Raw genomic sequence first — 57671 nt, forward strand, 5'->3', positions numbered from 1 at the left:
GGCCCAGATAGATGTCGCGCTTCTCATTGATGGCGCGCTGGAAGAAGCGATGGGCCCATGCCTTGACGTCTTCCACGTTGTTGGTGGCCAGCAGCCAGGGGTCGCCCTTGTTGACCTCGCGGCGATGCAGTTCCACCGGGTCGCCGCTCTCGCCCACGAACATCAGCTTGACCACACCGGTAGCGCGGGAGAGCTCGTTGAAGCTGTCCTTGATGCCGCCGGTGTCCATGGTGTCCACCTCGATATCGCGGCCGGTCCACTCCGGGCGTGAGACCTTGAGGTTGCGAAACTCGATGTCCTCGCGGGTGATGTTGCCGCCGATGCCCTTGCGGATGGCGCCGTTGGGCGACTTGGTGGCCAGCGGGTGCAGGCGGGTGCCGTCGATTTCGGAGTGCTTGTCGAGCATCTCGCCGAGCTGAGTGCGGTTGACCGTCATGCCGGCATTCTTGATGCCGACACCGTGCTCCCTGAGCGCCTCGATGGCATCGATCACCACCTGACCGTTAGTGATCAGGCGGTTCTCGGCCGAGAGGTCGATCTCCACCAGCGGAATATCCAGCCGTGAAGTCACGAAGGTATCGAGGATCTTCTCGAAGGCCACCTGGGCCATCTCGTCGCCGTGGAGGATGACGAGAGGGGCGTCGACGCGGATCTTGTTGCTCATCAAGGTTCCCTGTTGTTAGTGATCGATCGGTGATGATCGTAACGATGTTGAGTAGGTATTAGGGTACGCCTGCCGCCGGCACGACGCTACGCGCAGAAAGCAGTAGGGCGCGGGCGGCGGAAAAAGTCGAAGGGTGGCGCGCGACGTGGTCATGCAGGTGCGGTAGGCTGGCGAATTGTCCGCTTTCTACTGATGGAGTCCCTGCCATGACCGTAATGATACTCGGCCTGTTGATCTTTCTGGGGGTGCACTCGGTGCGCATTGTCGCCGACGACTGGCGCAATGCCCAGATCAAGCGCTTTGGCAAGCTGCCTTGGAAGGCCGTCTACTCTTTGGTCTCGATCATCGGCCTGGCGCTGGCGATCTGGGGCTACGGCCAGATGCGCCTCGACCCCACCTGGGTGTGGTTTCCGCCGGTGGGGCTGTACCACGTCGTATCGCTGCTGATGATTCCTGCCTTCATCCTGCTGGTGGCGGCCTATGTGCCTGGCAACCATCTTAAGGCAAAGCTTGGGCATCCGATGATCATCGCCGTGAAGTTGTGGGCCTTCGCCCACCTGCTGGCCAACGGTCGGCTGGGCGATATCGTCTTCTTTGGCGCCTTCCTGCTGTGGGCGGTGTTTGACTTCCGCGCTGCGCGTCGTCGTCCGGCTCCTTCGACGCAGACCCCGAGCATGGCGCGCACTGCCATCACGGTGGTAGCTGGCCTGGTCGCCTACTATCTCTTCGCCTTTCACCTGCATGTCTGGGTCACCGGCGTTCCGGTGATGTGATTCCGACAGCGGTGTCGTGTCGTTAAACCCTGGTTTCTAGGCCTGTCAGCCTTCGACCTGGCTCTTTACCTTTTCCACGATATGCGCGCCGATCGGAATTGCCGAGGTGGCGGCAGGCGATGGCGCATTACCCACATTGACGGTACGAGGCGTATTGACGAACAGGAAGTCATCTACCAGCTTGCCATCATGAGACACGGCTTGGGCGCGAACCCCGGCAGGGTAGGGTTGCAGGTCATTCAAGGTCAGGCTCGGGCAGTACTTGCGTACCTGTTCGAGATAGCCCTTCTTGAACAGCGAGTTTTTCATCTCGGCAAGTCCCGGGCGCAAGTTCTTGCCCAGTACCTTGAGGATGCCGGGGTTGGTAAGCATCTGCGCCATGTCGATCAACGAGATATCCCGTTTACGATAGCCTTCGCGCTTCATTGCGAGTACCGCATTGGGGCCCACCGTCACGCTGCCGTCTATCATGCGGGTGAGGTGCACTCCGAGAAAGGGCATGGAGGGGTCTGGAATTGGATAGATCAGGTGATTGACGATTTGATTGTGCTGTTCAGACAACCGGTAGTACTCGCCCCGGAACGGACAGATGGTGAAGCCGGGGTCCTGGCCGAGCATTCGAATCACCCGGTCGGCCATCAGGCCAGAGCAGGAAACAAGGTAGCGGCAGGGGAAGGTGTCTTGGGAGGTAGTGACAATGACTTCCTGGCGGCGCTCTTCAAGCGCTGTCACGTCCTGTCCGTATCGAATCTCGCCGCCCATTCGCTTGAACTCGGCGGCCATGGCAAGCGTCACCTCGGCGTAATTGACGATGCCGCTGGAGGGTACGAAGATCCCGCCGATGCCGGTAATGTTGGGCTCGCGTTCACGCAGGGCATCGGCATCCAGCCATTCACGCTCCAGGCCGTTGGCCGCTGTGCGTTCCCACAATGCCTGCATGCGCTGCATTTCCACCTCATCGGTGGCCACCAGTAGTTTCCCGCAAATATCGTAGGCAATCCCATGGGTATCGCAAAACTGCCGGGTCGCCTGGTTACCGGCCAGGCAAAAGCGTGCCTTCAAGCTGCCCGGCGTGTAATAGACCCCTGCATGAATGACGCCACTGTTGTGGCCGGTCTGGTGCTGGGCGGGACCTTGCTCCTTCTCCACGACCAACATGCGCCTATCTGGATAAGCCTGTTTGAGCTGCATGGCGGTGGACATACCCAGAATGCCGCCACCCACAATAATAAAATCGTACATGCCGTTCCTTATGCCTTATCCGTGGGAGGAAACTATGCCATGCACAGACAGCATGGCATATCCCGGCCATTGTTTAACCACTCGTTAGCCGAAAGGGCTGAGGCCGGTTCAAGGTTGAGCTCGCACAGCATGAGGGCATTTGGGTACACTAACGCCTGTTTGGGCCTGGTACCGGCGAGCGATTGGTTCGTCCGTCAGGCGCTTTTCTCGTCTCTATTAAGGGAATGATTGGTTGATGTCGCACTCTTATCGTCTGGTAGTGTCCTGCCCGGATCAGGTGGGTATCGTGGCGCGTGTTTCCGGCTTCATTGCCCAGCAGGGAGGGTCGATTACCGAAGCCAGTCAGCATTCGGATCTGGAAGCCGGGCGCTTTTTCATGCGTTACGAAATCCTGGCGGATTCGGTGGGGATGACCGCTGAAGCACTACGAACGGCATTCGAACCGGTTGCCCGTGAATTCGATATGCAGTGGGCCTTGACCGATACGGCCAGGCGCGCGCGGGTGGTGCTGATGGTGTCGCGGGAATCGCATTGTCTGGTGGACCTGCTTTACCGCTGGCAAGCGGAAGAGTTGCCTTGTGATATCGTTGCGGTGATTTCCAATCATGAAAATTTGCGTTCACTGACCGAGTGGCATGGTATTCCCTATTACCATGTGCCTGTAGATCCTGCTGATAAACAAGCAGCGTTCGCTACCGTGCAAAACACAATCGAAACACTGAATGCCGACTGTGTGGTACTGGCGCGCTATATGCAGATCCTGCCGCCCGCTCTTTGCGAGCGCTATGTGGGGAAAGTGATCAATATTCACCATAGTTTCCTGCCCTCGTTTGCCGGAGCCAAACCCTATCATCAGGCGTTTGAACGCGGAGTAAAACTGATCGGCGCCACTTGCCATTATGTTACCCAAGAGCTGGATGCAGGCCCGATCATCGAGCAAGACATCCATCGGGTGAGTCACTGCCATACCCCGACCGACCTGGTGCGCTTTGGACGCGATGTGGAAAAAGCCGTGCTGGCTCGTGGGTTGCGTTGGCACTTGGAAGATCGTGTGCTGATTCACGGCAACAAGACAGTCGTGTTCAGCTGAACCTGACGGAAGTAATCACCATGTCGTTTTCCGAAGCCGTACTGGATTTTTGGGTAGTGCTGCTATGTGCCCTGGGCTCAGCAGTGACACTCGGGCTGGCACTGTGGCAACGCCCTTGGCGAGCTCTACTGGCTGACACGGCATTGCAGCATCGCTGGCTTGCGGCAACGGTGGCGATTTTATTGATGTGGCAGCTGCGTGCCCAGGCGGTGGATTGGTTGGTACTGCATCTTACTTTCACCGCCCTGATGACCTTGGTATTCAAGGCGCCCTTGGCACTGCTGAGCAACACTTTGGTCAATGTTGCCATGGTACTAGTGGGGCGCAATGAGTGGTCGCTGCTAGGAGTCAATATCCTGGTCACAGGTATCGTTCCAGCGCTGGTGATCGTGCTGATATGGCGACTCGTGGACCGACGTTTGCCTGATAATCTGATGGTGTTTCTTTTTATCTGCGGCTTTTTCGGCTCGGCAATGGCTACCTTGGCGGGAGGTTTTGCGGCGGTGGGGTTGGTTTTGCTGGGAGGCGTGGACCGGGAAGCAGTGTATCTGGCTCAGGAATATGCTCGATTCCTGCCTTTACTTATGCCATCGGAAGCGTTTATCACCGGCATGCTGATGAGCATTCTGCTGGTCTATCATCCGGAGTGGGTGGCCACCTTGAATGGCCACCGCTATATAGATACTAAATAGATAGGCACGAATAATATAGATAGGCACGAATAATGCCGACTGGTTAACCCAGCGCTTGCCCGTTGCCGCCCCGAATGACGCCGACACCCACGCCCTCGATTTCGAGGGGTTGATGGCGCAAGTCGATATCGATAGGCAAAAAATCAGGGTTTTCAGCGGTTAATGTGACTTTATGGCCTTGTCGATGAAAGCGCTTTACCGTCACTTCCTCTTCCAGTCTTGCGACGACGATCTGGCCATTGCGCACACGTTCGGTGCGATGTACCGCCAGAAGGTCGCCTTCCAGGATGCCCGCATCCTTCATTGATAGCCCACGAACACGGAGCAGGTAGTCCGCCTTGGGTGTGAAGTATTCCGCCGGTAGGGGGCAGTAACGGTCGATGTGCTCGGTGGCCAGTATGGGGTTGCCAGCGGCGACTTCTCCGATTACCGGCAGCCCTTGGAAGGCAGCAGGTTCCGGGAAAGCCGGTTCGGAAGAAGGCGACTCGACATTTTCCATGGGTACCTGAGCGGGTAGGCGAATGCCACGCGAGGTATTACGGATGATGCGGATAGCTCCCTTGCGCTCAAGTGCGCGCAAGTGTTCTTCGGCAGCATTGGGCGAGCGAAAGCCAAGCGCTTTGGCGATTTCCGCCCGGGTCGGCGGATAACCCAGCTCATTCATGGTCTTTACGATGAAGTCGTAGACATGTTGTTGGCGAGCCGTTAAAGGGCGGGACATGGCAAGCTCCAGAAATCGTCAAAAGTCACGGCTGATAGTGGTGAATCATTAGGTGGTTAAGCATACAGCATGTTACTTCATCCAGTATATGGCGGCTCGCCTGGGCTGCCAACCAACATTCAGGCGTTGAGCCCCCACGGTCTATGACGTAATATTTGTTTTCGTTTTAAACACACGTTTTCCGGAGAGCGCCGTATGGCCCAGTCTGATACTGTCACGCGTATTCTGGATACAGCGGAAGTGTTGTTTGCCGAGCGTGGCTTTGCTGAAACATCGCTGCGCACCATCACCAGCAAGGCGCGGGTCAACCTGGCGGCGGTCAACTATCACTTCGGCTCCAAGAAGGCTCTGATTCAGGCGGTTTTTGCGCGCTACCTGGATCCTTTTACGCAACGCTTTCATACCGCTCTGGACGAGCTTGAAGCGCATCACGCCGGCAAGGTCATTCCACTCGACGAACTTCTGGAAACCATGGCGACGACGGTGCTGGCGGTGCCTGCCGAACGCAACAGTCTCCAAGTATTCATGCGTTTGTTGGGGTTGGCCTATAGCCAGGCGCAAGGCCATTTACGACGCTATATACAGCGGGACTACGGCGACGTCTTTACCCGCTTCACCGAGCTTGTGCGCCAGGCGACGCCGGAATTGCCCGATGCCGAGCGTTTCTGGCGCTTGCACTTCATGCTGGGTACCGTGATCTTCACGCTGTCGGGACTTGAGGCGTTACGTGACATTGCCGAGCAGGATTATCATGAGCAGGTGAGCGTGAAGGATCTGGTGCGCCGCTTGCGGCCAGTCGTCGTGGCGGCGATGAACGCCCCTCTTCCCGATCAAATGCAAAACGAGGGTTTTCACAAGGATTTTCATGCGCACCCCGATCCTCAGTGAGCTGCCTCCCGTCGACGGCGCTTGGATAGAGATTGATGTGAGTCGCCAGTGCTTGTCGTTGTGGCAGGGAGAACAGCTGATTCATATCTGCGATATATCAACTGCCCGGGCGGGAACAGGGCAGCAAGAAGGCAGCGGTCGCACACCGCTGGGTTGGCATTACATTCGCGCCGCCATCGGCCGGGACGCTCCTCTTGACGGTGTGTTTCGTGGCAGGCGTTTCACCGGGGAAGTCTATAGTGACGCCTTGGCGAAAGCGCATCCGGCTCGTGACTGGATATTGACGCGCATTCTATGGTTATGCGGGTTGGAAACGGGTGTTAATCGCGGTGCGTGCGTGGATTCTCAGCGGCGCTATATTTATCTACATGGCACGCCCCCCAACCAACCCATGGGAGTGGCACGCTCACATGGCTGTATTCGCATGCGCAATGCCGATCTTGTGTTGATGGTCGAAAAAGCTCCGCCGGGAACCCCTGTCTGGCTGCATGAATAGCGCCGCTGTCTTTGAAAAAGCGGTGATGAGCTTGTCGAGGAAGGGTATGGGGTCGCGCCAACGGTTAATAGTGGTCTAGAATCAGCGCCCCTTGCGCAGGAGGTTTGCCATGACACAACTCCCCGGTCCGGTGATGCTGGATCTTGAAGGGCTTCATCTGACAGCTGACGAGCGTGATCTGTTGACACATGAGGCTGTCGGCGGTGTCATCCTGTTTGGGCGTAATACTGAAAGTGCACGTCAGGTACAGGCGTTGTGTGCGGAGATTCGCAGGATACGCCCGGAGTTGCTGCTGGCCGTGGACCAAGAGGGTGGTCGTGTGCAACGCATCAAGGAAGGTGTGACGCGCTTGCCTGCCATGGGTATGTTGAGCCGGGAATATGGTCAGGCACCGGAGGCCACCTTAGCGCTGGTGAAAGATGCCGGTTGGTTGCTGGGCATGGAGATGGCGGCCTGTGGTCTGGATATCAGCTTCGCCCCGGTGCTGGACGTGGATATCGGTATTTCCAGCGTGATAGGTGATCGCAGTTTCGGGGCTGACCCGGAACAGGTCGCTGCACTGGGGTATGCCTTTGTTCACGGCTTGCATGAAGCCGGTATGGCGGCGGTGGGTAAGCATTTTCCCGGCCATGGGGGGGTCGCAGCGGATTCACACATTGCGCTGCCGGTGGATGAGCGTCCATTAGCGACGCTCAAGCAGCAGGATCTGATTCCCTTCACTCGCTTGGCGGGGGTGCTGAACGGCATCATGCCGGCCCATGTGATATACCCCGCTTTTGATCCACGCCCCGCCGGATTTTCTCCCAGTTGGTTAGGGATGTTGCGTGAATCGCTGGGCTTCAAGGGGTGCATCTTTTCCGATGATTTGAGCATGCAAGGTGCGCAGCAGGCCGGCTCTCCGGCTCAACGCGCCCATGCAGCTCTGGAGGCCGGTTGTGACATGCTGCTGGTATGCAATGACCGGCAGGCAGCCCTTGAGGTATTGCAAGCCTGCCAGGGGCGACGGGCCAAGCGTGCGGGCAAGTTGCTGTATGGCCGGGCACGCCCGGACCTCGATGCCCTGGAGGCATTGACCCGTTGGCGACGCACCCATGCACGCCTGGAAGCCATGGCTGCAAGCAAATAACACCCTTTAATGCAGATACAATGAATGCAATTACAACGTGGAGTGCGGTAAATGGTAAAGCTGGGTATGGAAGCGGGTGAGTCTCTGGCGACCATGCGTGAAATAATGAATAACGCGGATTGCCTGATTTCACAAGACGAGGTTGAACTCGCTCTGGATCGCATGGCGGAAGCTATTACGCGAGATCTCGGCGATAAGCTGCCGGTCTTTTATTGTGTGATGAATGGCGGCCTGATCACGACCGGGCACTTGTTGACTCGCCTGGGCTTTCCGTTGGAAGTCGATTATCTGCATGCCACGCGTTATCGCAACGAGTTACGTGGCGGTGAGCTGTTCTGGCGGGTATCGCCGGAGATTCCTATGGCCGGGCGGCACGTCGTGATTGTCGACGACATTCTGGATGAAGGGGCCACCCTGGCGGCTATTCTGGCGTACTGCAAGGAAGCAAAAGCGGCCAGCATCACCACGGCGGTATTGGTCGACAAGCAGCACGACCGCAAGGCCGTGCCTGGGCTCAAGGCCAATTACTGCGGTCTTGAAGTGGTCGATCGTTACGTTTTTGGTTTTGGTATGGATTACAAGGGCTACTGGCGGAATGCTCCAGGTATCTTTGCTCCGGAAGGGCTATAAATAAAGTCCCCCTTGAATGAAAGGAACCTGTCAGTGAGGTGAGAAACGCCGCTTCAATCCGGTTTCTGCGATCATGCGGGTAGAGATTTCCTCGACGGAAGAGCGGGTCGTATCAAGGTAGGGAATATGCATGCTGCGATACAGCGACTCCGCCTGCTCAACCTCTTGCAGGCATTGATCCATGGAACTGTAGCGACTATTGGGGCGGCGTTCATGGCGAATAGCGGCGAGTCGACGAGCATCGATGGTCAAGCCGAATAATTTACTCCGATGCGGGGCCAAGGCTTTGGGCATCTTCAGGAAGCCGTCTTCGTCCTGATCATCCTCCGTCAAAGGATAATTGGCTGCTCGGATACCGAACTGCAGCGCCAGATAAAGCGACGTGGGCGTTTTGCCGCAACGCGATACCCCGACCAGAATGATATCCGCTTCGGCATATTGATGCGTGCGAGCGCCATCATCGTTGTCCAGAGCGAAGTGCACCGAATGAATCCGGTCCATATACACATCGTCGCTTCCGATGGAATGGGTGCGGCCTACGCTATACGAGGAGTGAGTGTCGAGTTCCTGCTCCAACGGTTTCAGAAACGTCGAGAAGATGTCCACTTTGAAACCGGACGCCTTTCGGATCACGTCGCGTATGCGCTGATCGACGATGGTGTCGATAATGATCGGACGCTCGCCGTCACGAACCGCAGCAGCATCGATGATATCCACCAACGCCTGGGCCTTTTCCAGATCATCGATATACGGCTTGGTCAGCATGCGAATCTCGACGTTTTCAAATTGCGCCAATAAGCTGCGCCCCAGGCTTTCCGCAGTAATCCCGGTGCCATCGGAAATAAAAAAAGCAGTACGTGTCATCTCGCCGACTCTTTGAAAAATGAAGGGTTATTGTCAGCCTGCTTGGCGGTCGACACAATCCTTCGTGCCGCTAACGACTACATAATCATTCACAAAACCCTGCTTGTTGTAAAAAACCTCCACCTACTTCGATGTTAGACCAATGGCGAATATCTGATTGCGGTGATAGGGTAGCAACCTCCATTTTTGGCGGCCCATCTGGGCTTACCGGTGTCGTTATGCAAGGGGGTTGCGTGGAAGAGTACATTCTGTGGTTCGATCAGCTAGGTATGACAGATGTCGAACGCGTGGGTGGCAAAAACGCCTCTCTCGGCGAAATGATCTCGAACCTGTCGGAAGTCGGTGTCACGGTACCCGGCGGCTTTGCCACCACTGCTCATGCTTATCGCGAGTTTCTCTCCCACGAAGGCCTGAATGAGCGCATCAACACTGCCTTGTCACGCCTGGATGTGGATGATGTCAAGGCGCTGGCGCAAGTGGGTGCCAAGATTCGTCAATGGGTAATCGACACGCCCCTGCCCCCGACATTCGAAGCTGCCTTGCGCGAGGCCTATGGGAAGCTTCAGACGCAGCATCCCAATCTGAAGGTTGCCGTGCGCAGTTCCGCCACGGCAGAAGATTTGCCGGATGCCTCCTTTGCCGGTCAGCAGGAAACCTTTCTCAACATCGAAGGCTTCGACAACATCAAGCGTGCCGTTCACGAAGTCTTTGCTTCCTTGTTCAATGACCGGGCGATTTCCTACCGCGTGCACCGTGGCTATGCCCATGAAAACGTGGCGTTGTCCGCCGGTGTACAAAAGATGGTGCGCTCGGAAACCGGTGCCAGTGGGGTGGTGTTCACGCTGGACACCGAATCCGGCTACCGTGATGCGGTATTCGTCACCGCCTCCTGGGGCTTGGGTGAAACCGTGGTTCAGGGTGCAGTAAATCCCGATGAATTCTATGTTCACAAACCCACGCTGGCTGCCGGTCGCCCTGCGGTATTGCGCCGTAACTTGGGTTCCAAGTTGATCAAGATGATCTACACCGACGATGCCAGTGCCGGCAAGTCGGTGGCCACGGTGGATGTGCCCTTGGCGGATCGTGGTCGCTTCTGCCTGAACGACGAGCAAATCATGTCGCTTTCGCGTCAGGCGGTGATTATCGAACAGCACTACCAACGCCCGATGGATATCGAATGGGCACTGGACGGCGACGATGGCGAACTTTACATCGTTCAGGCCCGCCCGGAGACCGTGGTATCGCAACAGGAAGGCGGCAAGCTGGAGCGCTTTCATCTGAAAGAGAAGGGCAGAACCCTGGTAACCGGACGTGCCATTGGCCAGCGTATAGGCAGTGGTGCGGTCAAGGTAGTGCTTTCCCCGGATGATATGGACAAGATTCTGCCGGGTGATGTACTGGTTACCGACATGACCGACCCTGACTGGGAGCCGATCATGAAGCGTGCCTCGGCGATTGTCACCAATCGGGGAGGGCGCACCTGCCATGCGGCGATTATCGCACGGGAACTGGGCATTCCCGCCGTGGTTGGCTGCGGCGATGCCACTGTACTGCTGAGCGATGGTCGGGATGTCACGGTATCCTGCGCCGAAGGTGACGCCGGCCATGTCTATGAAGGGCTGCTCGACTTCGATTGCAAGGTTTCCAGTGTCAACGCCATGCCGGAAATTCCCTTCAAGATCATGATGAACGTGGGTAACCCGGACCGTGCCTTTGGTTTTGCCGGTTTACCGAATGCCGGTGTCGGCCTGGCGCGGCTGGAATTCATCATCAACCGCATGATCGGCGTTCATCCCAAGGCGCTGCTCGAGTACGACACCTTGCCTGCCGATTTGCAGCAGATCATCGATATGCGTACCGCAGGTTACGCCGACCCGGTCAGTTTTTACGTGGATAAACTGGTCGAAGGCATTTCCACCCTGGCGGCGGCCTTCCATCCTCAGCGGGTGATCGTGCGCCTGTCCGACTTCAAGTCCAATGAGTACGAAAACCTGATCGGCGGCAAACTCTACGAACCCGGTGAAGAAAACCCCATGCTGGGTTTCCGTGGTGCCTCGCGTTACATCTCCGATGCTTTCCGGCCGTGTTTTGAGCTGGAATGCCGTGCGCTCAAGCGTGTGCGTGAAGAGATGGGCCTGGATAACATCGAGATCATGGTGCCCTTCGTACGCACCACCGATGAAGCCCGGGAAGTGGTGGAGCTGCTGTCAGCCAATGGCCTTACCCGTGGCGAGAACGGCCTCAAGGTCATCATGATGTGCGAACTGCCCGCCAATGCGTTGCTGGCGGATGAGTTCCTCGAATATTTCGACGGCTTCTCCATCGGCTCCAACGACCTGACCCAGCTCACCCTGGGGCTGGATCGAGATTCAGGCATCGTGGCGCATCTGTTCGACGAGCGTAATCCTGCCGTCAAGAAGCTGTTGGCGATGGCGATACAAGCGTGCAAGGCGCAGGGCAAGTACGTAGGCATCTGCGGTCAGGGGCCTTCGGATCATCCGGATCTGGCCAAATGGTTGATGGAGCAGGGCATCGATTCGGTCTCTCTGAATCCAGATGCAGTACTCGAAACCTGGTTCATGCTGGCGGGTGAAACCATCGATTGACGCTTCGCTTGAACCAGGACCGTTCCAGGTAAATGTGTTAAAGAAAATAAAAGCCCGACGTTTTCGTCGGGCTTTTCGTTGGGGGCTTCCGAGACACCCAGAAAATTGACTATGCTGCATTGAAGTCGTCATTCATCCAGGAGCCTGACCATGACACTGCGCCTATCCTCCGTGGCGGTTTCCTTGTCGCTGATTATTCCAGTGACCGCCTTGGGCTTTACTTATTCCATGCCCTCGATTAGCCCGGAAGTCGATTCCGGGTATACGGAAAAACCCGGCTGGGAAATGCAGACATTTGCCGTGGCCGCGGCGAATCCCTTGGCTACCGATGCGGGCTATCAAGTGATAAAGGCGGGTGGAAGCGCAGTGGACGCCGCCATTGCCGTGCAAATGGTACTTATGCTGGTCGAGCCGCAATCCAGCGGTATCGGAGGTGGCGCCTTTCTGATGCACCACGATGGTGACGAGGTGAAGGCTTACGATGGGCGTGAAACCGCTCCCGACGCCGTGGACGAAACGCTTTTTCTGGAAGATGGCGAACACTTGGAATTCATGGAGGCAGTGGCCAGCGGCCTCTCGGTAGGCGTGCCGGGAACGCTCAAGATGTTGGAAATGGCCCATGCCGAACATGGCGCGCTAGCCTGGGAAGCGTTGTTCACACCGGCCATTACCCTGGCGAAGCAAGGCTTTGTGGTAAGCCAGCGATTACATGCCAGCCTGGCCAATGATAGGTACTTGCGCGAAGACCCCTTGGCGAGTCAGTTTTATTACACCGAGGAAGGCGAGGCACTGGAGGTAGGCGAAACGCTGCGCAATCCCGCCTTGGCGGAAATATTGGAGGCGATCGCCGAGAAAGGCAGCGATGCCCTGCACCAGGGGAGTATCGCCGAGGACCTGGTGGCACGCGTCCAGTCGCATCCAAGTCGCCCGGGTACCATGACCCTGGCGGATCTCGAGGATTATGAGGCCAAGGTACGCGAACCGCTCTGCACCGCATGGCAGCAATGGGAGGTGTGCGGTTTTCCACCGCCTTCTTCCGGGCATCTGACCATCATGCAGATTCTCGGTATGCTGGATCATCTGCCGCTCGTCGAGGCTCCCCTGGAAGCCGGCGTTCCCAGCGCCGCCTGGTTGCATCAATTTCTGGAAGCCTCGCGCTTGGCATTTGCTGATCGTGGGCGTTATATCGCCGATCCAGACTATGTGAGTGCCCCTGGCGAAGATTGGGCGCTGATGCTGCACCCGGATTACCTGGCCTTGCGAGCGGAGCTAATCGAGAGCCAGACCATGGGCAGCGAGGCCGAACCGGGCAGACCCGGGGAAGTGATCATGACCTGGGCCTCCCAGCCGCAACAGCCGGAATACGGTACCAGCCATATCAGTATCATCGATGCCGAGGGGCGGGCCGTGGCCATGACCACGACGATCGAACAGGCCTTCGGCTCGCGGATACTTGCCGATGGCGGCACCGGCTTGCCGGGGGGCTATTTGCTCAATAACGAGCTGACGGATTTTTCGTTTACCCCGCAAGTGGATGGTCTGTTAGTGGCTAATCGTGTCGAGCCCGGGAAACGGCCACGCTCGAGCATGAGTCCGACGTTGGTATTCGAGCGCGATGGGGGTGATCTGGTAGCCAGCCTAGGCTCTCCCGGTGGCGCGGCGATTATTCATTATACTGCGCGCACCCTGATTGCCTTGCGCGATTGGGGCATGAATGCTCAGCAAGCGCTTGACCTACCGCATGCGATTACGCTGGGTGGCCCTGTTTATCTGGAGGAAGGCCGGTTCCCTGAAACTACCCGGATTTCGCTCAGCGAGCGCGGCCATGAGGTCAGCGAACGCGAATTGACCAGCGGCTTGCAAGTCATTGTGCGCCAGCCGGAAGGAGAGCTGTTCGGAGGCGCCGACCCGCGCCGCGAAGGGGTGGTGATGGGTGAATGAACTCAATGGCGCAGCCAGTTGCGCAGCTTTACCAGTAACAGCTCGCCATCGCTCAGTTCGCGGCGTTCGGCTATTAGATCAGCCAAGCGAGCCGGGTAATCGGTGATGATGGCATCTACGCCTAAATCAATCAGCTGTGACATGCGTGCGGGATCATTGACCGTCCAGGCGTGTATTTCATAACCGTACTGAGTGGCCAGCTTGATTTCGGTCTCAGTGATGCGGTTATGGCGCAGCCCCAAGGCGTCGAACTGGCGACGGTCCAGCGTGCCAAGCAAGATTAACTGGGCCAGTAACGTTACTCTTAGTTTCGGCTCGCGGCGCTTGATTTCCTCGACCACCCAGGGCGACATCACGGCAAGACGGCTTTCTTCGATGACGTCGGGGTTGCCGCAGCGTCTGCGCGTCATGTGTGGGGCTTGCGTATGGCAGGCCAGGCGAATGGCTGCCTCGTCGTGCAGTGCTTCAATCACAGCCTCCAACAAGGCTATTTCATTTCCCGGCTCGGGCTTCATGTCGATCATCAGAGCGCTTCTGCCGCGAACCGTGGCAAGTGCCTCGCTGAGGGTGGCAATCCGTTCACCGACAAAGGCATCCCCGAACCAGCTTCCCATATCGAAAATGCTCAGTTGTTCCAGGCTGAGATCACTCAGGTTGCGCGGGTCACCGACAAGGCGTTGCAGGCTGCGATCATGATGGAGCACCACTTCGTTGTCGGCGGTCAGGCGCACATCAATTTCCACATGGGTGGCATTATCCTCGATGGCCTGTTCCACAGCGGCAAGGGTGTTTTCCGGTGCGACCATGGAGCTGCCGCGATGGGCGATATTGGCCACCTCATCGCGAATATCGAAACTATTGATGATCAGCCAGGCCTGGGATACGGCAAATAGCAGTACACCAAGCTCCACCATCCAGGCCAGGCGGCCGGGGTGTGCGTCGGCGGGTGGTGGTGTGGGGCGCGCTTTTTGGTGAGCCAGCTGCAAATAAAGACTGGCCGAGAGCAGGGCGTTGGCGGCAATGCCGATGAAGGTGATTGCCAGGGTGATAAGCAGATAGCCGGTCAGGTAAACCAGCATGGCGGGAATCAACACCGCGTTACGCTCGGGAAGCAGCCATAACAGGGGTGTGAAAAAGCGATCGAACAGCAACGTCGTCAGCAAGGGAAGGAGTATCACCAGGGCCAGGACGGCGAATACCGCCACGCCGATCGAGCGCTGCCAGCCTCGCGTCAACCACACACTTCGCTTGAGCGCGGCTTGTGGTGAGAGATTTTCCAGGGTGACCAGGGGCAAGGCCAGAATCCAGCGCAGGTACAGCCAGCACGCCAGCCACAGCCAGAGGCCGATTAGCGGTAGTGCCGTCGCCAGGAAATACCATAGCGCGGCCGGGCGAATGCGCTGAACGTAATAGGGCTCCAGGTCGCCGAGCCAAGCCCCGTAAAGCCAGGCAATACCCAGCATGAAGGGTACCGCCAGCAGAAGGTGTGAGCCAACCTGCATCACCACCAGTCCTGCCAGTGCCGGTAGCCGTCTTAAGCTCAGCCAGAGTGCCTCGAACGCCAGTCGAAAGTGATTGTCCCGGGGCCTTGCCGCGACTTGGATCATGCCTGCCTGTTGCAGGTAAAGCACCGTAAATGAAAGCCCCAGCGCCACCAATATGACTAGCACGCCCGCAGGGCTGAATAACAGCAATATCAGTTCATCAAGGGTGATCACGGTACGGTTGAACTGGGCCAGCACGAAGCGTACCGACCAGGCCACCGCCGGCAGCAGCAGGGCGGTTGAAAGCAGCGTGAAAAAAAGGTGATAGGCGATCAGCGGACGCAGGTGATCGCGAAAGGTACGCAAAAGGTCAAAACCGAGACGTGAAAGCGGCTGCATGGATGCTTGGAGACCATTTTGAAGAAAAATGATCTGCCAGGGTGGCATTGTCGGGCCTTCCCTGGCAAACCGTGCCTATCCAGGTGTGAACTGTGAGTCAGGTAGGAAGGGTGAGCTCGTGCTGCGCCAGTACAATGCCGTTATTGTCGGCATATATCCATTGGCCCGGGGTAAGGGTGGCGCCGGCGAATGTCACGGGAATATCACGCTGACCTTCGTTGCGTTTTTCACTCTTGCGTGGATGATTGCCCAGCGCCTGAATGCCCAGCTCAAGTTCGGCGAGTATGTCCACATCTCTTACACAGCCGTACATGATCACACCCGCCCAGCCATTTTCCACTGCTTGCCTTGCCACCATATCACCGAGCATTGCGCAGCGATGCGAGCCACCGGCATCCACTACCAGCACGGCGCCTCCACCGGTTTCGGCAAGGGCCTGTTTGACCAGGGAGTTGTCTTCGAAGCATTTTATGGTGCGAATCGGGCCGGCAAAGGCATCTATTCCTCCGTAGTTGACGAAAACAGGATCGAGTACCACCACGTCCGGGTGGGCATCGCAAATGTCTGGGGTGACAATCTGGGCCATGGGGAAAATCTCCAGGAAAATAGTAACGCGTATTCAAACGCTAAAAAAAACGCCCCACCCTGTCAAATCGACGTGGGTGGGGCGCTCAGTCATCGACTCAGAAGAACGCTAGAATCAGGCTTCTTGAGCGACCGGAATCACGTTCGAGGCAATTTTCTGATATTCCTCGATTTCGTGGAAGTTCATGTAGCGATAGATTTCACCTGCCATGGCGTCGAATTCACTCATGTAGCGCTGATATTCTTCAACGCTGGGCAAGCGACCTTCCACGGCTGCGACAGCGGCAAGTTCGGCTGATGCCAGATAGACATTGGCGCCATCGCCCAGGCGGTTGGGGAAGTTACGTGTGGAAGTCGAAACCACCGTGGACTTCGCTGCAACCCGTGCCTGATTACCCATGCACAGAGAGCAACCCGGCATTTCCATGCGCGCTCCGGCACGGCCGTAGATGCCGTAGTAACCTTCTTCGGTCAGCTGATGCTGATCCATCTTGGTCGGCGGTGCAAGCCACAGACGAGTCTTCAGGCTGCCGGCGGGCTGCTTCTCGAGCAACTTGCCTGCGGCGCGGAAGTGGCCGATGTTGGTCATGCACGAGCCGATGAAGACTTCATCGATCTTCTCGCCGGCAACCTCGGACAGCAGACGGGCATCGTCCGGGTCGTTCGGCGCGCAGAGGATCGGTTCCTTGATTTCGCTCAGGTCGATTTCGATGACTTCGGCATAGTCGGCATCTTTATCTGCGCGCATCAGGCTCGGGTCGGCCAACCAGGCTTCCATGGCCTCGATACGACGGCTGATGGTACGCTCGTCGCCATAACCGTTTCCGATCATCCACTTGAGTAGCGTGATGTTGGAGTTCAGGTATTGCGCAACGCTTTCTTCGCTGAGGGTGATGGTGCAGCCCGCGGCAGAGCGCTCGGCGGAGGCATCGGAAAGCTCGAAAGCCTGTTCGACGGTGAGGTCGTCAAGCCCTTCAATTTCGAGGACGCGGCCGGAGAAAGCATTCTTCTTGCCGGATTTCGCGACGGTCAGCAGACCTGCCTTGATACCGTAAAGTGGAATGGCGTGAACCAGATCGCGCAGCGTGACGCCCGGCTGACGCTCGCCCTTGAAGCGCACCAGCACCGATTCCGGCATATCCAGCGGCATGACGCCGGTGGCGGCGGCGAAGGCGACGAGGCCCGAGCCCGCCGGGAAGGAGATGCCCATCGGGAAGCGCGTGTGCGAGTCGCCACCGGTACCGACGGTATCCGGCAACAGCATACGGTTGAGCCAGCTGTGAATGATGCCATCGCCCGGGCGCAGTGAGACACCGCCGCGGTTCATGATGAAATCAGGCAGGGTGTGGTGAGTGTCCACATCGATCGGTTTGGGGTAAGCCGCGGTGTGACAGAATGACTGCATCACCAGGTCGGCCTGGAAGCCCAGGCATGCCAGATCCTTGAGCTCATCGCGAGTCATCGGACCGGTGGTGTCCTGAGAACCTACGGTGGTCATCTTGGGTTCGCAGTACATGCCCGGGCGAACGCCTTCCATGCCGCAGGCCTTGCCGACCATCTTCTGGGCCAGGGTATAGCCCTTGCCGGTATCGTGAGGCTGCTCGGGCAGGCGGAAGACATCGGACGGCTCAAGGCCCAGTGACTCACGCGCCTTGCCGGTCAGGCCGCGACCGATGATCAGCGGGATGCGGCCGCCGGCGCGCACTTCATCAAGAATCAGCTGAGTCTTGAGTTCGAAGGTGGTGATGACCTCGTCGGTGCCGTGCTTGCACACCTTGCCTTCGTAGGGGTAGACGTCGATGACATCCCCCATTGCCATCTTCTCGACATCCATCTCGATGGGCAGAGCGCCGGAATCTTCCATGGTGTTGAAGAAGATCGGAGCGATCTTGCCGCCGAAGCAGAAGCCGCCGGCGCGCTTGTTGGGTACGTTCGGAATGTCATCACCGAAGAACCACAGCACGGAGTTGGTAGCGGACTTGCGCGAGGAGCCGGTGCCGACCACGTCGCCCACGTAGACGACCGGGAAACCCTTGGCTTTGACGTCGGCGATCTGCTTGAGCGGACCGGTGGTGCCGGGCACTTCCGGTTCGATTCCTTCACGCTCGTTCTTGAGCATGGCGTTGGCATGCAACGGCATGTCCGGGCGAGACCAGGCATCCGGCGCGGGCGAGAGGTCATCGGTATTGGTTTCGCCGGGCACCTTGAATACCGTCAGGGTGATCTTTTCGGCCAGGGCCGGCTTGGACAGGAACCATTCGGCCTCGGCCCAGGACTGAATGACGTCCTTGGCGACGGCATTGCCGTTCTTGGCACGCTCTTCCACATCGTGAAAGGCGTCGAACATCAATAGCGTGTGCTTGAGCTGCTCACCGACTTCCTTGGCGAGTTCTTCGTCGTCCAGAAGCTCGACTAGGGAGACAATGTTATAGCCGCCCTGCATGGTGCCTAGCAGCTTGACCGCATGAATCTTGTCGATCAGCGGAGAGCTTACTTCGCCCTTGGCGATAGCGGTAAGAAAACCGGCCTTCACATAAGCAGCTTCATCGACACCCGGCGGTATGCGGTTGGTAAGAAGATCAAGAATGACCTCTTCTTCACCGGCCGGTGGTGCCTTGAGCAGTTCGATCAGTGCCGCAGCTTGGTCGGCGTTCAAAGGCTTGGGGGGAACACCCTCGGCGGCACGTTCTTCGACATGTTGACGGTAAGCTTCAAGCACGGTAGGAACCCTCTCATCTGTTATGCTGGCCAAGGCGCCACTCATTGAAAAATTCAATCAAATAAAGCGCCTGGCATGTGAAACGTTGTCGGTAACATCGCTGCTAACGAATTATTGATAACAAAGTCTTGAAGAAACATTCTGCATCGGTATTGAGTGGCTCTTTTAAGCACAAACTTGATGTCAGCGGCTTGACAACAGCCTGTCTCTGGATGCCGCGATTCTACGGGAAACTGTCGACAATGTTAAGCTGATGCGCCGCTAACCCCCTTGTACTTTGGGTGGATGTGGGGAATTCTGGAACGGTCTAGGTGGCGGGAGAACGCTAACAAGGGGAGGTTTATGACGGGAATGGTGCGCTCGCCCTGTGTGGGGGTATGTTCCACGACGCTTGGCGATGAGTATTGCCGTGGTTGTCAGCGCAGCCATACGCAGATCACACGCTGGTCAGCAATGAACGATGCGCAACGCGACGCCTGTATGCAGGCAATCGATCAGTTACGCGAACAAGTGGCGCAGCGTTTCATGCATGTCTTCGACGCCGCACTTCTGGAACGGAAGCTTCTTCGCCATGGCATCCGCTACCGGCCGGAACAGCCGCCTTTGTCGCGTGTCATTGAACTGTTAAGGGTGGGCAGAGGACGTATCCAGCAACTCGACCGCTATGGTGTGGAGTGTCAGCCATCCACAGCTGACCTGGATATCAAGGCATTATATGCTGCACTCAATCAAGCCTTGCTCATGGCGGTAGAACAGAGCTTGGATAGTCCTTGCTGAACAAGGTATTGCTTAGTCCGACTTATTTACTAAGGATAGGTTGGGTTAAATATTGTATGATATTTTTGACCGCCTCGATGAGATTTCATGTCCTTACAAGACCCTTTCTTGAAAAGCGAAGTAGCCCCCTTGACACATGAAGCGAGCACTTTGAAACGCAAAGCATCCCCTTTGGTACCCGCTGAGCACCGCGTCAGTGCAAAGGAGCTGTTACCGGATAGCTTGCTGGATTTTCTGGCTTGCCCGACGCCGCCGGCGTGGCTTGAATGGGCCATGGAAAACCCGGATATCTTGCTGATCGATCATGCCCAATGTGAGAAAAAGGCCGCTTCAACGGCCATGAACCTTCTCTATCGCTACGTGGATCAGCCGCTCCTGTTGGGTAAAATGTCTCAGTTGGCCCGGGAAGAGTTGCTGCATTTCGAGCAAGTCGTGACGCTGATGCGTGCCAGAGGAATTGCTTATCGAAACTTGTCAGCCTCGCGTTATGCTGGGGAATTGCGCTCGCATGTGCGTACTCATGATCCTGAACGCTTGATCGATATTCTAATTATTGGCGCCTTGATCGAGGCGCGAAGTTGCGAGCGGTTTGCATGTTTGATTCCTTATCTTGACGTGGAGCTTGCCAAGTTCTATCGAACTCTGGTTAAGTCGGAAGGACGCCATTTTGAGGACTATCTAATGTTGGCGCGCGAACAGTCCCGGGAGCCGATCAACGAGCGCATCGCATTTCTGGTTAATTGTGAAGCTGAACTGATTACGACGCCGGACACGGCATTTCGTTTCCATAGCGGCGTGCCCGCCTGAGGCCACCGCTTACGTCAGGCAGGATATGTATCATGCGCGATGCTAGTGAGTCTGATCAGCTGATTCTCTTCGGCCATTTTTCGCTGACCCAAGGCGATGATGTGCTGACGCATTTCAGTTACGACAAAGTCAAGGCACTGCTGGTTTACCTGTTGCTGCATCGGCAACCGGTCAATCGTGCGGCCTTGGCAGAGCTTTTGTGGCCCGACCAAGGGCTTTCCTCAGGGCGTACCAATTTACGCCATGCGTTGCATTGCCTGCGGCAGTCGTTGGGAGAAAATGCTGAGCAAGTGCTGAGTGTTTCTCGTCAGACAATTGCTTTCCAGCTGCCCTCGGGGTGGCATGTCGACCTGCATCAGTTGCAAACATTATTGGAAGGCCCGCGTGACATCGATACGTTGCATTCACTGCTGGGTTGTTACCAAGGCGATTTGATCGAAGAGCTGCAGTTGACCAATTGTGCTGAGTTTCAGCGCTGGTTGGTGCAGGGGCGCAATGAATGGCGCCAACGGGTTATTCGTTTCGCCGAGCAGGTGCTGGAAGCGCATGCTGACGTGCCTGGTGAGTTGCTGGAAAGCTTAGTCAGTCGCTTTTCAGGTTATGGCCCTTTTCATGAGCGTCTGGTGCGGCAACTGGCTGTCCAAGGTCAGATGGCGGCTGCTCATGAACAATACAACAGCTATCTGCAGTTATTGGCGCTTTCCGGCCAGCAGCCAGAGCCCAGTTTCCTGCAGTTAGCCAACTATTGGTCTGATGGCCATCATGATCACCGCGCCATGAGCCCCCAGGGGGCCTTTTCCCGTGCCTTGGCCGCCGACAGCAAGCCTTTGCGCGAAGAGGAAATTGAGCTGCGCCAATTATCGGTGATGGCCATTCGTCTGCACTTGAAGGGCGAGTGGCAGGAGCGGGCGGCGACGCGTAGTTGTCTTGCTCTGCAACTGGAATTGCTGCGCTGGTTAGAGCAACAGTGCCATCACCTGGGCGGCTTCTGGCTGCCGGGCGCCACGGGCGGGTTGGGCCTGGCCTGTTTCGGAACGCACGGCCCCGCGCATCAGCTGGCGGAGTTGGTGGCGCTTTACGAGCACTGTCGCCAGGCCCTTGATCAAGAATGTGAACGGCACTGGACGGGCAGTGGTGACCCGCCGCATTTCGAGCTGGCAGCAGGGCTTCATAGCGGCCGGGTAGTGTATCTGCCGGAGCGGCAGTTGGCCGATCCTTTAGGTCAGGTGACCCAGGTCACGTTGGAATTGATGAGTGCCGCTGAAGGCAGTGAACTGGTCATTTCTCAAGAAGCTAGCCAACACATGCCCCCGGCTCTGGATCTACAGCCACGCCTGGTGTCGCGCCTGGTGGCAAGCGATGGCCGTATCCGTCTGAGAGCCTTGGTGCTGGGGCAGAATGAAGGCGGCCCTGATGCATTGCCGCCCAGTCTGGTGGGGCGTGAAACCGTTTTACGTACCTTGCGTGACGCCTTGGCTCGGGCCGGAATCGGTCTGCGCCAGAGTGTACTGGTACGCGGTGCTTCGGGAATGGGGAAGTCAGCGCTGATGGTGGGGTTCCGACAGCTTGAAATAAGCCGTGAAGCAGCGATTTGCTGGCAGCCGACCACTCGCCTGTCTGTTCTCGAGCCTTATGGCGTGGCTCGCACCCTATTGCGCTGGCACCTGTCCGCCAAGCCTGACATCGATGCAGTAAAGGCATTACAAGCGCAGCTTTCGATGCCGGAGCTGGACGAGGCTCGCCAGCAGTTGCTGGAAGAAGCCTTGGGTGTGCGTGAAGTCCAGGAAGTATCCCAGCTGGCCCAGAACGGCGAGGCAGTTGAACTGGTGGTCGCGTTATTGCATCGCTTGATAGAGCATCAAGCCGAGATGCATATCCTGGTATTGATGATTGATGATCTGCAGTGGCTGGATGAATCCTCGTTCAAGGTACTGGCAGGCCTTCAGGCACGCTTGCCGATCAATACCGCTTTCATGCTGGTGGCGAGCCACCACGGGCGTGAACCTCTGCCGGTCAAGCTGCACTGGGACCAGCAGGTCTGCTTGGGCAAATTGGATGCCCTGCAATCTTCGCGGTTGTTATCGCAGTTGGCGCGACGTTACAGCATTCATCTCAGCCCGCGTTTGCGCAACCAGATCATCGAGCGCTGCGATGGTGTACCACTTTATATGCAGGAAATCTGTCGTCGCCTGGACATGGATCGCCGCGAAGGGCGTAGCGTTCATTTCGATGAACTACCCAAAGGGTTGCTCGGTCTTCTGGCGAGCCGTATCGACCAGCTCGATGGCGATCGAGAGGTGGCGCATATCGCGGCGGTACTGGGCAAGCGCTTTCGTCTTGATTTTCTGCAGGAGTGCAGCGGCTGGGAAATGCCACGCTTGAACCGGGCGCTGGAGCATATGCGGTCTCTAGAAATTATCGAGCCGGTCGAGAATGAAAGCGCGGAGCACGAATATCAATTCAGCCATCAGCTGCTTCAGGAAGCAGCCTACTTGTCCTGCCCTCGAGATGTGCGCGTCAAGTTTCATCAGCAAGTGGTAAGCCTCATCGAGGAGCGCTTCCCGATATGGATCAGCCGACACCCGGGCGACTTCGCCACTCACCTGCGGCGCAGCGGACATTATGCCCGGGGTGCGCGATATTTCGAATTGGCGGCACGTGAAGCCCTCAAGGTCAGTGCCAATCGTACTGCATTGCGTATGGCCGACGCCGGCTTGGCCAGTCTGCGTCATGTAGAAGGACAGGCCGAACGTCAGGTCAGCTTGCTGACCGTGCGTGGCCAGGCGGCATTTGCCTTGGAGGGTCATGGGTCACCTACCGCCCACGAAAGTTTCGTTTTGGCGCGTGATCTGCTGCATCAATCCAGAAATGAATCGCTGGAAGAGTCGGAAGACCTGGAGCAGGTCTTCCTGGTCAAGTGGGGATTGTGGGTGGGGCGTAGCCAACGCTATGCCCATGCCGATGCGTTTTCCCTGGCGTCCACCCTGGCCGATATTGCCGCTCGCCTGGAAGACCCCCGCTACAAGCGCCTGGCGGATTACGCCCGGGCGCACTGCGAATATTGGGCGGGAAGTGTGCGCCAGGCCCATGATCACCTGGATGAGATCGACCCGCTTAACTCGCCCATGATGATCGAGTGGCTGCCGTTCTCCGATCATCCTCAGGTGACGGCGGCTTGCTTCCAGGGATGGGCACTTTGCTTGCGTGGCGACTACCAGCGCGCGGAACACCATGTCGCTTCAGCGCTGCGATTGGCGGAAAAAATTGGTCATCCGGGCACCTTGGCCATGGCGCTGATGTTTGCAGCCTCCCTGTACCGTCAGTTAGGTCATGTGCATTTGGCCACACGCCAAGCTGAACGTGCCGCGGCAATGACAGGTACGCCGGATTTACAGCTATGGCAGATTTCCGCGCAGAGCGTGCTTGGCTGGCAGCGCGCCTTGTCGGGTGATGCCAAAGGGCTTGCGCATGTGTCGCAGAGTCTGGACCAAATGGCTGAGCTCAATGGCCGGGATCGTTACCAGCGACCGGTATGGTGGTATGCCGATGCCTGTATTGCATTGGGAGAGTTGACCACCGCCGAAGACTATCTGGATCAATGCCTGGTCATCGCCCAGGAGCGAACTACCTTGTTCCTGCCGGAGCTGGCCATTCAGCTAGCACGCGTTAGACACTTGCTGGGACACCCTGCTAACGAAGTGCGGGCATTGGTGGAAATGGCCTTGAACCAGGCTCGAGAACATGGCAATCACCATCAAGAGCTGGCCGCACTCGAGCTATGGTTGACTCATATCGACCCCGAAGATGCTCAGGCAAAAGAAACGTTCCGTCACATGCTGAGCAAGGTCAATCATAGTGATGCCCCGGTGCTGGTGCGCTGGGTCAGTTTGCTGGATAGGCGCTTGTCGCATAAAGAGAGCCTGGAAACCTGATCAAGTCGGCCGGCATCGAGCCGGCCCCCGGTCAGGTGAGTTGCTCGAGTTGGATGATGGCGGTGAGCGCCTCATCGCGATGGTTGCCGCACAACGCAGGGTCGTAGCTGAACTTCTCGCAGACGGCCGGGCGACGTGAATCGCCGAATAGCCGGCAAAGATTGTGTTCATCGAGTTGTACGCAGCGCATACCCGCGGGTTTACCTTCCGGCATGCCGGGAATCGGTGATGAAATGGAAGGCGCGATGCAGCAGGCGCCGCATCCCGGGCGGCATCCTGCCGAGGCTTGCTGGGTTGCGGCGTCAGCTTGGCTCATGGCTTTGCCTCGGCAATGGCCCCCTTGTCGATTCCTTCGAAGGCCTGTACCCGCGTTAATTGGCCGGTTTGCCCGGCAATAAGACGCGCCAGCCAAGCCGCGATATTCTCTACAGTGGTGGGGGCCGCAAGCACTGCACAGCGGTGATGGGGAAGACGAATGAAAAATTCTCCCTGTTGCGCATGGTAGCGGCTAGCTAACTGGTCGGGATTTTCTTCATCGATAATATCGGCGCTATCCACTAGATAACGATCTGCCAGCCAGGCGGCCCACTCGCTTTCAAGCCTTGGAGCACGCACGCCGTTCTGCCAGATATGCAGCCGCGAACGGTGCCCATGCGCAATGCGTTGACAGTTACCGACATGGCGCTTGAGTCCATGGCTGTAGCTATAGGCCGGCCCCTCTATAACCTCTTCGTGCAAGGCCAGACGAATAGCCTTGACGCGGGCCGGGGGGGAGCGCATCAGCTCTACTGAAAGATGCTCGGCAAGGCGTTGGGGAGTGATTGACGACCAGGGAAGAGCAGTTATTGCTTCAGGCGGCGCGCGCATCTCGAAATCGTAGGGCGCGGTAGCGCGCAAATAGACTTCTTGCTCAGAGGAGGCAAGCGTTACACCGGAGGCTTGGGTGGGTACCAGTAGCGTGTGGTCGACGCCGGCATCGAGATAACGCTTGAGCCAAGGCTTCACCTCGCCAAAATCAAACAGCATGCCATCCTCGCCCAGGTCGCCATCCAGTTCGACATCCACTTGCCAGCTGACGCCGATCAAGCCGCGCTGCGGACACCATAGGGAAGCATCGATGTGGGTCAGGCGGTTAACGAATAATGTCATCAGTCAATTCCCGCAATCTTGTGGGTCTGCAGCGAAAGCCGCCACTGGGGATGTGCCAGACAATAAGCCACGGTGTCGGCCATGCGATTGCCCGGCTCGCCCAAAGGGCCGGTATCCATCGGTTGAAGAAAGAAATGCCTGAAATTGAAAGCGGCAAAACGCTCGGGTGGGGCGTCGGGCTGCGGGTAAACCAGCTTGAGCTCATCGCCAGAGGTCACCGCCAAGGCATTGCTGCCCTTGGGACTGACACACAGCCAGTCGATACCCGCTGGAACCGGCAGGGTGCCGTTAGTTTCCACCGCCACTTCGAACCCTTGCGCCTGCATGGCGTCGATCAAGGCAGAGTCAAGCTGCAGCAGCGGTTCACCACCAGTGAAGACCACATAAGGGGTAGCGTGGCCATCCTGTTTCGGCCACAAGGCATGCAAATGTTCCGCCAGTGTTGCTGCCTGGGTAAAGCGTCCGCCATTCTGACCATCGGTGCCGACAAAGTCGGTGTCACAAAAGCGGCAGGCCGCCGTGGCGCGATCCTGTTCGCGTCCCGACCAGAGGTTGCAACCGCTAAAGCGACAGAAGACGCTGGCGCGCCCGGCTTGACCGCCTTCGCCCTGTAAGGTGTAAAAGGCTTCCTTGACGTGATACATCAGGCACCTCCTGGGGCGGGGTTCGATTGGCGTAAGCCAGCATATGCCAAGGGGTCGGTTACGCCGTTGGCGGCAAAGGCTGCAAGCCGTTCCCTGCAGCTACCGCATTGGCCACAGGCAAGTCGCTCGCCCAGATAGCACGTCCAGGTGTCGCTATAATCAAGTCCCATTCGCAGGCCGTCAGCCAGAATATCGGCTTTGCTCGCATGCAGATAAGGCGCATGTATTTTCACTGCCTGGAAATTGGCGACTGCCGCTACGGTATTCATTTTTTCCACGAAGTCGGGGCGACAATCCGGATAGAGCACATGGTCGCCGCCATGGGCGCCGTAGTCGACACGGTCGGCGCCGATATTCACTGCCTTGGCAATCGCCAGCGATAGCAAGATCATGTTGCGGTTGGGCACCACCGTCGCACTGAGGTTTTCCTCTTGGTAGTCGCCGGTGGGCAGCTTGCGGTCTGAATCGGTCAAGGCGGAATTGTCGATCAAACCATGTATCGCACGGATATCCACCACCTGGTGAAGCACCTTGAGCTTGTGGCAAACTCGGGCGGCGACTTCAAGTTCACAGGCGTGGCGCTGGCCGTAATCAAAGGAAAGGGCATGCACCTGGCGACTTTCATGAAGAGCACGGTGCAAGACGGTAAAAGAGTCCATGCCGCCGGAATAAATCACGACGCTGGAAGGGGTATGAGGTTGGGTCATGTCAGGGCTCTGTGTCGGAGAATTTTTCGTACCGCCTGAGCGGCTATCCGGGGTCCGGTCCGGAACGGCGGCTAGTGTACGCAATGAGCGGATATCTGGCCAGAATCAGTGGCAGTTGGTAGAATTCCCTTCCTCTGATATTTCCTACCGCGTGGCTCGGGTATTACTGTGCCGAGCACGCCGCTTCCCTTTAGTGGTGAACCTTGATGAATGCGCCTGAATTGCTGTCACCCGCCGGCACTTTCAAGAACATGCGCTACGCTTTTGCTTATGGCGCCGACGCGGTCTATGCCGGTCAGCCACGCTATTCGCTACGTGTACGCAACAATGATTTCAAGATCGGCAATCTGCACAAGGGCATTGCCTATGCCCATGAGCGGGGCAAGAAGTTTTATGTGGCATCCAACATCGCCCCGCACAATAGCAAGTTGAAGACCTACCTGCGCGACATGGAAGCGGTGATCGAAGCCGGCCCCGATGCACTGATCATGTCAGACCCCGGCTTGATCATGATGGTTCGCGAGCGTTGGCCTGACCAGGAGATCCACCTTTCGGTGCAATCCAATGTGGTCAACTACGCGGCGGCCAAGTTTTGGCAGAAGCAGGGCATCAGCCGAATCATCCTTTCCAGGGAGCTCTCGCTTGAAGAGATTGGCGAGATTCGTGCTGAATGTCCCGACCTTGAGATTGAAACCTTCGTCCATGGTGCGCTCTGTATTGCTTATTCGGGTCGTTGCTTGCTCTCTGGTTACTTCAATCATCGCGATCCCAATCAGGGCACCTGTACCAATGCGTGTCGCTGGAAATACAACACCGTCGCCGCATCCACCGATGAAACCGGTGACCTGGTGCCGGCAAATTCCGCTCGGGCGCATGCTGCAAGTGGCATCTGGACGCCGGAACAAGGTGGTCTGATTGCCTCGGGCGGCGGCAGTGCAGAGATGCCGGCGTCGGAAAGCACCGCTACTGCCGGCGGCGTGGAAGGGCAGGACGAGCTTTCGGCACTTATCGAAGATCGCACTCGCCCGGGTGAATTGATGCCGGTGCATGAGGATGAGCACGGCACCTACATCATGAATTCCAAGGATTTGCGTGCCGTACAGCATGTGCCGCGACTGACTGAAATGGGTGTAACCTCACTCAAGATCGAAGGGCGCACCAAGTCGGCCTATTATGTGGCGCGTACCGCTCAGGTTTATCGCCGCGCTATCGATGATGCTGTGGCCGGCCGACCGTTTGACATGCGCCTGATGGACGAGCTGGATAACTTGGCCAACCGAGGTTATACGGAAGGCTTCTACCGGCGCCATGTTCATGACCAATATCAGAACTACGAGCAAGGCAATTCGGTGGGCGTTCACCAGCAGTTCGTGGGTGAAGTGTTGAGCTATGACCCTGACCGGGGGATGCTGGAAATCAATGTCAAGAATCGCTTTGAAGTGGGCGACGGCATGGAGCTGATGTTACCCGGCGGCAACCGCCGCTTTACTCTTGAGCATATCGAGAACAAGCGCGGTGAATCGGTAAGCGCGGCACCGGGTTCCGGCCATGTGGTAGGCATTCCCGTACCGGGCGAGCCGATTGCCGCTGAACGTATTGAATTTGCGCTGTTGATGCGAGACCTGTAATTTTCGTAGCTAATGTCATGCTGTACTCATGATACGCCGTTCTGATGTCATGCAGTGCCATGCCTGGGTATGGACATGAACGTCATTAGCCGAGAGGCTGGGTGATGCATATCAATGGAACCAGATAGGCGATCCGAATGGCCACGATTGAACATAGCGAAATTATCAAGGCGTCTCCCGAGCGAGTGTTTTCCCTGTTGCGCCGGGTCGAGGACTTCGCGGAGTACTCGGACTGGGTCGAGGCGATCGAACCCTTGGGAGAAGAACGCTATCGCTGGCATGTACGGGCAGTGGGCATGGACTGGACATTCGACGTGGAGGTCACCGAAACGCGACCGCCGGAAGTGTTGGCGTGGAAATCACTCGATGGGGTGAAAAACCATGGGCGTTATCATTTGCGTCCGGTTGCCGAAGGTACCGATGTCTCCCTGACCCTGACCTACGAAATTCGCAATCGCCTGATGGAAAAGGCGGTCAACAAGGCCGCCAAGCCGTTGGTGGGCAAGATCAGCCGACAGATTCTCGAACGCGTCGAGGCTCGATTAAATACGGGCTGACTGCTTGCAAAAAGATTCGCGATGCTCCCACCATCAAGAGGAGCATCGGCTCCCTTTTGTCTCATCTGAAAATCCGCGAGTGCGAGCAGTTTCAGAAGAGCCTAGCTTTTCTTGCGCATGGAAGCGTCAAGGTGGTCTACCGTTTCCGCCCAGTCGGCATCTTCTTCAATGGCTTCACGCAGGAATTCAGCCTGGCCTTCGTTCCAGCAGGGTGCCTCGGCAAGGGGCATATTGGCTGGCAGAGGGGAGTTTCGTTCAATGAAACGCTCGATGGCGGCACTGTCTGAGGCAAGGCCCAGTTGCTCGAAAAGCTCACTGAAATGATGAACGGGTTTTTCCATGAATGACGTTCCTTCAGATTATTGCAAAAGTTGATCGATACCTTTTAAACATAGACGCATTTAGCATGCAATACGAAGTGAAAAACTAACGTTCTCCTACCAGGGGTGTTAGAAACCTGCGACGTTGATCAACGGTGGTAAGCGGTTGGGCAAGGAGGTGAACCAGCTTGGTGTAGGCGGCTTCGGGGGTCATGCCGTCGCCGGATAGAACGCCGGCCTCGACCAGCCCGTGCCCGGCAGCGTAGTTCCCCAAATGCACGCTGCCCTGAGGGCATTGACTGATCGCCGCCACCAGTTTGCCTTCGCCACTGGCCGAGGCCAGGACATTCAGCAGTTCAGGCTCCGGCGGTAAGTTGCCGGCCCCCCAGAGTTGCAGTAACGCTCCCCTCACGCGGCTATCATCGAGCCAGGCGGAAAGCTGCCAGGCGGTAATGCCCGGCCACAGTGCCACCCGTACCACGGCGCCTTGCGTCAGCGGAGAGTAGTCAGGCAGCTCGAAGCGTGGGGCACCGCGCTGGAGAACTGCCAGGCCGCGTCCTTGGTAATAGATGAAATCATCTCCGATGCGCTCACCCAGCAGCGGGTAATTGGGGCTGGCAAAGGCATTAGCCGATTCACTGTGCTGCTTGCAGGCTCGTACCCCACGCAACAGTTGGCCAGCGAAATAAATAGCTACTTCCTGAAGGGCTGGGTTGGCGGCGAAATGCAGAGCACCCTGGATATTCTCCAAGGCATCGCCATTGGCCACTTCAAGCGGTTCCATGGCGCCGGTCAGGATCACGGGACGATCCAGCCCCTGAAGCTGATAGGCTAGACTGGCTGCGCTCCAGCTAAGCGTGTCGGTGCCATGCAAGATGACAAAACCGCTATAGGCTTGATGTTGTGCCACAATATCACTAGCCAACTGTTGCCAAGTGGTGGCGTTGGCCGCACTGGAGTCGATTAACGGTAAGTCACTCAAGATGTCAAACGATGGGAGTTGTTGACGTTGACGAGGTGAAAGCTGTGTCAAGGCATGGTCCAGGCGCTGAGCAAAATTTCCGCTGGGTGCCAGTCCATGTTCTGACATCTGCATGCCTATGGTGCCACCGGTGTAGATAACCAGGACACGAGCATCTCGGGGGGCGTTAGAGGCAACGCTTGAGGTATGGCTCATGATGTTTTGGGTCCTCCTCGACAAAGGATGGCATCAGCAGGGAGGTTAATGCTTGCGCGTGACAAGCTTCCCATCTTCGTTATCCAGCTGACGATTACGTCCGGCAAACATGGCTAAACCGCAACATACCCCAATCAAGCCGATCAGTAACCAGGCGATGTGAGTAATGTCGGCGCCCGCTTGCAAGAGTAAACCTACACTTAATGGACCCAGCGAGGCTAGTGTATAACCACCGCCTTGCACCAGGCCGGAAAGCTGACCGGAAAGCCGTGAATTGGCCGTGCGTAATACAAGCAGCGTCAAGGCAAGGCTGAAACTGCCGCCTTGGCCCAATCCTAACAGTACCGCTCCCGGCCAGCGCCAAGCCAAGGGTGCGATGAGCAATAACCATAATCCTGCAGCGGTGCACAATAACATCAGTAGCAGGGCAGGGCGCTGGTCACGCCCTAGACGGGCCAGCCAGGGAGCGCCCAAGGCAGAGAAGATCTGGCACATGATCGAAACAGACATGAGCCAGCCGGCATTTGCTTCGGCGTACCCTCGATAGATCAAAAGCGTAGGCAACCAGCCGAAGACGATGTAAGCCATCGAGGACTGCATTCCCATGTACAGCATGATCTGCCAGGTTAGCGCCTTTTTCAGCAGCTGGAGTAGGCTCTGTTGCTGTATGGATGCCAAGGGGGTAGCGGCTGGGGCAGGCATGTAACCCAGCCATAGGATCAGAGCAAAAATGGCGAGCAGTGACCAACTCATCAACCCGAGTCGCCAGCTACCCCATAGTTCCGCCAAGGGAATGCTTAACCCAGCCCCCAGAGCGCCGCCCAGACACAGTGCCATCGTGTATATGCCAGTCACCAGGTCAGCATTGCCGGGAAGCTCGCGTTTGACCAGCGCCGGCAACAGTGTGCCGCCAACGCCGATGGCGGCCCCGGCCATGGCGGTACCTAGGAAAAGTACCCCTGGTAAAGGCAGGCCACGTAGAATCAGACCGGTTGCCAGAGCGGCAAGCGAGAGGCCCAAGGCCCGCTCGCTACCCAGGCGCTGGGCGAGCAAGGGCGCTAAAGGAGCCGCGAGCCCCAGGCACAAGACGGGTAATGTGGTCAGGACACCGGCAGCAAAAGCTGACAAGCCTGCAGTTTCCTGCAGACGTGCCAAAAGAGGAGCTATCGAGGAAAGTGCCGGGCGTAGATTAAGGCCCACCACCACCATCAGCAGAATAAAGACGAACGAACGACGAGAAAACGCCATTGACTAGGCGATCACTAGTTGAGATGGCGGCGCAGGTCACCACGTACCGCATCAAGTAACGTAATGAAGTGGTAATTGCCGGCACTACCCACCTCATCTACCCGTACTGTCGTGGCCATGCCTTTGTCGATTTGTATCTGATCGAAAATTTCCAGCGTTACTTTACGTGCCGGCTGTGTTCCTACTTCAATGTGGCCTTGCTCCAATGTAAAGGTGTCCAGCAGGGTGGCGCGAACCCGGGTGGTATTGCCCTCGCTGAGTACTCGTCTGATAAACAACCAGCCTTCACAGGGCAGTGCCTTGCCGGTTTCGCCTTGGCGTAGAAACAGGGTACGGTAGCACGCGCCTTCCGTGGCCGCCTTTTCCGCCATGCTGCGATACGCTTGTACCACTTGGTTGGCCGTGGCACGGGCATCGGTCAGGCGTTGAGCAATGCCTTGGTGTTCGCGGCTTAGTTGCTCTTGATGCTGAAACGTCAACCACTGCTGATATTCAGCCATCAATCGAGATGATGCCATAAACCCTCCAATGCTGGGTGTGTCGCCTAGCTGCGGGCGCTTCTGCTGCGTGAGCGCGGAGCCGGTTTGGTGCTACGTTCGGTACGTTTACTGTCAGTGCCACGTCTCGCGGGCTTTTGGCCACGATTCTGACGCCCATTTTCGATCGGCTCGGCCTTGATGCTAGGGTCAGGAGCAAAACCTGCTTCCTCGCGTTTTACCAGGTCGCGCTTGATCAAACGCTCAATGCCTTTCAAGAGATCCTTTTCATCGATACACACCAATGAAACGGCTTCGCCTTCACTGCCGGCACGACCAGTACGTCCGATACGATGCACATAATCTTCGGGCACATTGGGCAGGTCGAAGTTGACCACATGGGGGAGTTCGCTGATATCCAGGCCCCGTGCAGCTATATCCGTCGCCACCAATACCTGAAGCTCACCACCTTTGAAAGCGGTAAGGGCACGGGTTCGGGCGCTTTGGCTCTTGTTGCCATGAATAGCCATCGCGGGAATCGATTCCTTTGAAAGCTGTTCGGCCAAGCGATTGGCACCATGCTTGGTGCGGGTGAATACCAGCACTTGATGCCAGCCATATTGCTGAATCAAATGGGCCAGGAGTTCACGCTTGCGGACACGGTCCACGTGGTAAACCGCTTGTTCCACTGTTTCAGCGGTAGTATTGCGCCGCGCAACCTCAATGATTGCCGGGTTATCCATCAACTGGGTGGCCAGTCCTTGGATCTCGGTAGAAAACGTAGCGGAAAAAAGCAGGTTCTGGCGCTGTTTGGGCATTACGCGAAGAAGTCGCTTGATGTCATGGATGAAGCCCATGTCGAGCATGCGGTCGGCTTCGTCGAGTACCAGAATTTCAACGGCGGAAAGATCGACATGGCGTTGCTGGAGAAGGTCCAGCAGGCGACCGGGTGTGGCGATCAAGACGTCGAGCCCAGGCTTCAGGGCATCCACTTGAGGCTGTTGGCCCACGCCGCCAAAAATGACGTGAGAGCGCATCGAAAAATGCTGGCCATAAGTGGCCACGCTTTGGCCTACCTGAGCGGCAAGCTCGCGGGTAGGCGTCAAGACCAGTGCTCTTACTTGCCGCTTCCCTGGCCGCTTGCCTTCGCTCAGGCGTTGCAGCATGGGCAAGGTGAAACCTGCCGTTTTACCGGTGCCGGTCTGGGCCGTGGCCAGGAGGTCACGACCTGAAAGCACGGCCGGAATGGCTTGCTGCTGGATCGGGGTCGGGGTGGTATAGCCTTGTGCCGTTACGGCACGCAGCAAATCGGTATGGAGGCCGAGTTCAGAAAAGCTCATGCGTTCTCCGCAATCACCTGCCGGCAGCGGATAGCGCACCGGTCAGAGGTGTTCAGTTCAAAGAGCGATAGTAAGATGAATCCACATCGCGGTGGGGGATAATGCCAGATAACCGGGCACGCCGCGAGGGTAAACACATTCTCGACACTGCTTGGGCGATGGCTCACGACTTGGTTTGTACCTGGCGGATGGCCTGGGCAATCTGCTCGGCGGCCTTGTCCCAGCTTACCGCCAAGGCGCGTACCAAGGCGGGGTATCCATCGCTTTGCAACTCGGTTCGGGTATCGAAACTGTCCAGGCGAAGCAGCTGACCTTGGGGGTCACGCAGTTGCCATTGGCCGCTGACCACGGCATAGCCATCTTGGCGGCCTTGAAAACTGTCGACTTCCAAGCGCAGTGTCAATGCTTGTGAATGGGAAGCTTCTTCCCTGAGTACCTGGGTGGAAGGCAGCTGTTGGGTCAGGCGCGCCCGCATGCCGCGTTCGAGTTGTCGACCCAGGCTTTCCGCCCATTGATGTTCTCGGGCTTCATGCAGCGTGATGTCGTCAAGCTGCATGACGATACCCTCGACATCCAGATAGTGAGCCAGACGCGGGGTACGAAGCAACAACGTATATTCCGGCGTTTGGCTGGGTTGGGCAACATCGTCTCCCGGCAACATATAGCGTGAAGGCGGGGTGATGCTGGAAGCGCATGCCGCCAATCCAAGCATCGAGACAAGCAAGGCACTCAGGTAAATCAATCGACAAAACATGAATTGGCTCCGGGTAACTGGGTATCTCGATTCAAGGGCGCGGTGCTCGCGGCACGGGGTCCTGGGTGTCCAGGTTATCGAACAGCAGGGCGCGCGGATTCTCGTTCAGCGCTCGAGTCAAGGGTTGAAGGTCGCGCATCAGCCGGTCAAGTCGTCCAATGGCGTTGGTAAGTTCCTGATAGGCTGGCGAAGTCGGTGAGAGGCCCTGCATCGTGCTGCGCAATTCCTCCAGGGTGGCATTGAGATTGCCGCCGACCGCTCGGGTTTCCGGGTTGTCGAGCAGGCTGTTCAGCGAGCCGGCAACGTTTTGCATTTCTTCGAGCATGGTTTCGGAAGCTTGAAGGTTACGGTCCAGCCCAGCCAATAAGGGTTCGACTTCAAGGTCGTTGAGCTTTTCCAGCAAGGTGGTGATCTGCGATTGTATTTGTGCAAAGCCACCCGCCTCGGTGGGGAACACGGAGCGGTCGGCAAATTCCTCTTCGACGTATTCGTCGGCCAGCTCACGCTGGAAATTCAGGTCGACGAACAGCGCACCTGTCAGTAAGTTGCCGCTTTTCAGTGACGCCCGCAAGCCCAGATTGAACAGACGCTTGAAGCGTGCATCCCATTCGTCGAGATCGATGGCGGCATTTTCAATTCCGAGACGCTGTGGCTCTATGCGGATAAGCACGGGAATCGCGAAACGTGCCCGAGAGTCCGGCTGGGGCGCGGTAAATTTCCAGGGCACCGCCGCCACGGTACCCACCCTGACACCTCGGAATTCCACCGGCGCCCCACGAGATAGTCCGCGTACGGTCTCGTCGACCAGCAGAACGTATTCCAGATAGCGGTTGAAGGTCCCTTGGCGGGCACTGTCTTCGTCGGCATAAAGGCTGAAGGTGGTATCGGGCTCGACCATTTCGCCCATGGGCAAGTCTTCCGGAACACCAAAGGTGACGCCTCCGCCCAATAACGCTTCGAGGGATTCTACACTGACCCTGAACCCATCGGCATCCAGACGTATATCCACGCCGCTTGCCGACCAGAAACGGGTGCTTTCGGTGACCAGAGTGGTATAGGGTTCTTCAATGAAAATCTGATGATTCATCATCCGGCTTCCGGCGTTGAAGTTGACTTCTTCTACCCGCCCCACCGTAAAGCCCTGATAGGAAACCGGGTCGCCTACGCGTAAGGAGTTCCCGACTTGGCTGATGAGGTTGAAACGCATCCCACTGGCGCCAGCCGGTGCCACAGGCGCCGACTCGCTGACTTCAAACTCGCGTTGAGGCTCATCCGAGGTGCCAGGCTCCAGTTGGATATAGGCACCCGAGAGCACCGTGCCCAACCCGCTGATTCCTTCCCTGCCGATGCGTGGCTTGACGACCCAGAAACGGCTATCCTCACGCAGCATGGCTTCCGCTGAGGGGCTGATACGGGCGGTAATCACGGCATGCGAAAGATCGTCGGATAACCTGACTTCCTGGACACGTCCTACCTCCACGTTGCGGCTGCGTATCAAGGTGCTGCCGGCTTCGATGCCTTCGGCACTGTCCATGGTCAAGGTGATCAGCGTGCCCCGGCTGGTGTAATTATCATAAACCAGCCACAGGCCGATGATCAGGGCCACCAAAGGTACAATCCAGATCGGTGAAAGCCGCGTTTGAGGCGACAGCTTGGCACGATGCAAGCTGCTTTCATCGGTAGCGGAGGAGGAGGCTTCAGCCATCAATGTTTTCCTTGGGGCCTGAAAAAAGACGCTCTTGGCGCGGTAAAGGAGAATCCCAGATCAAGCGCGGGTCGAAGGACATGGCGGCGAGCATGGTAAGGGCCACCACAGCACCGAATGCCAGCGCAGCCGGCCCCGGCGTGATCGACATCAATGAGCCGGCACGAATCAATGCCACTAATATTGCCACGACGAACACATCCACCATGGACCAGCGGCCGATAAATTCGGTAACACGATAAAGTCGCGTGCGCGCAGCTGCATTGAGCTCATTACTGCGCTTTACCACCAGGCACAACCAGACCAGGGCCACGAGTTTGCTTACAGGAACAATAATACTGGCGATGAAGATGACCGCCGCCACCGGCCAGGAACCCATCTGCAATAATTCGACCACGCCGCCGATAATGGTGGAAGGGGTTGAATCCCCCAGGCTGGTGGTGGTCATGATGGGGTAAAGGTTCGCTGGGATGTACATCACCGCAGCAGCACCGAGCAGCGCCCAAGTGCGTTGCAAGCTGTGAGGGACGCGAGCATGCAAGTGTTCATGGCAGCGAGCGCAATAGTTCTTGCCATGCGAAGAAAGTCGATTGATCAAGCCGCAGGTTGTGCAACCGGTCAGGCCTTGGACAAAAGCGGTTTCACCGGTAATGGTGCCTTCAGGCGCCAAGGGCTCACCTTCCAGAGAAAACCACATCCAGTCTGCATCCAGCGACTGAGTGGTCAACAACAGCAAAATGGCGAAGGCACAAAACGCCCAGAACGACACGCCCAATTCGATTTGGGCTATTCCGGCTACCTTGATCAAGCTCACCAAGGCACCAATGATAAATACATCCGCCATCATCCAGGGCGTCAAATGGGAAAGGGAGCGGGCAATGTCCCTGCTGGCGGGCAGTGCTTTTTCTCGTAACAGGCCATACTGAAGCCAGACCACCCCGACTAGATAAAGCGCTGGCAGCACGACAATCGTGAGGATGACGGCAATGGCGACGATGGGCTGGTGAAAGCCGATCAAGGCAGTGGCGGTTTGCGATAGCTCAATCTGGTTGCCGATGCCTCCGACACTAAAGCTGACGAATGGAAACGCTACGGACAGGATCAGGGCAGTCAAGGCGGCAATTGATAATGCCATGCTACGTTGAGCAGGAAAATGATGGCGACGAACCAGGGTATGGTCGCAGCGTGGACATTCCGCCTTTTCCCCTCCCTTGAGCGCGGGTAACGCTACCACCCAGTCACATTCGTGACAGGCACGTAACCGGCGACGGCGGGTGCGTGCTTCTGGAGGAGAGCGATCCACAAAGGGTGTTGCGCCCGGCATGGCAGGCAAGGATCTAAGCTTTCCAGGGTGACGTATCAACAAATCGTGAGTCTTTCCACTACGGGAGCCTTCCTGCGAAATATAGGTGCGCCTCTATACGGTGGGTGACGATAAACGATCTATCAGCAATTTAATAGTTAGCCGAGTCATCGCTTGACCTGATCGCGTTCATGGACAACGATGCTCGCGCAATAGTGCCCTGAATGAATACATTATTAAGGAAAAACGATGCTGCTCCCTTCGCTGTCGGTGATTGTTGGTCTGGTGCTGCTGATCTGGAGTGCAGAACGCTTCATTGATGGTGCTGCCTCGACGTCGCGGTGGCTGGGATTATCTCCCCTGCTGATCGGCATGCTAGTGATCGGTTTCGGGACCTCCGCACCGGAAATGACGGTCTCGGTCTTGGCTGCCGCTCAAGGTAATCCCGGCTTGGCGTTAGGCAATGCCTATGGTTCGAATATCGCTAATATCGGTTTAGTATTGGGAACTGTGGCATTAATCACGCCATTGGCGGTGCATTCAAGCGTTATCCGTAAGGAAATGCCGCTGTTGTTAGTGGTGACCCTGCTTTCTGCGTTAACTCTGCTCGATGGTGTAATTGCACGCTGGGAAGCGCTGACGCTGATAGTGATACTGGTTGCTTTCATTACCTTCAGTATTGTGCGTTCCAAATATCAGCAGGAGGAGGATCCCCTCGTGCAGGAGGTGGCGGAAAGCCTGGATAGCAAGCCGATGTCACTCAAGGTTTCCTTGCTCTGGACGCTGGTCGGGTTGGTGCTCTTGATTGCCAGTTCGCGCCTTTTGGTATGGGGGGCGGTGGAAATTGCCTTGAGTTTCGGGGTAAGCGATCTGATTATTGGCTTGACCGTCGTGGCGGTGGGTACCTCATTGCCCGAGTTGGCGTCTTCGATTAGTGCGTTGCGTCGCCGTGAACATGACTTGGTGTTGGGCAATGTGGTGGGATCGAACCTTTTCAATACTTTGGGAGTGGTGGGTCTTGCCGGACTGATAATGCCGATTGAGACCGGTCGAGAAGTGTTGATGCGCGACTGGAGCGTAATGACCGGAATGACGGTATTGATGATTCTGTTTGCCTTTGCTTGGCGTGGCCGTAAGCGTCGCATCAATCGGGTGGAAGGTGGGATGCTGCTGGCCATGTTTATCGCTTACACGGCATACATGATTAGCTTGGTGGTATTGGCCTGAGATTTGGCTAAAAGCCGCAATGCAACGATCCGCCACCGATCAGCAGTGCAATAACGCTTACAGACGAAGTGCGTTCTCTTTACAATCCAAGCTCAGTTAACAAGCTTGGATTGTAATCCTATATTCAAGAACAATAAAATTGCCACATGGATTAGCTCATCTAAGCTTGTGTTGTCGTAGCTGCCTCCACAGGACTTAGGAGAACGTCATGGAGCTCGATCCGCTGTTGTTATCGCGAATACAATTCGCCTTTGTTGTGTCCTTTCACGCTATTTTCCCTGTGTTCACCATTGGGCTTGCCTCCTACCTCGCTTTGCTTCATGCCCTTTTCTACAAGACGCAGAACCCCGCTTGGGAGCGTCTGGCGATCCTTTGGACCAAGGTTTTCGCGGTTGTCTTCGGCATGGGCGTGGTGTCCGGCATCGTCATGTCCTTTCAGTTCGGTACCAACTGGAGCAATTTTTCCCAGTCCAGCGCCAATTTCATTGGGCCGTTGCTGAGCTACGAGGTGATAACGGCCTTCTTCCTTGAGGCGGCTTTTTTAGGGGTTTTATTGTTCGGCCGCGGCAAGGTGTCCCAGGGTGTTCATCTGTTCGCCGCCATCATGGTGGCGCTGGGCACCTTCATCTCGACGTTCTGGATACTTGCGGCCAATAGCTGGATGCACACACCGTCTGGTTTCGAGATGATCGATGGCGTCGTACACGTTACCTCCTGGATGGAGGCGATTTTCAATCCCTCTTTTCCTTTTCGCCTCACACATATGGTAATGGCGTCATTCCTCACCGGTGGCTTCGTGGTGGCGGGTGTCAGCGCCTGGTATCTCTTGATCGAGCGTGATGTGCAAGCCAATCGCAAGGCATTATCCATGTGTCTGTGGCTCCTTCTGGTCTTGGCGCCGGCTCAGGCGGTGATTGGTGACTTTCACGGTATCAACACGCTCGAGCATCAACCCACCAAGCTGGCGGCCATGGAGGGCAACTGGGAGACGATGCAAGGCGCGCCCTTGCTATTGTTTGCCTTGCCGGATCGTGACCACCAGGAGAACCGTTTTGAAGTCGGTATTCCCTACGGGGCAAGCCTGATTCTTACGCATGAGCTGGATGGCGTGGTGCCGGGGATCAGTGAATCGCCCCCCGAAGAGCAGCCGCCGGTGTGGATTACATTCTGGGCATTTCGAATCATGGTCGCCATTGGCTTCACGATGATTGGGGTCGCCTTGGCAGGGCTGTATCTACGCCGTGGAGGAAAAGTATATCGTTCACGGCGCTTCTTGCAGACCCTCAGAGTCATGTCGATCACACCCTTCATCGCTGTGCTGGCAGGGTGGGTCGTGACCGAGACGGGGCGCGCACCCTGGTTGATCTACGAAACGATGACCCATGCCGAAGGGGTGACGCCTTCGCTGACCGGTGGAATGGCGCTGTTTACCCTGGTGGGTTATATGGCGGTTTATGGCGTTATTTTTTATGCCGGTACGTATTATCTCACTCGGGTGATCCGGTACGGCATGCAAGCGAAGGAGGAAGAAAAGCTGGTCGACGATTTTGAAACGCCCAAGCGGCCTTTTTCGGCAACCAGTACACCCTTCGATGACAATCCTGCCAAAGGAGAGGGTTAAGCCATGGAAATGTTCGATCTATCAGTGATATGGGCACTTATCATCGGTTTCGGCATCCTAATGTATGTCCTCATGGACGGTTTTGATCTGGGCTTGGGAATCCTTTTCCCTTTTGCACCGGATGAAGATGCCCGGGACGTGATGATGAATTCTGTCGCACCCATCTGGGATGGTAACGAGACCTGGCTGGTGTTGGGAGGAGCAGGGTTGTTGGGAGCCTTTCCTCTGGTCTATTCGGTTTTCCTGCCGGCGCTGTATATCGGTGTATTCCTGATGCTGGCGGGGCTGGTTTTTCGCGGTGTGGCCTTTGAGCTGCGCTTCAAGTCTCGTCGTAACCGCCGTAATCGGCGCCTGTGGAACAGGGCGTTCAGCTGGGGGTCGGCAATTGCGGCCTTTGCTCAGGGAACGGTGGTAGGCACCTATATACAGGGCTTCGAGACGCAAGAGGGTGTCTTTGTCGGGGGTGCTTTCGATTGGCTGACTCCGTTTACGGTATTGACGGGTATCGGCATCATGATTGGCTATGCATTGCTGGGAAGTACCTGGCTGATTCTGAAATCCGAAGGCTACATTCAGCGGTGGGCTTACAAATTGACCTTGCCGCTACTGCTGGCGGTATCGGCAATTTTCATGATCATCAGTATCTGGACGCCTATGGTGAACCCCGGCGTCTGGGAACGCTGGTTCGGCAATATCCGCTTGATCTGGATATTGCCGGCATTGACGTTAGTGTGCATGTTTGCCCTGTACTGGTCGGTTCGGCGTCGCCGTGAGTTGATGCCTTTCATGGCGACCCTGGGGATATTCCTGTTCACTTATCTGGGACTGGTGGTAAGTAAGTGGCCGATGATCGTACCGCCGAACTACACCCTATGGGATGCTGCCTCGGCACCGGAATCTCAGCTTTTCCTGTTGGTCGGCGTACTGTTTGTTCTGCCGTTCGTGCTCGGCTATACCTTCTGGTCTTATTGGGTATTTCGCGGCAAGGTGAAAGTGGGCGAGGGATATCATTAATCGGCTCTTCGACGTTGGGTGTGGTGATAGCGCCTGTATCTTTTCAGTAACGGCGGTATACCGACTGGGGGAGAGAGTTCGGAAACTTTCCGCTGGCCCAAGCCAAGAGGAGGTGTCGACTCACCGTGCCTGAGCGAAGTACTTGAGTTCGGGGTTAAAAGTGGGGCGCCTGACTATGCAAGCGGTCTCGAATATCCCAGAATTAAACAAGAAAAATAAGGAGCCTATTTCATGCATGAATTCCTCAAGCGTTTGCCCAAGGTAGAGCTACATTTACATATTGAAGGAACCTTGGAACCCGAGTTGTTGTTTACCTTGGCCGAACGCAATGGCGTTATGCTTTCTTATGCATCGATAGAAGACGTATACGCCGCTTATGATTTTTCTGACTTACAGTCATTTCTGGATATTTATTATCAGGGGATGAGTGTGTTGCAGAAGGCTGAAGACTTCTATGCGCTGGCTATGGATTATTTTCGCCGGGCCAGTAATGAAGGCGTGGTTCATGTCGAGATGCACTTTGACCCCCAGGCACATATTTCCCGAGGCGTTGGATTATCCACTATCCTGGAAGGGTTGAACCTGGCTCGGCAAGAAGCGGAGAGTGAGCTTGGGCTTTCCAGTGCATTGATCATGGCCTTTTTGCGTGACCGTCCCGCAGCAGAGGCAATGCAGGTGCTGGAAAGTGCTAAGCCCTATTGGGATATATTAGATGCCGTCGGGCTGGATAGTGCTGAAAAAGGCAACCCTCCAGAAAAATTTAGTGAAGTATTCGGTCGAGCCAAGCAAATTGGTATTCCACGGGTAGCCCATGCAGGAGAGGAGGGGCCGGTTGACTATATCTATCAAGCTCTGGATTTGCTCGACGTGTGCCGCATTGATCATGGCGTGCAGTGCTTGCAAGACCCTGCGTTAGTGGAGCGATTGCGTAACCAGGGCACAGTGCTGACCGTATGCCCACTTTCCAATGTGCGGTTGAAAGTGGTTGAAAGTATGCAGGCGCACCCACTGCCTCAGTTGTTAGACGCTGGGCTTGTAGTGACAATCAACTCCGATGACCCAGCGTATTTCGGCGGAGGTATGTTGGCAAACTTTATAGCCTGTCATCAGGCGTTCGGATGGCAGGAAGCGGTGTTTTGCAAGCTGGCAGCCAATGCTATTGATAACGCCTTCATGGGCGAGGTGCGCAAAGCGCAGCTATACGAGCAGTTGAAGAAAGTTGCTGGGTGCTAAAACTATGCATCGACAAGAGAAAATCTCGCGTAATGGTTGACCTCGGCTTTATATCGAGTATTATACGCACACCTCGAAGCAGCTGCAGCGCAGCAGCACGAGACGCTCTTTAACAATTGATCAGGTAATTCATGTGGGCGCTTGCCGATGAGGGTGACAATGTCACCGAAAATCAAGGCAAGCGACTCAAGCAATAAGGTTTTTCGGAACCTGTTTTGAATGAAATCGTTTGAACCTTGAGCCAAGTTTGATCCGCTTCTGTGACTTTCGAGTGACAGGCAAGGATCACAATGATTTGAAACTGAAGAGTTTGATCATGGCTCAGATTGAACGCTGGCGGCAGGCCTAACACATGCAAGTCGAGCGGTAACAGGCCCTTCGGGGCGCTGACGAGCGGCGGACGGGTGAGTACTGCATAGGAATCTACCCGGTAGTGGGGGATAACCTGGGGAAACTCAGGCTAATACCGCATACGTCCTACGGGAGAAAGCAGGGGCCTTTTGGCCTTGCGCTATCGGATGAGCCTATGCCGGATTAGCTGGTTGGTGAGGTAATGGCTCACCAAGGCGACGATCCGTAGCTGGTCTGAGAGGATGATCAGCCACATCGGGACTGAGACACGGCCCGAACTCCTACGGGAGGCAGCAGTGGGGAATATTGGACAATGGGGGCAACCCTGATCCAGCCATGCCGCGTGTGTGAAGAAGGCCTTCGGGTTGTAAAGCACTTTCAGCGAGGAAGAACGCCTGGCGGTTAATACCCGCCAGGAAAGACATCACTCGCAGAAGAAGCACCGGCTAACTCCGTGCCAGCAGCCGCGGTAATACGGAGGGTGCGAGCGTTAATCGGAATTACTGGGCGTAAAGCGCGCGTAGGCGGCGTGATAAGCCGGTTGTGAAAGCCCTGGGCTCAACCTGGGAACTGCATCCGGAACTGTCAGGCTAGAGTGCAGGAGAGGAAGGTAGAATTCCCGGTGTAGCGGTGAAATGCGTAGAGATCGGGAGGAATACCAGTGGCGAAGGCGGCCTTCTGGACTGACACTGACGCTGAGGTGCGAAAGCGTGGGTAGCAAACAGGATTAGATACCCTGGTAGTCCACGCCGTAAACGATGTCGACCAGCCGTTGGGTGCCTTGAGCACTTTGTGGCGAAGTTAACGCGATAAGTCGACCGCCTGGGGAGTACGGCCGCAAGGTTAAAACTCAAATGAATTGACGGGGGCCCGCACAAGCGGTGGAGCATGTGGTTTAATTCGATGCAACGCGAAGAACCTTACCTACCCTTGACATCCTGCGAAGCCGGAAGAGATTCTGGTGTGCCTTCGGGAGCGCAGAGACAGGTGCTGCATGGCTGTCGTCAGCTCGTGTTGTGAAATGTTGGGTTAAGTCCCGTAACGAGCGCAACCCTTGTCCTTATTTGCCAGCGGGTCATGCCGGGAACTCTAAGGAGACTGCCGGTGACAAACCGGAGGAAGGTGGGGACGACGTCAAGTCATCATGGCCCTTACGGGTAGGGCTACACACGTGCTACAATGGCCGGTACAAAGGGTTGCGAGCTCGCGAGAGTCAGCGAATCCCAGAAAGCCGGTCTCAGTCCGGATCGGAGTCTGCAACTCGACTCCGTGAAGTCGGAATCGCTAGTAATCGTGAATCAGAATGTCACGGTGAATACGTTCCCGGGCCTTGTACACACCGCCCGTCACACCATGGGAGTGGACTGCACCAGAAGTGGTTAGCCTAACGCAAGAGGGCGATCACCACGGTGTGGTTCATGACTGGGGTGAAGTCGTAACAAGGTAGCCGTAGGGGAACCTGCGGCTGGATCACCTCCTTAAACGACACGTCAGCCCTTGCGGCAAGCGCTCACAATGAATTACCTGATCAATATAGAGCAAAACGGTAACAAGCGAGTGCCTTGGCTTTCGCTTTGCCGGGTCTGTAGCTCAGTTGGTTAGAGCGCACCCCTGATAAGGGTGAGGTCGGCAGTTCAAGTCTGCCCAGACCCACCAAATTCCTGTGATGCTGCGTCAACATGCTTCTCGTATAGCAGGCTATACGTCGTCGCATCTTGCCTTGTCTCACAGAAATTTGTGGAGAAAAGGTGTCGCACGATGGGGCCATAGCTCAGCTGGGAGAGCGCCTGCCTTGCACGCAGGAGGTCAGCGGTTCGATCCCGCTTGGCTCCACCAACCGTCTACCGTGAATTACCGTCAGTGGTCAGTGATAAGCATTCGAGACGCTCAATGCTTATCACTGTTCATTGAACAGTCGCTCTTTAACAATGTATATCATGCTGATGAACGCAGAAGACGCAAGTCTTCTGCATGTTGTCATTGCGACCCAGACTCCTTCGGGTTATAGGGTCAAGCAATGAAGCGCACACGGTGGATGCCTAGGCAGCCAGAGGCGATGAAAGACGTGGCAGCCTGCGATAAGGCTCGGCGAGGTGGCAAACAACCTGTGACCCGGGCATTTCTGAATGGGGAAACCCACTCATCACAAGATGAGTATCGTGCACTGAATACATAGGTGTACGAGGCGAACCAGGGGAACTGAAACATCTAAGTACCCTGAGGAAAAGAAATCAACCGAGATTCCCCTAGTAGCGGCGAGCGAACGGGGACCAGCCCTTAAGCGTGTGACTGATTAGGCGAACAAGCTGGGAAGCTTGGCCGTAGCGGGTGATAGCCCCGTAGTCGAAAATCTGATCACGTGAAATCGAGTAGGTCGGGGCACGAGAAACCTTGACTGAACATGGGGGGACCATCCTCCAAGGCTAAATACTCCTGGCTGACCGATAGTGAACCAGTACCGTGAGGGAAAGGCGAAAAGAACCCCGGAGAGGGGAGTGAAATAGATCCTGAAACCGTGTGCGTACAAGCAGTCGGAGCCCACTTGTTGGGTGACGGCGTACCTTTTGTATAATGGGTCAGCGACTTATTTTCAGTGGCGAGGTTAACCGTATAGGGGAGCCGTAGGGAAACCGAGTCTTAACTGGGCGCGCTAGTCGCTGGAAATAGACCCGAAACCGGGCGATCTATCCATGAGCAGGGTGAAGGTTGAGTAACATCAACTGGAGGCCCGAACCAGGATCTGTTGAAAAAGATTTGGATGACTTGTGGATCGGAGTGAAAGGCTAATCAAGCCCGGAGATAGCTGGTTCTCCTCGAAAGCTATTTAGGTAGCGCCTCATGTATCACCACCGGGGGTAGAGCACTGTTTCGGCTAGGGGGTCATCCCGACTTACCAACCCGAGGCAAACTCCGAATACCGGTGAGTGCAGCGTGGGAGACACACAGCGGGTGCTAACGTCCGTTGTGAAAAGGGAAACAACCCAGACCGTCAGCTAAGGTCCCCAAATCCTGGTTAAGTGGGAAACGATGTGGGAAGGCTCAGACAGCTAGGAGGTTGGCTTAGAAGCAGCCACCCTTTAAAGAAAGCGTAATAGCTCACTAGTCGAGTCGGCCTGCGCGGAAGATGTAACGGGGCTAAACCAGGTACCGAAGCTACGGGTGCGTTCTTAGGAATGCGCGGTAGAGGAGCGTCGTGTACGCCGATGAAGGTGGATTGAGAAGTCTGCTGGAGGTATCACGAGTGCGAATGCTGACATGAGTAACGATAAAGGGCGTGAAAAACGCCCTCGCCGGAAGACCAAGGGTTTCTGTTCGACGCTAATCGGAGCAGAGTGAGTCGGCCCCTAAGGCGAGGCCGAAAGGCGTAGTCGATGGAAAACGGGTCAATATTCCCGTACCGGACATGATTGCGATGGGGGGACGGAGAAGGCTAGGTGGGCCAGGCGTTGGTTGTCCTGGTGAAAGTGAGTAGGCCGAGGTCCTAGGCAAATCCGGGACCTTAACGCCGAGACACGAGATGAACTGACTACGGTCAGGAAGTCACTGATGCCACGCTTCCAGGAAAAGCCTCTAAGCTTCAGATCATGTGCGACCGTACCCCAAACCGACACAGGTGGTCAGGGAGAGAATCCCAAGGCGCTTGAGAGAACTCGGGTGAAGGAACTAGGCAAAATGGTGCCGTAACTTCGGGAGAAGGCACGCCGGCGTAGGGTGACGGGACTTGCTCCCTGAGCCCGAACCGGTCGAAGATACCAGGTGGCTGCAACTGTTTATTAAAAACACAGCACTCTGCCAACGCGCAAGCGGACGTATAGGGTGTGACGCCTGCCCGGTGCCGGAAGGTTAAATGATGGTGTTAGCCCTCGGGCGAAGCTCTTGATTGAAGCCCCGGTAAACGGCGGCCGTAACTATAACGGTCCTAAGGTAGCGAAATTCCTTGTCGGGTAAGTTCCGACCTGCACGAATGGCGTAATGATGGCCACGCTGTCTCCACCCGAGACTCAGTGAAATTGAAATCGCCGTGAAGATGCGGTGTACCCGCGGCTAGACGGAAAGACCCCGTGAACCTTTACTATAGCTTCACACTGGACGCTGATGTTGCCTGTGTAGGATAGCTGGGAGGCTAGGAACCCCGGACGCCAGTTCGGGGGGAGCCAACCTTGAAATACCAGCCTGGCATCATTGGCGTTCTCACTCAGGTCCCTTATCGGGATCGAGGACAGTGTGTGGTGGGTAGTTTGACTGGGGCGGTCTCCTCCCAAAGCGTAACGGAGGAGCACGAAGGTACCCTCAGCACGGTCGGACATCGTGCATTGAGTGCAAGAGCATAAGGGTGCTTGACTGCGAGACAGACACGTCGAGCAGGTGCGAAAGCAGGTTCTAGTGATCCGGTGGTTCTGTATGGAAGGGCCATCGCTCAACGGATAAAAGGTACTCCGGGGATAACAGGCTGATACCGCCCAAGAGTTCACATCGACGGCGGTGTTTGGCACCTCGATGTCGGCTCATCACATCCTGGGGCTGAAGTCGGTCCCAAGGGTATGGCTGTTCGCCATTTAAAGTGGTACGCGAGCTGGGTTTAGAACGTCGTGAGACAGTTCGGTCCCTATCTGCCGTGGGCGTTGGACGTTTGAGAAGGGCTGCTCCTAGTACGAGAGGACCGGAGTGGACGACCCTCTGGTGTTCCGGTTGTCACGCCAGTGGCATTGCCGGGTAGCTATGGTCGGACGGGATAACCGCTGAAAGCATCTAAGCGGGAAGCCCCCTTCAAGATGAGACGTCCCCGAGGCCTTGAGCCTCCTGAAGGGCCCAGCGAGACCAGCTGGTTGATAGGCACGGTGTGGAAGCGCTGCAAGGCGTTGAGCTAACGTGTACTAATGGCCCGTGAGGCTTGACCCTATAACACCCAAGGGGTCTGATCGCAGGACAACAGACAATCAGCCCGTCGCCCAGGCGACGTGCCCTCAGCATGATAGACATTAAAGTTTTGCCTGACGACCATAGCGTCCGGGAACCACCTGATCCCTTGCCGAACTCAGTCGTGAAACCGTTCCGCGCCGATGGTAGTGTGGGGTCTCCCCATGCGAGAGTAGGTCATCGTCAGGCACCTATTCGAAAAAAACGCCCCCACGGCCTTGCCGCGGGGGCGTTTTTTTTGCCCTGAAAAAATGCGCAATCAAGCCGCTGAGTTCAGCGGCTTGATAAGGCTTTAATTCAGTATATAGCAGGGCACATAGTCTTGGCCGGCTAACTTCATTCTGCCTTGAATAACAAAAGAGCTCAGTAGAAGGTCGAGTCGTTGCATCAGCTCTGGTTCGGCTGTTAATTTAAACGGCCCATATTTATCAATAGCCCGGATCCCTTGTTCTTTCACATTGCCTGCTACGATACCTGAGAAAGCACGCCTCAAATTGGCGGCTAGTTCATGGGTGGGTTGGTTTCGGTGGAGTGCTAAGGTCTCCATCGCCATATGTGTGGGTTCAAAAGGGGATTGAAAATCTCGTGCTATCGTCAAGCGCCAGTTGTAATAAAAAGCGTCTTGGTGAGTTCGTCGAAAATCTGTTACTCCATCGATTCCTTTGCGCATCAATCGGGCTACTTGGGTAGGATCGCCGATTATTATCGTATAATGTTTTCTTACCTTTTCCCCTAACGTATAAACGAGGAATTCATCGATTTTATCAAAATATTCCTCCGAGTTTTTAGGGCCGGTAAATATGAGAGGAAGTTGCATCTCATGATTGTCTGGATGTAGCAGAATACCTAAAAGATAAAGAATTTCTTCAGCGGTCCCTACGCCCCCCGGAAAGACAATAATGCCATGCCCTAAACGCACAAATGCCTCAAGTCTCTTTTCTATATCTGGCATTACGACAAGTTCGTTGACAATCGGGTTTGGGGCTTCAGCAGCGATGATACCTGGCTCCGAGACGCCCAGATAACGACCATCACGGCGCCTTTGTTTTGCATGCGCTATGTTGGCCCCTTTCATGGGTCCTTTCATGGCGCCGGGTCCACAGCCTGTGCAAATATCTAGATCGCGTAATCCTAAGTGATAACCTACGTCTTTGGTGTACTCATACTCTTCCCGGGAAATTGAATGGCCACCCCAGCAAACGACTAGACTTGGGTCGCGTCCTGGTTTTAAGGTTCCAGCTTTACGTAAAATATGAAAGACGGCGTTCGTGGTACCTTCCGCGGTCGAAAGGTCGAAACGTTTATGATGTTGTATTTCGTTATATACATAAACAATATCCCGAATGACTGCAGATAAATGTTCACGTATGCCGCGAATCATGCGCCCATCGACAAAGGCTTCAGCAGGTGCATTAGTGATTTTTAAGCGTATGCCTCGGTCTTGTTGCAATACTTCAATATCAAAATCTTTGTAAGTTTCAAGTATCGCCAGACTGTCATCGGTTGGGTTCCCACAATTAAGTACCGCCAGCGAACAGCGCCGCAATAGATCATGTAAGCCACTTTTGGAAGTGCGATGCAAGCGGTTTACTTCATGCTGAGAAAGAACTTCCAAGCTTCCTTCCGGGGAAATGATGCTGGAAATGGTGTCAACACCTTGAGAATTTAACATTGGGATGCTCGTAAATAGTGAGATTTTGACTTTCTGCCATGCTATCACGCTCTATGAGTCAGCGCAGCGCTGTGATGTTGGAAGCTAGCTGATAGAATGCTGGATAAGGCAAATTTAAGTGTAGATGAGTTGGCACAGCTTATGTTCAATGCGCAGTATTTTCGTACTTATATCACGCTAGTGGAAACAGGAAGCTTCACTCGCACGGCTCGTCGGTTGGACATGACGCAACCTGGCGTGAGCCAGCATATCCGCAAATTGGAAAGTTACTTGGGGAAAGTGCTGCTGGAGCGGCAAGGGAAAAGTTTTACCCTGACAGAACCCGGTCGAAAAGCTTACGATTATGCACTCAAGCTTTTTGCAGAGCATGAACAGTTTCGTCATGGTCTGGACGATGATTCCCTGGATAGCGGCGAATGTCGTATCGCCTCGCCAGGTAGTGTTGGGCTTATGTTTTACCCTTACATACTAGGGCAGCAACAAATGCACCCAAATCTGACAGTTAATTATAGCTTTGCATTTAACCATGAGATTGTTAACGACCTAGTGGAAGGACGCTATGATATAGGGATTGTCACCGAGCCTGTAAAGCACCCTGAATTAAAATGTAGCGTATGGCATCAAGAACCATTGTGCCTAGTGGTCCCGGCTGATTTTACAGGAAGTACGTTGAGTGACCTCATGGGGCTTGGTTTTATCAATTACTATGACGGCATTAATCAAGCCAGTAATTTCTTCAAAGAAAACTATCCGGGTGAGTTTCGCTCCATGACACATTTTAGGCATCAAGGGTTTACCAATGAGGTAAGCATGGTGTTGGATGCAGTGGCGCGAGGGCTGGGATTTACCGTGGTTTCACGGTTGGTTCTAGAAACATCACCGTGGCAGAGGCAAGTTAAGGAACTCACATTTGATAAAGCGATAAATGAAGTATTGCACGTATTGCAGCGTCGTGATTCGACCTTGCCTAAACGCTACGAAAAACTATTGAAGGGATTTAGGGAGCAAAGGATGCAGTAAAATGACCCACTTACTTTATTTTAAATAAGTGGGTCTTGTTAAAATTAGCTGCGATACTCTTCAATGCTTGGGCATGAGCATATAAGCTGTCTATCCCCGAAAACATTATCTACTCGGTTAACAGAAGGCCAGTATTTTCCCAATTTTACGGCTTCTGATGGGAAGGCTCCCAGCTCTCTTGAATAAGGGCGATTCCACTCTTCGACAAGATCAGCTTGAGTATGAGGAGCATTGACCAAAGGGTTATTGTCTACGGGCCATTGACCGTTTTCAACAGACTCAATTTCCTTCCGAATTGCAATCATGGCATCGCAGAAACGATCTATTTCATAGCGAGACTCTGACTCGGTTGGCTCGATCATCAGAGTGCCGGGTACAGGAAAGGACATTGTGGGAGCATGGAAACCATAATCCATCAAGCGCTTGGCAATATCTTCTTCGCTGATACCTGACGTGGCTTTAAGTGGACGAATGTCAATAATGCATTCATGTGCGACTGTGCCATTATCGCCTTTATAAAGCACCGGGTAATATTCTTCCAGTCGCTTAGCGATATAATTGGCATTCAAGATGGCAAGTTCAGTCGCTTCTCTGAGTCCCCGGGCGCCCATCATCTTGATATAAGCCCATGAGATAGGCAGTATCGAGGCGCTACCAAATGCAGCCGCTGAAACAGCGCCGCTATCGGGATTAACCCCTTCTATTGGGGTCACCACATGGTTGGATACGAATGGAGCCAGGTGTGCCTTGACACCGATAGGGCCCATGCCGGGGCCGCCGCCGCCATGCGGAATACAGAACGTCTTGTGCAAGTTGAGATGTGAGACATCGCCTCCAAAATCACCAGGGCGTGACAAGCCGACCTGAGCATTCATGTTGGCACCATCAATATACACTTGGCCTCCATGTCCATGCACGATACTACATGCTTCGCGTACGCTGCTTTCGAACACGCCATGAGTGGAAGGGTAAGTCAGCATGATGGCGGAAAGATGGTCGCTGTGCTTTTCCGCCTTGTTGCGCAAGTCATTCAGGTCGATATTACCGTCCTGATCGCACTCAACCACGACGACTTCCATCCGCACCATGGCAGCGGAGGCGGGGTTGGTACCATGAGCTGAACTGGGAATCAGACACACATTGCGGTGTGCTTCTCCTTGAGCTGCCTGATAACGACGGATAGCCACCAAGCCTGCGTACTCGCCTTGGGCACCGGAATTGGGCTGCATGGAGATGTGATCATAACCAGTAATTTCAGTTAAGAAAGCTGCCAGCTCATCAATCATCTGTTGATAGCCGACCACCTGATCACGCGGAGCGAAAGGATGCAGCTGGGAAAACGCCGGCCACGAGATGGGAATCATCTCACTGGTAGCGTTGAGTTTCATCGTGCAAGAGCCCAGCGGAATCATTGCATGCGCCAGTGACAGATCCTTGTTTTCCAGGCGCTTCAAATAACGCAGCATTTCCGTTTCACTATGGTAGCGCTGGAAGGTCGGATGAGTCAGGAAATCACTTTCACGACGGCTGTTTTCGGGAATTCCGCTGGTTCCATGAGCCATGATGGCATCGTCAAGTACCGCGACCGACAGGGTATGTTCATCGCCGAGTACTACCTCGAACAGCTGGGTAACGTCATGTGCGGTAGTGGTTTCATCCAGGCTGATACCTACGTCGCCGTTATTGAAGTAACGCAAGTTGATCTCATGAGTCATGGCGCGTCCATGAATCTTGCCTGAATCCACATTGGTCAGACGCAATGTGTCAAACCAACTGTCATGAGCCAGTACAATACCGCTTTGCTTGAGGCCTTCCGCCAGAATCGTGGTGAGACGATGCGTACGATGAGCAATTTTCTTGAGCCCTTCAGCCCCATGGTAGGTGGCATAAAACCCGGCAATATTAGCCAGAAGGGCTTGGGCGGTGCAGATATTGGAAGTAGCCTTTTCGCGCCGAATATGTTGTTCGCGTGTTTGCATTGCCATGCGCAGTGCCGTCTTTCCGCGACTATCCTTGGAAACGCCGATTATGCGACCCGGGATTGAGCGTTTGAGCTTGTCGGAGGTGGCAAAGAAAGCTGCATGTGGGCCACCAAAGCCCATGGGAACGCCGAAACGCTGCGAGTTACCCACGACGATATCCGCCCCCAAGGCACCCGGCTCTTTCAATATCACTAGACTGAGAAGATCAGCGGCCACGCAGGTCATGATATGGTTATCGGTGGCCTTTTTCAGTAAAGGCGCCAGGTCGCCGATTTCCCCGGAATTGCCTGGGTATTGGAGTAGCGCGCCGAATACGTCATGATCGGCAAGTGCTTCTGCCGGGCCGACAATAATCGAGAAACCAAAGAACTCTGCGCGAGTCTTGACAACATCCAGGGTTTGGGGAAAAACATTTTCTGCCACGAAAAATGTCGATGAACGGCTTTTCTTGTTGGCTCTCTTGCATAGCGCCATCGCTTCTGCTGCTGCCGTGGCCTCATCCAGCAGCGATGCGTTGGCCAGGTCCATGCCAGTCAAGTCCATGATGACTTGCTGGAAGTTGAGCAGACCTTCAAGTCGCCCTTGAGAAATTTCCGGCTGGTAGGGCGTATAAGCTGTATACCAACCGGGATTTTCCAAGACATTGCGTTGAATGACGGCAGGCATATGGGTGCCGTAGTAGCCTTGGCCTATGTGATTTTTCACAACTCGATTTTGCCGGGCAAGGCGTGCCAGATAGTCGAGCGCTTCGGCTTCGCTACGCGGGTCATCCAGTCGCAGTTCACGCCCCAGGCGTATGTCCGACGGGATTGTCTGTTCTATCAGACTGGCCATGCTCTTGATGCCTAATGTGTCGAGCATTGCAGCGGTATCGTCTGCGTTAGGCCCGTTATGGCGCTTGAGGAAGGCGTCGTGGTCGGCCAGGTCGGCCAAGCGGCGTTGATCAAAAGACATAAGACAATTCCAGGCGTGTAGGCACGACAGCACAATCGAGTTGAAAACAAGAAGGCTCATTAATGAAAAGCGGGTTACGTATCAGTCTTCAGCGTTGATAGTCGCCTGATACGCTTGTGCATCCAGCAACCCCTCAATGGAGGAGGCTTCATCGAGACGTACCTTCATGATCCAGCCAGCTTCGTACGGTGCTTCGTTGATCGTTTCCGGGGAGTCTTCCAAAATCTCATTGACTTCGATGACTTCCCCTTGAACAGGGGAGTAAAGGTCGGACGCAGCTTTGACTGATTCAATCACGCCAAACTCATCGCCCCTGGCAAGCGCACGGCCGACGTCAGGTAGTTCCACAAAGACCACATCGCCCAACGCCTCTTGAGCATGATCGGTGATACCGACCGTGACGGTGCCGTCCTGATTGTCGAGAACCCATTCATGACTTTTTGCATACCGTAACTCGGCAGGAACGTTGCTCATTTTAATTTCCTTTATGAAATGATTTTTCACGCGGTGAATACTAGCGTTAACAGCACTGTTTGGCGACCCCTTGTCCAGGTTCGGCTACGGTTCTCTCCCAGTGAAATAACGGTTGGGAAGCGTCATACCGGCTTTGCTTGCGACAAGGGCAGCAAGCAACAACCTCGCGAGATATTGACGTATGGTAACGAGTTTCCTATCGGAAACAAGTTTCTAGGCAGCTCCATCGCGGTAAGATGAGGTGGAATGCATTACGTAACGGAAAAAAACCATGAAATATCAAGTTAGACCATGAAATTATGGCACTTGCCCAACAAGACATGGAAGTATGCCAGCCAAATGGTGTAAAACATGCCAATCGTGCTGGGTGTTTTGCGAGGCCACGATGGGGCTGGCATCGCTGGACATCAGCCATAGCTGGGATTATTGAATCAATACAAATAAGGCAATATCAAGGGGAAATCAGGTGGATACATTAATTAGCTTTTTTGAAGCAATCAATGGTGTGGTATGGGGGCCGTTGATGCTGATATTGCTGCTGGGCGTTGGTCTCTACTTGCAATTGGGTTTGAAACTAATCCCCATCAGAAAGCTTGGTATGGGTTTCAAGCTTATGTGGCAAGGCCGCACGCCAAAGACAGCAGCTGGCAAAAAGGCCGAGGCGGAGGGGGAAATTTCTCCATTCAACGCCTTGATGACGGCATTGTCCGCAACGATTGGTACCGGCAATATTGCCGGGGTGGCGACTGCCATCGCGTTGGGTGGCCCTGGTGCCGTGTTCTGGATGTGGATTACGGCTCTGGTGGGTATGGCTACCAAGTTTGCCGAAGCTGTACTGGCAGTGCGTTACCGGGAAACTGATAGCCTCGGCTACCATATTGGCGGCCCGATGTTCTATATCAAGAACGGCCTTGGCAAAAAATGGCTATGGTTAGGGGGAGCATTTGCTTTCTTTGGCGCCGTAGCCGCTTTTGGTATTGGTAATACCGTTCAGTCCAACTCGGTGGCGGATGCCTTGGACTCCACTTTTGGTATTCCCCATTGGCTGACGGGCATCACCATCATGGTACTCGCCGGGGCGGTAATCCTGGGAGGAATCAAGCGCATTGCCAAAGTAGCCGGTAAATTGGTTCCGATTATGGGTATTGCCTATATTGTGGCGGGGTTGGCGGTACTGGTAGTTAATGCCGACCAGATAGGCGAAGCCTTTGGTTTGATTTTCTACTATGCCTTCAATCCCATGGCTGCTGCAGGCGGCTTTGCAGGGGCTGCGGTTATGGCGGCGATTCGTTTTGGTGTGGCTCGTGGGATATTCTCCAATGAAGCCGGGCTTGGTAGCGCCCCGATTGCTCACGCAGCGGCCCAAACTAAAAACCCGGTACGCCAAGGGTTGATTGCGATGCTGGGTACGTTTATCGATACCATCGTCGTGTGCACCATCACCGCCCTGGTCATTCTCACTTCCACTGTATGGATTGGAGGAGAAGCGGGGGCGTCGTTGACGGCATTATCCTTCGACGCAGCGCTGCCTGGTTTTGGTAATCAAATTGTCTCGATAGCACTGGCAGTGTTCGCCTTTACCACTATCTTGGGTTGGTCGTTTTACGGTGAAAAATGTTGCCAGTTCCTGTTTGGGACACGCTCCATCATGGTCTATCGCGTGCTGTTCGTGCTTGCGATCCCGCTTGGCGCAATCGCCCAGTTGGGCTTTATCTGGCTGATGGCAGATACGTTCAATGCCCTGATGGCCATACCCAACCTGATTGCTCTGGCGCTGCTGTCGCCGGTGGTGTTCAAGTTGACCAAAGATTACTTTGATGGAAAAGATGTACTGCCGGGCGAGGAGTTGGAACACGATAAAGCATGAACCCAATGGTGGCATGCGTGATGCCCCGGTAGTATAGAGTGAGAAGGCCTTTGTTGGGCCTTCTCTCTTTTTATGTATCAATATCACTATGTAATAAATACCAATGGCAAGGTAGGAAGCAGATATGAACAATCTCAAGCGTACCCCACTGCATGCACTACATGAGTCGTTGGGAGCTCGGATGGTGCCATTTGCAGGCTATGAAATGCCCGTGCAATACCCCATGGGAGTGAAGAAGGAGCACGAACATACACGCCAGGCTTGCGGACTGTTCGATGTGTCGCACATGGGACAAATCAAGTTCTCTGGCAAAAATGCAGCGCAAGCGCTGGAAACGCTGATTCCTTCTGACCTGGTAGGTCTTGAAGTGGGCGCGCAGCGTTATGGGTTATTTACCAGTACTGAAGGAGGGATACTTGACGATCTGATGAGCGTCAACGCTGGCGATCATTTTTATCTGGTGGTCAATGCCGCTTGTAAAGATCAGGATGTGGCTCATTTGCGCACTAACCTGGGCGAAACCCATGAAATTGAAGTGCTTGATCGGGGACTGCTCGCGTTACAAGGCCCACAAGCCTCCGAGGTCATGCAGCGGTTATGTCCAGACGCTTGTGAACTGATCTTCATGCAGCATGGCCGTTTCGAGATTGATGGCAGCGAAGTATGGATCAGCCGCAGTGGTTACACGGGAGAGGATGGCTTTGAAATTTCCGTAGCCTCCGATGATTGCAAAGCCTTGGCCAAGAAGTTGTTGAATGAGCCTGAGGTGGAGGCGATTGGCTTGGGAGCCAGAGACTCGCTGCGCCTGGAGGCGGGATTATGTCTTTACGGGCATGACATGGACACAAATACCACTCCCGTTGAAGCTGGATTGATATGGGCGATTGGCAAGGTGCGTCGTCATGGTGGAGAGCGTGCCGGTGGATTTCCCGGGGCTGATCTAGTGCTACATCAGCTGTATGCCAAGGACCATACTCGAAAGCGTGTCGGCTTGATTGCCGATGGCCGGGCGCCAGTACGCGAAGGTGCGGAATTGTTTGATCAAGATGGCCAGGCTGTCGGCGTGGTCACCTCCGGTGGTTTCGGACCGACAGTAGGTAAACCGATTGCCATGGGGTATGTGAGTGTTGAATTAGCCGAAACCAGTACCCAGGTTTTTGCCAGCGTCAGAGGCAAGCTGTTACCGATGACAGTGACAAAAACTCCCTTCGTTGCACCGGGATATTATCGAGGCTGAGGCATTTGTAGCTTTCCCCTGTTGAGCGATTGCGCCAGGCAGGGAAAAGCAGGGTGATTATTTCAACACTCGGCGTGGATCGATCGGCTTTCCCGCCTGGCGCAAATCAAACAGGAGGTCATAGCGCTGAGACGTCACGCTCTGTCCCACTTCACACAGTGGATCACCACGCGATACCGGGGTGTTCTCCTTTACTAAAAGCTTGTCGCATAACGCATAGACGCTTTGCAAATTGTTGTCATGATGCACAATCACCACCTGTCCGAGTTGGCGCATGGTGCTGGCAAAGCGCACTTCGCCGGGTGCGACCGCAAGCGCCTTGGCCCCTGCCTCGGTGGCCAGCAACATGGGTTGCAGAGAGCCACGGTTGTCGGGGCCGAAACGTCGAACAATCCGATAGTCGTTTAATGGCCAAGACCATTGCCGTACCGAGGCAGGTAAGTCCAGATCGGTGGATGCTGCTGGGGCTTGGCTCGTCGTCGTGCGCCTGTTGGGAAGCGTGCGTGCAGCTGATGCGGTAACTGTCGATGTATCTCTCAAGGGTACGCTTATCACCTGGCCGATACGCAGCTGTGTCGGTGAGATGCCTGAGTTGGCTTGCTGAATGCGGGCTGGCGTGGTGGCGAAATGCCGTGCAATCGCTGAATAGGTATCGCCG

The 57671-nt window shown here is 55.5% G+C and carries 44 protein-coding genes, 2 tRNA genes and 3 rRNA genes (2 of these 49 running past the window's edge); 26 read left to right on the top strand and 23 right to left on the bottom strand.

Annotation, left to right across the window (positions count from 1 at the left end; genetic code table 11):
- Positions 1 to 664, bottom strand: the 5' end (the start) of a protein-coding gene (locus tag LG290_RS06870) for an isocitrate/isopropylmalate family dehydrogenase (RefSeq protein WP_499836784.1). The gene continues 1070 nt to the left of window position 1, outside the view; 664 of the gene's 1734 nt are visible here — the first part of the coding sequence; it begins with the start codon at positions 662 to 664; its stop codon lies off the left edge, out of view.
- A gap of 206 nt (positions 665 to 870) precedes the next feature.
- Between LG290_RS06870 and LG290_RS06875 the strand changes: the two genes are divergently transcribed.
- Positions 871 to 1437, top strand: a complete 567-nt coding sequence (locus LG290_RS06875; protein WP_160416887.1) for an NnrU family protein — start codon at positions 871 to 873, stop codon at positions 1435 to 1437.
- Positions 1438 to 1482: 45 nt separating this feature from the next.
- Here LG290_RS06875 and lhgD read toward each other — a convergent pair whose 3' ends face one another.
- Positions 1483 to 2679, bottom strand: coding sequence for an L-2-hydroxyglutarate dehydrogenase (lhgD, locus tag LG290_RS06880; RefSeq protein WP_499836785.1), 1197 nt, complete (start codon positions 2677 to 2679; stop codon positions 1483 to 1485).
- A 235-nt stretch (positions 2680 to 2914) separates the two neighbouring features.
- Between lhgD and purU the strand changes: the two genes are divergently transcribed.
- Together purU and LG290_RS06890 are read left to right on the top strand one after the other, a co-directional pair.
- The gene (gene purU, locus LG290_RS06885) at positions 2915 to 3769 is read left to right on the top strand and encodes a formyltetrahydrofolate deformylase (protein ID WP_499836786.1); all 855 of its coding nucleotides are present in this window, start codon (positions 2915 to 2917) and stop codon (positions 3767 to 3769) included.
- A 20-nt stretch (positions 3770 to 3789) separates the two neighbouring features.
- Positions 3790 to 4461: an energy-coupling factor ABC transporter permease gene (locus LG290_RS06890; protein WP_499836787.1), complete on the top strand. Its 672-nt coding sequence runs from the start codon at positions 3790 to 3792 to the stop codon at positions 4459 to 4461.
- 43 nt (positions 4462 to 4504) lie between these two features.
- Here the strand turns inward: LG290_RS06890 and lexA are convergent, their stop codons facing one another.
- A complete protein-coding gene (lexA, locus tag LG290_RS06895) occupies positions 4505 to 5182 on the bottom strand; it encodes a transcriptional repressor LexA (protein WP_160416883.1) in 678 nt (225 codons plus the stop codon).
- 195 nt (positions 5183 to 5377) lie between these two features.
- Between lexA and LG290_RS06900 the strand changes: the two genes are divergently transcribed.
- The 4 genes from LG290_RS06900 to LG290_RS06915 all read left to right on the top strand — a co-directional run bounded on the left by LG290_RS06900 (position 5378) and on the right by LG290_RS06915 (position 8322).
- The gene (locus LG290_RS06900; RefSeq protein WP_160416882.1) at positions 5378 to 6070 is read left to right on the top strand and encodes a TetR/AcrR family transcriptional regulator; all 693 of its coding nucleotides are present in this window, start codon (positions 5378 to 5380) and stop codon (positions 6068 to 6070) included.
- Positions 6048 to 6566, top strand: a complete 519-nt coding sequence (locus tag LG290_RS06905) for a L,D-transpeptidase family protein (RefSeq protein ID WP_499836788.1) — start codon at positions 6048 to 6050, stop codon at positions 6564 to 6566. Before LG290_RS06900 ends, LG290_RS06905 begins: the two co-directional genes overlap by 23 nt.
- Positions 6567 to 6675: 109 nt before the next feature.
- On the top strand, positions 6676 to 7692 hold the full coding sequence (gene nagZ / locus LG290_RS06910) for a beta-N-acetylhexosaminidase (RefSeq protein ID WP_499836789.1): 1017 nt from the start codon (positions 6676 to 6678) through the stop codon (positions 7690 to 7692).
- A gap of 51 nt (positions 7693 to 7743) precedes the next feature.
- Positions 7744 to 8322 (top strand): hypoxanthine-guanine phosphoribosyltransferase, encoded by a 579-nt coding sequence (locus LG290_RS06915; protein ID WP_160416879.1) that lies wholly within the window; start codon positions 7744 to 7746, stop codon positions 8320 to 8322.
- A gap of 30 nt (positions 8323 to 8352) precedes the next feature.
- On the opposite strand, the gene ppsR is transcribed toward LG290_RS06915, so the two are convergent.
- Positions 8353 to 9186, bottom strand: a complete 834-nt coding sequence (gene ppsR, locus LG290_RS06920; protein WP_499836790.1) for a posphoenolpyruvate synthetase regulatory kinase/phosphorylase PpsR — start codon at positions 9184 to 9186, stop codon at positions 8353 to 8355.
- 233 nt (positions 9187 to 9419) lie between these two features.
- On the opposite strand from ppsR, the gene ppsA reads away from it, so the two are divergent.
- Positions 9420 to 11792, top strand: coding sequence for a phosphoenolpyruvate synthase (gene ppsA / locus LG290_RS06925; protein ID WP_499836791.1), 2373 nt, complete (start codon positions 9420 to 9422; stop codon positions 11790 to 11792).
- Between the two features lie 150 nt (positions 11793 to 11942).
- Positions 11943 to 13733 (top strand): gamma-glutamyltransferase, encoded by a 1791-nt coding sequence (gene ggt / locus LG290_RS06930; protein ID WP_499836792.1) that lies wholly within the window; start codon positions 11943 to 11945, stop codon positions 13731 to 13733.
- Positions 13734 to 13735: 2 nt separating this feature from the next.
- Here the strand turns inward: ggt and LG290_RS06935 are convergent, their stop codons facing one another.
- The 3 genes from LG290_RS06935 to acnB form a co-directional block, all read right to left on the bottom strand.
- Positions 13736 to 15664, bottom strand: a complete 1929-nt coding sequence (locus LG290_RS06935) for a glycerophosphodiester phosphodiesterase family protein (RefSeq protein WP_499836793.1) — start codon at positions 15662 to 15664, stop codon at positions 13736 to 13738.
- A gap of 49 nt (positions 15665 to 15713) precedes the next feature.
- Positions 15714 to 16202: a ribonuclease E activity regulator RraA gene (gene rraA / locus LG290_RS06940; protein ID WP_160416875.1), complete on the bottom strand. Its 489-nt coding sequence runs from the start codon at positions 16200 to 16202 to the stop codon at positions 15714 to 15716.
- Between the two features lie 114 nt (positions 16203 to 16316).
- The gene (gene acnB / locus LG290_RS06945; protein ID WP_499837053.1) at positions 16317 to 18920 is read right to left on the bottom strand and encodes a bifunctional aconitate hydratase 2/2-methylisocitrate dehydratase; all 2604 of its coding nucleotides are present in this window, start codon (positions 18918 to 18920) and stop codon (positions 16317 to 16319) included.
- A 342-nt stretch (positions 18921 to 19262) separates the two neighbouring features.
- Between acnB and LG290_RS06950 the strand changes: the two genes are divergently transcribed.
- The 3 genes from LG290_RS06950 (at position 19263) to LG290_RS06960 (ending at position 24436) form a co-directional block, all read left to right on the top strand.
- On the top strand, positions 19263 to 19697 hold the full coding sequence (locus tag LG290_RS06950; RefSeq protein ID WP_160416874.1) for a DUF1289 domain-containing protein: 435 nt from the start codon (positions 19263 to 19265) through the stop codon (positions 19695 to 19697).
- Between the two features lie 87 nt (positions 19698 to 19784).
- Positions 19785 to 20504, top strand: coding sequence for a MiaE family protein (locus tag LG290_RS06955; protein WP_499836794.1), 720 nt, complete (start codon positions 19785 to 19787; stop codon positions 20502 to 20504).
- A 32-nt stretch (positions 20505 to 20536) separates the two neighbouring features.
- Entirely contained in the window at positions 20537 to 24436 is a 3900-nt protein-coding gene (locus LG290_RS06960) for an ATP-binding protein (protein WP_499836795.1), read from the top strand.
- Between the two features lie 31 nt (positions 24437 to 24467).
- Here LG290_RS06960 and LG290_RS06965 read toward each other — a convergent pair whose 3' ends face one another.
- The 4 genes from LG290_RS06965 to queC are packed head-to-tail and all read right to left on the bottom strand — an operon-like array spanning position 24468 to position 26936.
- The gene (locus LG290_RS06965) at positions 24468 to 24752 is read right to left on the bottom strand and encodes a YkgJ family cysteine cluster protein (RefSeq protein WP_499836796.1); all 285 of its coding nucleotides are present in this window, start codon (positions 24750 to 24752) and stop codon (positions 24468 to 24470) included.
- Positions 24749 to 25585, bottom strand: a complete 837-nt coding sequence (locus LG290_RS06970) for a 6-carboxytetrahydropterin synthase (RefSeq protein WP_499836797.1) — start codon at positions 25583 to 25585, stop codon at positions 24749 to 24751. Before LG290_RS06970 ends, LG290_RS06965 begins: the two co-directional genes overlap by 4 nt.
- Positions 25585 to 26229 (bottom strand): 7-carboxy-7-deazaguanine synthase, encoded by a 645-nt coding sequence (queE, locus tag LG290_RS06975; protein WP_499836798.1) that lies wholly within the window; start codon positions 26227 to 26229, stop codon positions 25585 to 25587. The genes LG290_RS06970 and queE overlap by 1 nt, the downstream gene beginning before the upstream one ends.
- A complete protein-coding gene (gene queC / locus LG290_RS06980; RefSeq protein WP_499836799.1) occupies positions 26229 to 26936 on the bottom strand; it encodes a 7-cyano-7-deazaguanine synthase QueC in 708 nt (235 codons plus the stop codon). The genes queE and queC overlap by 1 nt, the downstream gene beginning before the upstream one ends.
- Before the next feature lie 206 nt (positions 26937 to 27142).
- Between queC and trhP the strand changes: the two genes are divergently transcribed.
- Positions 27143 to 28564, top strand: a complete 1422-nt coding sequence (gene trhP / locus LG290_RS06985; RefSeq protein ID WP_160416867.1) for a prephenate-dependent tRNA uridine(34) hydroxylase TrhP — start codon at positions 27143 to 27145, stop codon at positions 28562 to 28564.
- A 137-nt stretch (positions 28565 to 28701) separates the two neighbouring features.
- On the top strand, positions 28702 to 29121 hold the full coding sequence (locus tag LG290_RS06990) for an SRPBCC family protein (protein ID WP_499836800.1): 420 nt from the start codon (positions 28702 to 28704) through the stop codon (positions 29119 to 29121).
- Positions 29122 to 29222: 101 nt separating this feature from the next.
- Here the strand turns inward: LG290_RS06990 and LG290_RS06995 are convergent, their stop codons facing one another.
- From LG290_RS06995 to LG290_RS07030, 8 genes are all read right to left on the bottom strand, one after another.
- Positions 29223 to 29462, bottom strand: coding sequence for a DUF2789 domain-containing protein (locus LG290_RS06995; RefSeq protein WP_160416865.1), 240 nt, complete (start codon positions 29460 to 29462; stop codon positions 29223 to 29225).
- 85 nt (positions 29463 to 29547) lie between these two features.
- Complete coding sequence (locus LG290_RS07000) at positions 29548 to 30618, bottom strand: asparaginase (protein WP_499836801.1); 1071 nt, start codon at positions 30616 to 30618, stop codon at positions 29548 to 29550.
- Between the two features lie 45 nt (positions 30619 to 30663).
- Positions 30664 to 31866, bottom strand: coding sequence for an MFS transporter (locus LG290_RS07005; RefSeq protein WP_499836802.1), 1203 nt, complete (start codon positions 31864 to 31866; stop codon positions 30664 to 30666).
- Between the two features lie 14 nt (positions 31867 to 31880).
- On the bottom strand, positions 31881 to 32384 hold the full coding sequence (locus tag LG290_RS07010; RefSeq protein ID WP_160416862.1) for a hypothetical protein: 504 nt from the start codon (positions 32382 to 32384) through the stop codon (positions 31881 to 31883).
- Positions 32385 to 32410: 26 nt separating this feature from the next.
- On the bottom strand, positions 32411 to 33682 hold the full coding sequence (locus LG290_RS07015) for a DEAD/DEAH box helicase (RefSeq protein WP_499836803.1): 1272 nt from the start codon (positions 33680 to 33682) through the stop codon (positions 32411 to 32413).
- Positions 33683 to 33845: 163 nt separating this feature from the next.
- The gene (locus LG290_RS07020) at positions 33846 to 34436 is read right to left on the bottom strand and encodes a PqiC family protein (protein WP_499836804.1); all 591 of its coding nucleotides are present in this window, start codon (positions 34434 to 34436) and stop codon (positions 33846 to 33848) included.
- Between the two features lie 31 nt (positions 34437 to 34467).
- Positions 34468 to 36141 (bottom strand): intermembrane transport protein PqiB, encoded by a 1674-nt coding sequence (pqiB, locus tag LG290_RS07025; RefSeq protein ID WP_499836805.1) that lies wholly within the window; start codon positions 36139 to 36141, stop codon positions 34468 to 34470.
- A complete protein-coding gene (locus LG290_RS07030; RefSeq protein ID WP_499837054.1) occupies positions 36134 to 37465 on the bottom strand; it encodes a PqiA/YebS family transporter subunit in 1332 nt (443 codons plus the stop codon). The genes pqiB and LG290_RS07030 overlap by 8 nt, the downstream gene beginning before the upstream one ends.
- Before the next feature lie 228 nt (positions 37466 to 37693).
- Here LG290_RS07030 and LG290_RS07035 point away from each other — a divergent pair, with 228 nt between their 5' ends.
- The 9 genes from LG290_RS07035 (at position 37694) to rrf (ending at position 47996) form a co-directional block, all read left to right on the top strand.
- Complete coding sequence (locus LG290_RS07035) at positions 37694 to 38671, top strand: calcium/sodium antiporter (RefSeq protein WP_160416858.1); 978 nt, start codon at positions 37694 to 37696, stop codon at positions 38669 to 38671.
- Between the two features lie 208 nt (positions 38672 to 38879).
- Complete coding sequence (locus tag LG290_RS07040; RefSeq protein ID WP_499836806.1) at positions 38880 to 40292, top strand: cytochrome ubiquinol oxidase subunit I; 1413 nt, start codon at positions 38880 to 38882, stop codon at positions 40290 to 40292.
- Positions 40293 to 40295: 3 nt separating this feature from the next.
- The gene (gene cydB, locus LG290_RS07045) at positions 40296 to 41306 is read left to right on the top strand and encodes a cytochrome d ubiquinol oxidase subunit II (RefSeq protein ID WP_499836807.1); all 1011 of its coding nucleotides are present in this window, start codon (positions 40296 to 40298) and stop codon (positions 41304 to 41306) included.
- 231 nt (positions 41307 to 41537) lie between these two features.
- Complete coding sequence (locus LG290_RS07050; RefSeq protein WP_499836808.1) at positions 41538 to 42539, top strand: adenosine deaminase; 1002 nt, start codon at positions 41538 to 41540, stop codon at positions 42537 to 42539.
- A gap of 298 nt (positions 42540 to 42837) precedes the next feature.
- A 16S ribosomal RNA gene (locus LG290_RS07055) occupies positions 42838 to 44371 on the top strand.
- Positions 44372 to 44469: 98 nt separating this feature from the next.
- Positions 44470 to 44546, top strand: a tRNA-Ile gene (locus tag LG290_RS07060).
- A 104-nt stretch (positions 44547 to 44650) separates the two neighbouring features.
- Positions 44651 to 44726: transfer RNA gene (locus LG290_RS07065), tRNA-Ala, on the top strand.
- A 172-nt stretch (positions 44727 to 44898) separates the two neighbouring features.
- Positions 44899 to 47789: ribosomal RNA gene (locus tag LG290_RS07070) — 23S ribosomal RNA — on the top strand.
- A gap of 91 nt (positions 47790 to 47880) precedes the next feature.
- Positions 47881 to 47996: ribosomal RNA gene (gene rrf / locus LG290_RS07075) — 5S ribosomal RNA — on the top strand.
- Together the 16S, 23S and 5S rRNA genes with 2 tRNA genes alongside form the textbook arrangement of a ribosomal RNA operon.
- A 103-nt stretch (positions 47997 to 48099) precedes the next feature.
- Here rrf and ppnN read toward each other — a convergent pair.
- Entirely contained in the window at positions 48100 to 49479 is a 1380-nt protein-coding gene (gene ppnN, locus LG290_RS07080; RefSeq protein ID WP_499836809.1) for a nucleotide 5'-monophosphate nucleosidase PpnN, read from the bottom strand.
- Positions 49480 to 49620: 141 nt separating this feature from the next.
- Between ppnN and LG290_RS07085 the strand changes: the two genes are divergently transcribed.
- Positions 49621 to 50499 carry a LysR family transcriptional regulator gene (locus LG290_RS07085; protein ID WP_499837055.1) on the top strand — a complete coding sequence of 293 codons (879 nt, stop codon included), beginning with the start codon at positions 49621 to 49623 and terminating at the stop codon, positions 50497 to 50499.
- 44 nt (positions 50500 to 50543) lie between these two features.
- Here LG290_RS07085 and gcvP read toward each other — a convergent pair whose 3' ends face one another.
- Complete coding sequence (gcvP, locus tag LG290_RS07090) at positions 50544 to 53435, bottom strand: aminomethyl-transferring glycine dehydrogenase (RefSeq protein ID WP_499836810.1); 2892 nt, start codon at positions 53433 to 53435, stop codon at positions 50544 to 50546.
- A gap of 81 nt (positions 53436 to 53516) precedes the next feature.
- Positions 53517 to 53909, bottom strand: coding sequence for a glycine cleavage system protein GcvH (gene gcvH / locus LG290_RS07095; RefSeq protein WP_160418792.1), 393 nt, complete (start codon positions 53907 to 53909; stop codon positions 53517 to 53519).
- 466 nt (positions 53910 to 54375) lie between these two features.
- On the opposite strand from gcvH, the gene LG290_RS07100 reads away from it, so the two are divergent.
- A complete protein-coding gene (locus LG290_RS07100) occupies positions 54376 to 55776 on the top strand; it encodes an alanine/glycine:cation symporter family protein (RefSeq protein ID WP_499836811.1) in 1401 nt (466 codons plus the stop codon).
- Between the two features lie 124 nt (positions 55777 to 55900).
- The gene (gcvT, locus tag LG290_RS07105; RefSeq protein ID WP_499836812.1) at positions 55901 to 57013 is read left to right on the top strand and encodes a glycine cleavage system aminomethyltransferase GcvT; all 1113 of its coding nucleotides are present in this window, start codon (positions 55901 to 55903) and stop codon (positions 57011 to 57013) included.
- A 57-nt stretch (positions 57014 to 57070) separates the two neighbouring features.
- Here gcvT and LG290_RS07110 read toward each other — a convergent pair whose 3' ends face one another.
- Positions 57071 to 57671 carry the 3' portion of a LysM peptidoglycan-binding domain-containing protein gene (locus LG290_RS07110; protein ID WP_499837056.1) on the bottom strand. The gene runs 185 nt beyond the window's last position, so the window shows 601 of its 786 coding nt (coding positions 186–786); its start codon lies off the right edge, out of view — the gene reads right to left on this strand; its stop codon occupies positions 57071 to 57073.

The sequence above is a fragment of the Halomonas sediminis genome (genome assembly GCF_044871105.1).
In the GTDB taxonomy this organism is placed as follows: domain Bacteria; phylum Pseudomonadota; class Gammaproteobacteria; order Pseudomonadales; family Halomonadaceae; genus Vreelandella; species Vreelandella zhuhanensis.

What these genes read in the sequence shown, in the direction of transcription:
- LG290_RS07005 (WP_499836802.1), bottom strand. Translation starts at nt 31,866, where the DNA reads ATGGCGTTTTCTCGTCGTTCGTTCGTCTTTATTCTGCTGATGGTGGTG.
- LG290_RS07015 (WP_499836803.1), bottom strand. Translation starts at nt 33,682, where the DNA reads ATGAGCTTTTCTGAACTCGGCCTCCATACCGATTTGCTGCGTGCCGTA.
- queE (WP_499836798.1), bottom strand. Translation starts at nt 26,229, where the DNA reads ATGTATCACGTCAAGGAAGCCTTTTACACCTTACAGGGCGAAGGCGGT.
- nagZ (WP_499836789.1), top strand. Translation starts at nt 6,676, where the DNA reads ATGACACAACTCCCCGGTCCGGTGATGCTGGATCTTGAAGGGCTTCAT.
- trhP (WP_160416867.1), top strand. Translation starts at nt 27,143, where the DNA reads ATGAATGCGCCTGAATTGCTGTCACCCGCCGGCACTTTCAAGAACATG.
- lexA (WP_160416883.1), bottom strand. Translation starts at nt 5,182, where the DNA reads ATGTCCCGCCCTTTAACGGCTCGCCAACAACATGTCTACGACTTCATC.
- LG290_RS07040 (WP_499836806.1), top strand. Translation starts at nt 38,880, where the DNA reads ATGGAGCTCGATCCGCTGTTGTTATCGCGAATACAATTCGCCTTTGTT.
- LG290_RS06875 (WP_160416887.1), top strand. Translation starts at nt 871, where the DNA reads ATGACCGTAATGATACTCGGCCTGTTGATCTTTCTGGGGGTGCACTCG.
- LG290_RS06915 (WP_160416879.1), top strand. Translation starts at nt 7,744, where the DNA reads ATGGTAAAGCTGGGTATGGAAGCGGGTGAGTCTCTGGCGACCATGCGT.
- LG290_RS06890 (WP_499836787.1), top strand. Translation starts at nt 3,790, where the DNA reads ATGTCGTTTTCCGAAGCCGTACTGGATTTTTGGGTAGTGCTGCTATGT.
- LG290_RS06955 (WP_499836794.1), top strand. Translation starts at nt 19,785, where the DNA reads ATGTCCTTACAAGACCCTTTCTTGAAAAGCGAAGTAGCCCCCTTGACA.
- LG290_RS07030 (WP_499837054.1), bottom strand. Translation starts at nt 37,465, where the DNA reads ATGCCGGGCGCAACACCCTTTGTGGATCGCTCTCCTCCAGAAGCACGC.
- cydB (WP_499836807.1), top strand. Translation starts at nt 40,296, where the DNA reads ATGGAAATGTTCGATCTATCAGTGATATGGGCACTTATCATCGGTTTC.
- LG290_RS06990 (WP_499836800.1), top strand. Translation starts at nt 28,702, where the DNA reads ATGGCCACGATTGAACATAGCGAAATTATCAAGGCGTCTCCCGAGCGA.
- purU (WP_499836786.1), top strand. Translation starts at nt 2,915, where the DNA reads ATGTCGCACTCTTATCGTCTGGTAGTGTCCTGCCCGGATCAGGTGGGT.
- LG290_RS07000 (WP_499836801.1), bottom strand. Translation starts at nt 30,618, where the DNA reads ATGAGCCATACCTCAAGCGTTGCCTCTAACGCCCCCCGAGATGCTCGT.
- LG290_RS07020 (WP_499836804.1), bottom strand. Translation starts at nt 34,436, where the DNA reads ATGTTTTGTCGATTGATTTACCTGAGTGCCTTGCTTGTCTCGATGCTT.
- LG290_RS07010 (WP_160416862.1), bottom strand. Translation starts at nt 32,384, where the DNA reads ATGGCATCATCTCGATTGATGGCTGAATATCAGCAGTGGTTGACGTTT.
- gcvP (WP_499836810.1), bottom strand. Translation starts at nt 53,435, where the DNA reads ATGTCTTTTGATCAACGCCGCTTGGCCGACCTGGCCGACCACGACGCC.
- rraA (WP_160416875.1), bottom strand. Translation starts at nt 16,202, where the DNA reads ATGGCCCAGATTGTCACCCCAGACATTTGCGATGCCCACCCGGACGTG.
- gcvH (WP_160418792.1), bottom strand. Translation starts at nt 53,909, where the DNA reads ATGAGCAACGTTCCTGCCGAGTTACGGTATGCAAAAAGTCATGAATGG.
- LG290_RS06965 (WP_499836796.1), bottom strand. Translation starts at nt 24,752, where the DNA reads ATGAGCCAAGCTGACGCCGCAACCCAGCAAGCCTCGGCAGGATGCCGC.
- LG290_RS06995 (WP_160416865.1), bottom strand. Translation starts at nt 29,462, where the DNA reads ATGGAAAAACCCGTTCATCATTTCAGTGAGCTTTTCGAGCAACTGGGC.
- LG290_RS06905 (WP_499836788.1), top strand. Translation starts at nt 6,048, where the DNA reads ATGCGCACCCCGATCCTCAGTGAGCTGCCTCCCGTCGACGGCGCTTGG.
- ggt (WP_499836792.1), top strand. Translation starts at nt 11,943, where the DNA reads ATGACACTGCGCCTATCCTCCGTGGCGGTTTCCTTGTCGCTGATTATT.
- ppnN (WP_499836809.1), bottom strand. Translation starts at nt 49,479, where the DNA reads ATGTTAAATTCTCAAGGTGTTGACACCATTTCCAGCATCATTTCCCCG.
- LG290_RS06935 (WP_499836793.1), bottom strand. Translation starts at nt 15,664, where the DNA reads ATGCCACCCTGGCAGATCATTTTTCTTCAAAATGGTCTCCAAGCATCC.
- LG290_RS07085 (WP_499837055.1), top strand. Translation starts at nt 49,621, where the DNA reads ATGTTCAATGCGCAGTATTTTCGTACTTATATCACGCTAGTGGAAACA.
- LG290_RS06900 (WP_160416882.1), top strand. Translation starts at nt 5,378, where the DNA reads ATGGCCCAGTCTGATACTGTCACGCGTATTCTGGATACAGCGGAAGTG.
- queC (WP_499836799.1), bottom strand. Translation starts at nt 26,936, where the DNA reads ATGACCCAACCTCATACCCCTTCCAGCGTCGTGATTTATTCCGGCGGC.
- LG290_RS07050 (WP_499836808.1), top strand. Translation starts at nt 41,538, where the DNA reads ATGCATGAATTCCTCAAGCGTTTGCCCAAGGTAGAGCTACATTTACAT.
- LG290_RS06950 (WP_160416874.1), top strand. Translation starts at nt 19,263, where the DNA reads ATGACGGGAATGGTGCGCTCGCCCTGTGTGGGGGTATGTTCCACGACG.
- LG290_RS06960 (WP_499836795.1), top strand. Translation starts at nt 20,537, where the DNA reads ATGCGCGATGCTAGTGAGTCTGATCAGCTGATTCTCTTCGGCCATTTT.
- LG290_RS07035 (WP_160416858.1), top strand. Translation starts at nt 37,694, where the DNA reads ATGCTGCTCCCTTCGCTGTCGGTGATTGTTGGTCTGGTGCTGCTGATC.
- LG290_RS06970 (WP_499836797.1), bottom strand. Translation starts at nt 25,585, where the DNA reads ATGACATTATTCGTTAACCGCCTGACCCACATCGATGCTTCCCTATGG.
- pqiB (WP_499836805.1), bottom strand. Translation starts at nt 36,141, where the DNA reads ATGGCTGAAGCCTCCTCCTCCGCTACCGATGAAAGCAGCTTGCATCGT.
- lhgD (WP_499836785.1), bottom strand. Translation starts at nt 2,679, where the DNA reads ATGTACGATTTTATTATTGTGGGTGGCGGCATTCTGGGTATGTCCACC.
- ppsR (WP_499836790.1), bottom strand. Translation starts at nt 9,186, where the DNA reads ATGACACGTACTGCTTTTTTTATTTCCGATGGCACCGGGATTACTGCG.
- gcvT (WP_499836812.1), top strand. Translation starts at nt 55,901, where the DNA reads ATGAACAATCTCAAGCGTACCCCACTGCATGCACTACATGAGTCGTTG.